Genomic DNA, 55458 nt, shown 5'->3' on the forward strand with positions numbered 1-55458 from the left:
GGGGCGTCGTTCTTGTTTGGGGCCCCCCCCCCCCCCCCCCCCCCCCCCCCCACAACTGCATTCTCGGCCCGCCGCTTCGGCTGCTACTTCTCCAGGATGGCGACGACGCCCTGGCCGCCGGCGGCGCAGACGGAGATCAGGCCGCGGCCCGAGCCCTTCTCGTCGAGCAGCTTGGCGAGGTTGTTGATGATCCGACCGCCGGTGGCAGCGAAGGGATGACCGGCCGCGAGCGAGGAGCCCTTGACGTTGAGCTTCTCGCGCGGGACGGTGCCGAGCGGGGCGTCGAGGCCGAGCTTGTCCTTGCAGAAGTCCGGGGACTCCCAGGCGGCGAGCGTGGAGAGGACCTGCGACGCGAACGCCTCGTGGATCTCGAAGAAGTCGAAGTCGTCGAAGGTGAGGCCGTTGCGGGCGAGGAGACGCGGCACGGCGTACGCGGGCGCCATCAGCAGGCCCTCACCACCGGCGACGTAGTCGACAGCGGCGACCTCGGCGTCGACGAAGTAGGCGAGGACCGGCAGGTTCTTGGCGGCGGCCCACTCCTCGCTCGCGAAGAGCACGGCCGAGGCGCCGTCGGTCAGCGGGGTCGAGTTGCCGGCGGTCATGGTCGGGTTCTCACCCCTGACGCCGAAGACGGGCTTGAGTGTCGCGAGCTTCTCCACGGTCGAGCCCGGGCGGAGGTTGTTGTCCTTCTCCAGGCCACGGAACGGGGTGATCTGGTCCTCGAACCAGCCGGCCTCGTACGCGGCAGCGAGCTTCTGGTGGGAGGCGGCGGCGAGCTCGTCCTGGGCCTCGCGCGTGATGCCCCACTCCTGCGCGGTCAGCGCGGCGTGCTCGCCCATGGAGAGCTTGGTGCGCGGCTCGACGTTGGCCGGGATGTTGGGGATGACGTCGGCCGGGCGGAGCTTGGCGAACGCCTTGATCCGGTCGACGTTGGTCTTGGCGCGGTTGGCCTCGAGCAGGACCTTGCGGAGCTTCTCGCCCAGCGCGATCGGCGCGTCGGAGGTGGTGTCGGTGCCACCGGCGATGCCGGAGTCGAGCTGGCCGAGCGCGATCTTGTTGGCGATGTAGGTCGCGGACTGGAGGCCGGTGCCGCACGCCTGCTGCAGGTCGACGGCGGCCGTCTCGGGGGCGAGCTTCGAGCCGAGCACGGACTCGCGGGTCAGGTTGAAGTCGCGCGAGTGCTTGAGCACCGCGCCGGAGGCGACCTCGCCGATGCGCTCGCCCTCGAGACCGAAGCGAGCGGCGAGGCCGTCGAGGACGGCGGTGAACATCTCCTGGTTGGACGCGGTCGCGTACGCACCGTTGGAGCGGGCGAAAGGAATACGGTTGCCGCCCACGATGGCGACACGGCGGGTGGCCTGAGCAGTGGTCATAGGGTTCATCCTTGTCTGATGAAGCGCTTTGGAGAAGGGTATGTCAGGGAAGTCACGAAAAGTGGACACCGAGTTACACCTGTAGTTACAACTGGCCAGTAACATACCAACGTACGCCTCAGAGACCACGTCCAGAAGGATTCAGAGAGACCATGAGCGACAAGTACCAGAGCTTCACCCAGTCGGCGATCGGCAAGGTCCTCGTCAAGAACCTCGGGCTGCCGAGCCCCGCCAAGCTCGAGCGGTACGCAGCCGGTGCCCCGCTCGTGAAGGGCACCGTCCTCACCGGCGGACGTGGTCGTCTGGCCGAGTCGCTCAGCGGCCTTCTCGGTGAGCTGGACATCGCCTCGACCGACACCGCGGCGGCCGGTGCCCGCTTCAAGGGCCTCGTCTTCGACGCCACCGGCCTCACCTCGACCGCCGACCTGGTCGCACTCCAGGAGTTCTTCACGCCGGTGCTGCGCAGCCTGGAGAACAACCCGCGCGTCGTCGTGATCGGCACCCCGCCCGAGCAGCTCAAGGGCGCGGAGCGGGTCGCCCAGCGCGCGCTGGAGGGCTTCACCCGCAGCCTCGGCAAGGAGATCGGCAAGGGCGGCACCGTCCAGCTCGTCTACGTCGCCGAGGGCTTCGAGGGCTCGCTGCTCTCGACGCTGGCCTTCCTGCTCTCCCCGAAGAGCGCCTACGTCTCCGGTCAGGTCGTGCGGATCGGCACCAAGAACGCCTCGCCCGCCGCCGAGCAGGTGGACCCTGCGATGCCGCTGACCGGCAAGGTCGCGCTCGTCACCGGTGCCGCTCGTGGCATCGGCGAGGAGATCGCCAAGGTCCTGCAGCGCGACGGCGCGACCGTCGTCGGTCTCGACATCCCGCCGGCCGAGGACGACCTGAAGAAGGTCACCCCGGACTACATCACCGCCGACATCACTGCCGAGGACGCGCCCGCCAAGATCGCGGAATACCTCCAGGAGAAGTTCGGCGGCGTCGACATCGTCGTACACAACGCCGGCGTCACCCTCGACAAGAAGCTCGCCAACCAGAAGCCCGACCGGTTCGGCAAGGTGCTCGAGATCAACATCACCGCGCCCGAGCGGATCACCGCCGAACTGCTCGAGCAGAAGCTGGTACGCCCCAACGGCCGTATCATCGGCGTCTCCTCGATCGCCGGCATCGCCGGCAACCTCGGCCAGACCTCCTACGGGGCCTCCAAGGCCGCCGTCATCGGCTTCGTCGACTCGCTGGCCGAGGAGCTTCCCGACGGCATCACCATCAACGCGGTCGCTCCGGGCTTCATCATCACCCAGATGACCGCCGCGGTGCCGTTCGCGACCCGTGAGGTCGGCCAGCGGCTCAACGCGATGGCGCAGGGTGGCCTGCCGGTCGACGTCGCCGAGACCATCGCCTGGTACGCCTCGCCCGCCTCGACGGCCGTCAACGGCAACGTCGTGCGCGTGTGCGGCCAGATGATGCTGGGGGCCTGATGAGCGCCCCCAAGATCGAGCCCAGTTTCACGGGCAAGTCCGGTCCCGGCCTGCTGGTCCGGGCGGCGCTGCCCGCCATTCCGGGCATCAACGCGCTCCCGGGCATCAAGAAGACCGGCGTCGCGTACGAGGAACTGAGCCTCACCCGTGAGCCGGTCGTGCTCGAGCGGGCCTCGGTCGACGCGTACGCCGAGCTGTGCGGCTTCCCCATCAAGGACACCGTGCCGCTCCCCTACCCGCACATGCTGGCCTTCCCGCTGCACATGGCGCTGATGACCTCGCCGGACTTCCCCTCGCCCGCGATGGGGATGGTCCACATCGAGAACTCGATCAGCGGCTACCGGCCGATCTCGGTCGGCGAGGCGGTCGCGGTCACCGCGACCGTGGGGCAGCCCGAGCCGCACCCGGTCGGCCAGGCGTACCGGTTCCTGACCGTCGCCACCGTCGAGGGCGAGGTCGTGTGGGAGTCGACCTCGACGTACCTCGTGCGCGGGAAGCGCAACCCCGACGTCTCCTGGCAGTCGGATCTGATCGAGGTCGACCCGTCGGGACCGGTCTTCCCGCTCAAGGCCGACCTGGGGCGGCGCTACGCCAAGGTCGCCGGCGACTACAACCCGATCCACCTCTACCCGCTGACCGCCAAGGCCCTCGGGTTCAAGCGGCAGATCGCGCACGGGATGTGGACCAAGGCGCGCTGCATCGCGGCGCTGGAGAACCGGCTCCCGGGCTCGGTGCGCGTGGACGTGGCGTTCAAGAAGCCGGTCTTCCTGCCCTCCTCGGTCGCCTTCGGCTCGCTGAAGCACCTGGACGGCTACGACTTCTCGCTCCACAAGCGCGGCTCGGACACGCTCCACCTGGTGGGACGTACGACCGCACTCTGAGCCCGCACCTGACGAGCCGCCCTCGGCCCGGCGCCCGAGGGCGGCTCTGTCGGTACTCGGCCGTGTCGTCGGTTCAGCGGCGAACGGCGGTGACCCAGTACGGCGTGTCGGGCCGCGGGGTGGTGGTGAACCGGGCGTTGGGCAGGTAGAGCCGGTCGCGGTAGGCGGCGACGGTCGTCGGGACGTCGAAGTCGTCGCTGGTCAGTGTGCCGACCTGGACGCCGCGTGAGCCGGACCTGTCCAGATGGATCACGGCGATCTCGTTGATGCGGTTGCGCACGACGTACAACGTCCTGCCGAGCAGCAGCATGCCGTCGCCGCTGGTGAGGCTGGCCCCACCGAGGTCGACGACGCTGGTCGTGCCGGTGCGTGGGTCGACGTGGTGGAGGAGGCCCGTGGTCGAGTTGACCACCAGCAGCCCGCGGCCGTCCGGGGTGGCGGTGATCCCGTTGGCGTTGAAGCCCTCCACCTGCTCCCACTCCCCGGTGAGCGGAAGGGTGCGGACCGGACCGCGGTCGAGCGGCACGGCGTAGAGCTGGGCCTGCTGGGAGTCGGTGAACCACGCGGTGCGGCGAGTGAGGACGACGTCGTTGACGAAGCTGGTCGCGGTGGTGAGCTGGTGGTCGGCGAGGAGGCGGCCGGTGCGGGTGTCGATCACCCGAGCGGTGCCGCTGGGGCCGCCGGCGGCGAAGAGGCGACCGTGGCGGTCGACCTTGACGCCGACGGTTGCCGTGCCGGGGCCTTGGGCGACCACCTTGCCGCGGCCGGTACGCAGGTCGACGCGGTAGATGTCGCCATCCGCGAGTGACCCGAGCCAGGCCGTGGGCCCGCGTCCGATCGCGATGCCCTCGGGCTGGAAGCCGGGTGGGAGGTCGAATCTCTTGGGGAGGACCGTGTGTGCTTCGGCCGTGGTTGGGACGAGGGCCGCGACCAGTGCCGCGGCGAGCAGGGCGATACGGATCCGGAACATCGTTGCTCCTGACGGGGTCGGCGCCACCGAGCCGGCGCGGAGGACGGCTGCTATCACTTACCGTACGCCGCAGGCCAGATAACCGGTGGCGACTCATGGCGACCGGGTGCGACCGTGGGCGTCATGGCCAACCCGATGATCCTTCCCGCCGGCTACTCCGAGCGGCCGCTGGCCCTGGCCGATGCTGCCGCCGTCACCCGGGTGATGGCGGCCGACGAGCTGGCCACCGTTGGCGAGGTCGTCATCGAGCTGGCAGACATCGTCTCCGAGTGGCAGCGGCCGTCCTTCGACATCTCCGCCCGAACGGTCGGGGTCGTCGATGCCTCCGGCGACCTGGTGGGGTACGCGGAGTGCTCCGGCGGCTTCCGGGCCGATGCCGCGGTGCACCCAGACCACTGGGGCCGTGGCCTCGGCACCGCCTTGGCCGCCTGGGTCGCCACGAAGGCGCGCGAGCTCGGGGAGCCGGTCATCGGCATGCCGGTCCCCCAAGGCTCGCCCGGCGACCAGCTGCTGGAGTCCCTGGGCTGGTTCCCACGCTGGGAGTCCTGGGTGCTGGCGTTGCCCGAGGAAGCGTCCATCCCGGTGCGGGAACTGCCCGCGGCGTACGCCATCCGGGCGGCCACGCCGCAGGACCTCGAGCAGGTGTGGACCGTGGTCGAGGACGCCTTCCTGGAGTGGTCCGAGCGCGCGCGGGAACCGTTTGCCGACTGGGTCGCCACCACCATCGAGCGACCCGGCGCCGAGCCGTGGAACGTCCGCGTGGTCACCGACCCGGACGGCGCCGTGGTGGCCGCAGCAGTGCTGGTGATGACCGAGGACGGCCGAGAGGGCTACGTCAGCAAGCTGGCCACGCGCAAGGAGCAGCGCAACCGCGGCCTGGCCCGCGCCCTCCTCACCGACGCGTTCGGCGCTGCCCGCGCTCATGGAGCGACGCGCGCGACCCTCTCGACGGACTCACGCACCGGTGCCCTCGACCTCTATCTCCACGTCGGCATGGTGGTCGAGTCCACCTGGGTCCATCGCGCGACCCGCCCCTGATCCCACCTCGACGGCCCCTTCTCGGCTACCATCTTGCGTCCAGGAGGTGGACAGACATGTCCGACGTACTGATCCGAGGCCTCTCGGATGACGAGCTCGCGCGCATCGACACCGAGGCGACGCGGCTGGGGCTCACCCGCAACGAGTATCTCCGCCGGTGGTTCACGCCCGACGCGCTGCGTCCGCTGCCACCGGCGCGACCGGTGGCCGGCGGCGACTTCGCGAAGTTCGCCCCGCTCGCCGATCGGGGTCTGATGCGTGACGCATGGTCGTAGGCCGACCCTGGTTGATGCACCGGTCGGCCCTCGCCCGGATGTCCACCAGCCCCGACGCTGAGAAGTGGTCCCGCCTGATCGAGCTGGGGCAGGTACGCATCACCACCACGACACTGCTCGAGATCGGCCACCTGGCCCGTTCGGAGCGGGAGTGGTCCGATCTCGTCGAGGACGTGCCGGTGATCCACATGCCGCTCGCGACCCTCACACCGCGTACGGAGGCACGGGCGCTGGAGATCCAGCGCATCGTCCTGCGCGAGGGCCGTCGAGCACCGTCGGTACCCGACCTGCTCGTCGCAGCGGTCGCGGAGGAGGCCGAGCTCACCGTGCTCCACGCCGACAACGACGTCGATCTCATCACCCGCACCACCGGTCAGCCGGTCGAGCGGCTGCGAGCCTGAGACCGCTCAGAGAAGCTCGCGCACCTTCTCGATCGGCCGGGCCAGCACACCGCGGTCGCCCTTGATCACGATCGGGCGCTCCAGCAGCTCAGGGTGCTTCACCATCAGGTCGACCAGCTCGTCCTCGGAGAGGTCGCGGCCGCCGAGGTCGAGCTCCTTGTAGACCGGCTCGCGCTTGCGCAGCACGTCACGAGCGCTCAGACCGGTCTTCGCCAGGATGTCCTTGACCTCCTCGGCCCGCAGACCGAGCACGTGGTAGTCGACCTTCTCGAAGTCGATGCCCTCCTCCTTGAGGAGGACGAACAGCTTCCGACACGTCGTGCAGGTCGGCTTCTCGTACACGGTGATCTGATCCACGCCGCCATCTTAGCCAGCGGGGTTCGTGCACTAGCGCGGCAGGCAACCCGGCTGTGCGATAGCGCGCTGGCCTATTCCTGCATACACCGATCGCACAGCCGCGTCGAGTCGGCTCATCCTGACCAAAGTTCCCGTCGAGTCGGCTCGTTATGACGAGCCGACTCGACGCCAGATCCGGTCAAGACGAGCCGACTCGACACCGGATCCGGTCAAGACGAGCCGACTCGACACCGGATCCGGTCAAGACGAGCCGACTGGGCGAGGGTCAGGGGCGGGGCGGGCGGATGAGGCCCTCCTGGGCGACCGTAGCCGCCAGGATGCCGTCGGCGGTGAAGACGCGGCCGATCGACAGGCCGCGGCCGCCGTAGGCAGCCGGGCTCTCCTGGTCGTAGAGCCACCACTCGTCCGCGCGGAAGGGGCGGTGGAACCAGATGGCGTGGTCGAGCGAGGCCATCTGGATGCCCTTGTGATCCAGCGAGTGGGCCGCCAGGGAGGCGCCGAGGAGCGAGATGTCGGAGGCCCAGGTAAAGGCGCCGCGCTGGATGTCGGGATCATCGGGCAGCGAGGCGCCCAGGCGGATCCAGAGGCGCTGCTGCGCGGGACGAGCCGGATCGGGCTTGATACCGAGCAGCGAGTTGCCGACGGCACGCACCTCGACCGCCTCCCACTCACGCGCCAGCGAGACGGCCTCGGGGCTGCCCGAGTCGGCCATCATCTTCAGGAAGTCGATGCACTTCTCTGGCGGCGGCACGGACGGCATCGCGTCCTGGTGCTCGAAGCCGGACTCCTCACGCTGGAAGTTGGCGGTGAGGTAGTAGATGTCGCGCCCCTTCTGGCGCGCCCGGACCCGCCGGGTCTCGAAGGAGCGCCCGTCGCGGATCCGCTCGACGTCGTAGACGATCGGGTAGGACGGGTCTCCCGGCAGCAGAAAGTAGGAGTGCATCGAGTGCACCGTGTACGCCGGATCCGCCGACCGCACCGCGGCCATCAGCGCCTGGGCGGCCACCTGGCCGCCGTAGGCGCGACCGCGCGAGTTGCGGGTGGTGGTGGCACCGTGGAAGAGGTCCTTGTCGATCTCGACCAGGTCGAGCACGCCTACCAGCTCGGCCACTGCCTGATCCGCCGCTACGGCGTCGGTCGTCATGCTCTGAGTTTCTCTCAATCCTTCTCAGGGTTGTCATCGGGGTCGGGGCCGTTCAGTCCCGCCAGGAACTGCTCGAACTGCTCGCCGAGCTCGTCGCCGGTCGGCAGCGGCTCGTCGGAGGCCAGCAGCGAGCGTCCGGACTCCTCGCCGCGCTGGAAGGTGTCGTACTGCTGCTCGAGAGCGGCCACCACCTCGCGTACCTCGGCATTGTCCTCGATGTAGGAGGCGATCTCCTCCTCGCGGCGCTGCGCCTCGGCCTCCAGGTCGGAGACCGGGATCGTCAGCCGGGCCGCGCGCTCGAGCTCCTCGACGAGGACGACGGCCGCGGCCGGGTAGTCGCTCTGGGCCAGGTAGTGCGGCATGTGCACCACGAAGCCGCCCGCCGGGTGGCCCCACTCCCCCAGGCGTACCTCCACCAGGGCCTGGGCGGAGGCCGGGATCCGGATCTCGCCCTTCCACGGGCTCTCCCAGACCTGGCCGGTGAGCTCCTGCGCGGGGTCGTTGGCGTGCCTGGTCGTGGTCAGCGGCCGGGTGTGCGGCACCGCCATCGGCACCGAGGCCAGCGCGATCACCTCGGTGACGCCGAGGCGCTCGATGACCTCGCGTACGGCGCCGGCGAAGGCCTCCCAGCGGTTGTCCGGCTCGGGGCCGTGCAGCAGGAGGTAGGGCGTCTCACCGGTGTCCTTGAGCAGCCGGACGACCAGTCGCGGCGCGTCGAAGGACTCGTAGTGATCGCTGACGAACGAGATCGCCGGGCGGCGGGCCCGGTAGTCGTGGAGCTCGTCGACATCGAAGGTCGCCACCACCGGCGCTCGCCTCGAGGTCTGGATCAGATGCGCCGCGGCCCGCTCGGCGGCCTTGCCCGCGTCGAGGAAGCCGTCCAGGACGACCACCAGCGGGAGCTGGTCCCCACCGGCAAGGATGATCTCCTCGGGCAGGTCGTCCACGATGTGCACCAGTCGTGATCCGGCCATCGGTGTCTCCTCCCGTTGCGTACGGCCCTCGCGGACCTCGTCGTCGCTCGCCTCGCCAGGGATCGCGACCCTGGGGCTCAACCTTCTCAATACACGCTTCCACATGACGACAGCGCAGCATTCTGGACGCCCACGTTATTCCCAAGCCGACGCGCGGAGACCGGCGGCCTCCCCTGCAACAGGCGATGTGACCTCCCCCTCGGTGCGGCCGTTGTTACTAGCGGGTAATGTAGGCGCCGGGCACCACCCGTGCCCGCACCACCAGCGTTGCCAAGCGGCAACCGACCGGCAATTCACATGGAGTGACACGGTGACCCGACAGCTGCGAGAAGTCGTCTTCGTCGACGGCGTACGCACACCTTTCGGCAAGGCCAAGGGCCAGTACGCCGAGACCCGCGCAGACGACCTGGTCGTCAAGCTCATCCGTGAGCTCACGCGCCGCAACCCCGAGCTTCCCCCGGAGCGGATCGACGAGGTCGCCATCGCCGCGACCACGCAGATCGGCGACCAGGGCCTGACGATCGGCCGCACCGCGGGCCTGCTCGCCGGGCTCCCGCAGTCGGTACCCGGCTACGCGATCGACCGGATGTGCGCCGGCGCGATGACCGCCGTCACCACGACCGCCGGTGGCATCGCCTTCGGTGCCTACGACGTCGTCATCGCCGGCGGTGTCGAGCACATGGGGCGCCACCCGATGGGCGAGGGCGTCGACCCCAACCCGCGGATCATCTCCGAGAAGCTCGTCGACCCCTCGGCGCTCGTCATGGGCAACACGGCCGAGAACGTCCACGACCGCTACCCGGCGATCACCAAGGAGCGCACCGACGCGTTCGCCGTCCGCTCCCAGGAGCTGGCGGCCAAGGCGTACGCCGACGGCAAGATCCAGCCCGACCTGGTCCCCGTCGCCACCCGCTCGGCCGAGAACGGCTGGGGCCTGGCCACCACCGACGAGCCGATGCGTCCCGGCACCACCACCGAGGACCTGGCCAAGCTGAAGACCCCGTTCCGTCCGCACGGCCGCGTCACCGCGGGCAACGCGGCGGGCATCAACGACGGCGCGACCGCCTCGCTGCTGGCCTCCGAGGAGGTCGCCCGCGAGCTCGGTCTGCCGATCAAGATGCGGCTGGTGTCCTACGCCTTCGCCGGCGTCGCTCCCGAGGTCATGGCCGTCGGCCCGATCCCCTCGACCGAGAAGGCGCTGGCCAAGGCCGGGCTCACGATCGACGACATCGAGGCCTTCGAGGTCAACGAGGCGTTCGCCATCCAGGTCCTCGCGTTCCTGGACCACTTCGGCATCGCCGAGGACGACGAGCGCGTGAACCCGTACGGCGGCGCGATCGCGTTCGGTCACCCGCTGGCCTCCTCGGGTGTGCGGCTGATGATCCAGCTCGCCCGCCAGTTCGAGGAGCGCCCCGAGGTCCGCTACGGCCTCACCACCATGTGCATCGGCCTGGGTATGGGCGGCACGGTCATCTGGGAGAACCCGAACTGGAACGGCAAGGAGGCCTGACATGACCGACATCAACACGCTCCTCGCCGACGTGGAGAAGCTCTTCAGTGACGACGAGGTCGTCACGGCGGCGAAGCTGCAGGAGATCACCCTGCCCTCCGGCAAGATCCTCGGCCTGGTCACCCTCGACAACGGGCACGACCACACCCGTCCGAACACCTTCGGCCCGAAGTCGCTGGTCGAGCTCAACACGGCGTACGACGCGGCCCTGGCCGACCCCGAGATCGACGCGATCGCGGTGACCGGCAAGCCGTTCATCCTCGCGGCCGGCGCCGATCTGACCTCGCTGCAGGCGGGCGGCCCCGACGGGATCCGTACGATCGCCGAGCTCGGTCACGCGGTCTTCCGCAAGCTCGGCGACGGCAACGGCACCACGAAGAAGCCGTCCTTCGGCTTCATCAACGGGCTCGCGCTCGGCGGCGGCCTCGAGGTCGCGCTGCACGCCGACTACCGCACGATCCAGGACTCGGTGCCGGCCGTCGGCCTGCCCGAGGTCATGCTCGGGCTGATCCCGGGCTGGGGCGGTGGCTACCTGCTGCCGAACCTGATCGGTCCGGCCAAGGCCGCCAAGGTCTTCATCGAGAACCCGCTCAACAACGGCAAGGTGCTCAAGGGCACCGAGGCCTTCGACCTGGGCATCGCGGACGCGATCTTCGGTGGCGCCGACTACCTGGAGCAGTCGCTGCTGTGGGCCGACGGCGTCCTGTCCGGGACCGTCGAGGTCTCCCGGGAAGAGGTCGACCGTGGCGAGTCCTGGGACGAGGCGGCCAAGAACGCCGGCTTCTTCGCCTGGGCCAAGACCGGCGACGCCTCCCCGGCCGCAAAGAAGGCCGTCGAGCTGCTCACCCTGGCCAAGACGGCGACCCGCGACGAGGGCTTCGCGGCCGAGGACGACGCTCTCGTGGCGATGTCGAAGACCCCGCAGCTGCTCGCCTCGCTGTACTCCTTCGACCTGGTGCAGAAGCGGGCCAAGCGTCCCGCCGGCGCCCCCGACAAGGCGCTCGCGCAGAAGGTCACCAAGGTCGGCATCATCGGTGCCGGGCTGATGGCCTCGCAGTTCGCACTGCTCTTCGTCCAGCGTCTCAAGGTGCCGGTCGTCATGGTCGACCTCGACCAGGAGCGTGCCGACAAGGGCGTGGCGTACGTCCACGCCGAGCTCGACAAGAAGCTCGCCAAGGGCCGTGCCTCGCAGGACGCGACCAACCGCCTCAAGGCGCTGGTGACCGCGTCGGTCGACTACGCGGAGGCCTTCTCCGACGCCGACTTCATCATCGAGGCCGTCTTCGAGGAGATGGGCGTCAAGAAGACCGTCTTCGCCAACGCCGAGGCCGTCGCGCCGGAGACCGCGGTCTTCGCCACGAACACCTCGAGCCTCTCGATCACGGAGATGGCGGCCGACCTGAAGAACCCCGAGCGGGTCGTGGGCTTCCACTTCTTCAACCCGGTCGCGGTGATGCCGCTGCTGGAGATCATCCGCGGCGACAAGACCTCGGACGCGGCCCTGGCCACGGCGTTCTCCGTCTCGAAGTCCCTGAAGAAGACCTCGATCCTGGTCAAGGACAGCCCGTCCTTCATCGTGAACCGGCTCCTGGGCCGCTTCATGGGCGAGGTCTCCAAGGTCGCCGACGAGGGCACCCCAGTCGACGTGGTCGAGGCCGCGTTCGCCGGTGTCGCACCGATGGGCCCCTTCACGCTGATCGGACTGGTCGGTCCCGCGATCGCATACCACAACAACGAGACGCTCGCGAAGGCGTTCCCGGACCGGTTCTACCTCTCCGAGAACCTCCACAAGGTCGTCGAGGCCAAGAAGAGCTCCTTCTTCGGTCCCGACGGGCGCACGCTCGACCCGGAGGTCGAGGCGCTCCTCACCACCGGCGACGTCGTCAAGACCGCCGAGGAGACCCGGCAGCAGGCGCTGGAGGCCATCGCCGACGAGATCGGCCGGATGCTCGAGGAGGGCGTCGCGCAGGCCGCCGAGGACATCGACCTGGCGATGATCACGGGTGCCGGCTTCCAGTTCTGGAACGGCGGCATCACCCAGCTCCTCGACCGTGAGGGCATCTCCGAGAAGGTCACCGGCAAGAAGTTCCACTGACCCGGACAAAGTCCGCCCCCGACCGATCTGATCGGTCGGGGGCGGTCCCATGCTGGGCCGGGGATCAGGCTTTGTCGGTGGTGACCTTTCCGCCCCCGACCGCCGACCCCGGCGTGCCCGGCGTACCCACGTTCTGCCGCGCGCGGGGCCGCTGCTGGCGACCGAACGCCTGCGCCGAGCCGCGGCGGCCCTCGATCCGCTTGCGGATCTGTTCGTCCGCCGCTCTGAGATCGAACGGCGCCGACATCTGCTCAGGTGACCAACGGAACTCGGCCACGAGGTCGTCATAGAGCATTGAATCCCCCGAGTGCTGTGTGGTGACGTTACCGAGGGCCCTCGTCGCCCCCGACGACCCCACTCTAAGCCCAGAACGACCGATCTTCGCCAGGGGCTCGACCAGAGAGACCGTCAGAGACTGACGTCTCGGGGCAGCGGGGTGGGGTTCAGGGCGCCCAGACGTTCGATGGTGTCGAGGGCGACGGCCTGGGGGGTCAGGCCGATGCTCTCCAGGATCTTGGGCCGCTTGGCGTGGTCGAGGAACTCCTGCGGGATGCCGTGGATCTTCACCGGGGTGCGTACGTCGGCGGCGGTCAGGGCCTGCAGGAAGGACGCCCCCACGCCGCCGGCGACGCCGTTGTCCTCGATGGTGACGACGAGGCTGTGGTCGGCGGCCGCCTCGATGAGGGCGGGGTCGATCGGCTTGACCCAGCGCGGGTCGACGAGAGTGACGCCGATGCCTTGATCGGTGAGCCGCTCGGCGACGCCCACGGCGACCTCGGCCATGGAGCCGACGCCGAGGACCAGGACGTCCTTGGTGCCGTTGCGCACGAGTACGTCGGCGTCGCCCAGCTTGGCGATCGTGGGGATGTCCTCGGGCGGCGGGCCCTTCGGGAAGCGTACGACGGTGGGCGCGTCGTCGACCTCGACGGCCTCGTCGAGGAGCTCGTTGAGACGGGTGATGTCGCGCGGCGCGGCCAGGCGGAGCCCGGGCACGACCTGGAGGAGCGACATGTCCCACATGCCGTTGTGGGAGGCGCCGTCGTCGCCGGTGACCCCGGAGCGGTCGAGGACGAACGTCACTCCGGCCCGGTGGAGGGCGCAGTCCATCAGCACCTGGTCGAAGGCACGGTTGAGGAAGGTCGCATAGACCGCGAAGACCGGGTGCAGGCCACCCATCGCCAGGCCGGCGGCCGAGGTGGCGGCGTGCTGCTCGGCGATCCCGACGTCGAAGGTGCGCTCGGGGAACCTGGCCTGGAACGCGTCGAGGCCGACCGGGTGCATCATCGCCGCGGTGATCGCGACGATGTCCGCGCGGCTCTCCCCCAGCCGCACCATCGCGTCGGAGAAATGGTCGGTCCAGATCCGGCCCTTGGGCTTCTCGGCTCCGGTCTGGACGTCGAAGGGACCGGGCGAGTGGAACTGGTCGGCCTCGTGGCGCTCGGCCGGGTCGTAGCCGTAGCCCTTGCGGGTGATCGCGTGCACGATCACCGGGCCGCCGAACCGCTTGGCCGAGGTCAGCGCCTGCTCGACGGCGTGCCGGTCGTGGCCGTCGACGGGGCCGACGTACTTCAGGCCGAGGTCCTCGAAGAGCCCCTGGGGCGCGACCGCGTCCTTGAGCCCCTTCTTGACCGCGTGCAGCGCGTCGTAGGCCAGCGCGCCGATCCCCGGCACCGCGTTGAGGCGGCGCTTGACCATGTCGAGGAGAACCTCGTAGCGGGGATTCGTACGCAGCGAGGTCAGCGCCGTGGCCAGGCCACCGATGGTCGGGGTGTAGGAGCGGCCGTTGTCGTTGACCACGATGACCAGCTTGGAGTCGTGCTGGATCGCGATGTTGTTGAGCGCCTCCCAGGCCATCCCGCCGGTCAGCGCTCCGTCGCCGATCACGGCGACCACGTGGCGGTCCTCGCCACGGATCGTGAAGGCCTTGGCCAGCCCATCGGCGTAGGAGAGCGCGGTGGAGGCGTGGGAGTTCTCGACCACGTCGTGGTCGGACTCCGACTGGCTCGGGTAGCCGCTCATCCCGCCCTCGCGGCGCAGCGTGCCGAAGTCGCCGGCCCGTCCGGTGACGAGCTTGTGGACGTAGGACTGGTGGCCGGTGTCGAAGACGATCTTGTCGCGCGGACTGTCGAAGACCCGGTGCATGGCCAGGGTCAGCTCGACCACGCCGAGGTTGGGACCGAGGTGGCCGGTGTTGGTGGCCACGGTCCGGATCATCAGGTCCCGGATCTCGCTCGCGAGGAGCTCGAGCTGGTCGTCGGAGAGATCACGAAGATCCTGCGGCGCGGCGATGCGTTCGAGGAGACCCATAGGAGGGGATTCTACGTCTCCACCCTGACGGGGCCCGACCCGGATAGCGCCGCGTGCTGGGGCGATCCGAGGAAGGGCGTCAGCCCGATCCGGGCCGAGTCACTGAGGTCCAGGTCAGGGACGGTCGCGGGGTCGACGAAGACGATCTGGCGGCCTTCGTGGCACACGATGTCGGCGTCGGTGAGGTCGACGCCGGCTGCGTACAGGTGGAGCTTGTCGTCGGACCGGGTCTCGGGATGGTGCACCTCGTGGACGGCGACCAGGTGCAGGTCCTCGGAGCTCAGCCGGACCTCGGTCTCCTCCTCGAGCTCACGGACCGCGCCGGCCAGGGGGTCCTCCCCCGGCTCCAGGTGGCCGCCGCTGAACGCCCACTTCTCCGGCGCGATCCGGGGGTGCTCGTCACGCTCCTGGAGCAGCACCCAGCCACGACGGTCGACAAGGATCACGGCGGCGAACTCGGTCATGAGGAGCGAGCCTAGTTGCTGCCCGGACGTATCGATGCCCGTGGTCTGCCCAACCGGCTCGTCAGTACGTCACCGACGTGGTCGAGCCCGACGGGCTCCTCGACCAGGTCCGCCCACGGACGCTCGGACGCGGCGAGGAAGGCGACCGCCTGTTCGCCGCGCTCCACACCATGGACGCGGTCGCGGCCGACGGGACCGACGCCGACCTGCTCGACATCGCGGTGGGCAGCCCCCTGCTGCGCGAGCGCCGCCGGGCCACCGCCACCGACGGCCCGCCGCTGGAATACGCCGACGACCGCTACCGGCCCGACCGGGTCACCTTCACCATCGACAACACCCGCCCGTCCGCGGCGGGGATCCGCAGCTTCAAGATCGCGTACGAGGCCCTTCTCGGCAGCGAGCTGGAGGACGGAGGCAAGCCGGCGTACGTCCAGGTGCGGGTCTCGAAGACGCCCCTCACCTCGACGAGCCGGCGGGCATGGACGTACCCGTCGCACCTGCAGCGCGTCGGGCTGACCTCGACGTGGCGTACGGGTCAGATCACGATCGGCATCAACCAGGGCCAGGGATCGTGCGTCGGGGCCCGCGCCGTGGATGCCGCCGGACGCGTCGGACCATGGGGCTACACGACGTGCGTCGCTCGCTTCTTCGACGACAACCAGCTCGAACGCAAGGGGACGGTCAAGACGGTCCGCGCGAAGAGGTTCTGGCATGGCGTCGCCTCGGAGATCGACGGCGGCGGCCAGCTGATCCTCCGGCATGTGCCCAGGGGCAGCGACATCTGGGTGCTGGGGCGGCCGGCGCCGTACCGGATCACCGCCGACTGGGGCTTCACCCCGCAGATCATCGGGATGAACTCGACCGGCACTCGACAGATCGTGCTCGGCCGGGACGGCGGGGTCAACGTCAACCATCGGAGCATGTGGAATGCCTCCATGCGCACCCAGCGGCTGGGCCCCGTGTGGCTGCGCCGAGACCGCGACGGCACCTTCCCGATCGAAGGAATCGTCGTGATCCCTCCGTGGGCTCGATCAGCCGCCTGATCGGCCAGGACGCTTGACGCAAAGCAAACGACGGCAAAGACTGACGACATGGCACTGACCAAGAAGCAGAAGACCATCCTGACCACCAGCGCGCTCGTGGCCCAGGCGGCGGTGGCGCCGGTGATCCTGCGCGACCTGCAGAAGCGCTCCGACGACGAGATCCGCGGACCGCGGACGCTGTGGCGGCTGTGGGGCACCACCAACCTGCTCGGCGCGGCGGTCTACTGGTTCTACGGCCGTAAGGCGACGGCGGCCTAGGCCACACCGCGAGGCCCGGTGAGGAGACGGATCGCGAAGATCAGCTCCTCGACGTCGGCGAACCGGCGCAGGTCGCAGCCGGTGCGCTCGGCGATCCGCTCGAGCCGGTGGTAGGCGGTGTTGACGTGGACGTGCAGACGCTCGGCGGCCAGCTTGGCGTTGAGGTCGCAGACGACGTAGGCCAGCATGGTCTCGATCATCACGCTGTCGCGCGCGAGGTCCTCCTCGACGAACTGGCGCAGCGCCGGGCGCACCAGACGCCGAACGGTCGGATCCTCGCGCAGCACCAGGTAGTCGATCGTCGAGATCATCGACAGCGCCATCACGCCGGAGTCCGCACCGAGGACATCGCGAGCGATCCCGGCCTCAGCGTACGCAGCGGGCACGGCGCCCAGGCCGGGGTGCACGGTGCTGGCGCCCACGGCCAGCTCGAATCCCTCCCGGGCGAGCTGGCGGTAGATGCGGCGCAGGTCGGGCACGATCGTCCGGACGTCGTCGGTGGCGACCGGCAGGATCCCGACGAGCTGCTCCTGACGGATCACGGTCACCCCCTCCCGGGCGGGGCCCAGCTGGCTGCGCACGTGGCGCAGCGCCTCCCGCAGGCTCCGTCCCGGGCGTAGCGGCCGCACCGGCACCGCGACCACGACGACGACCCGGTCGTCGGGCTCGAGCCCGCACCTGCGGGCCACCTCCAGCATCGGGCCCGGCCGGACGCCGCGGCCGGCGAGCAGGTCCTCGACGAGGTCCCGGCGGATCCGGTCACCTTCGGCGAGCTCGACCTGGTGGGCCGCGAGGTAGGCCTCGGCCGCGACGGTGCTGCCCACCTCGATCACCTGCATCACGTGCGAGGCCACAGGGAGCGCGGCGCGGCTGGTCTCCGGGTCGGTGGCGGCGATCTCGACGATGCGCTCCCACAGCGCCACCTGGCCGATGCGGAAGGCCTGCAGGAAGTCGGCGAGCGCGACTCCCTGGCGGACCCGGCGCGTGGCCTGGTCCACGGTGAACTGGAAGTCCTCGCGGACGGCCGCGCGTCCCTCCTCCAGCGTGGTGAGCACCGCCAGGAAGACCGCCGCCGCGTGGTCGCCGACCTCCTTGCGCAGCTCGGGGTCGGGGCTCACGGCGTAGGCCGGAACCTGGTCCCAGTTGTGCTTCAAGAACAGCTCCACGGTGTGCGGGAGGTCATCCCTGATGCCCGCGACGATGCGTTTGATCGGCTCCATGCTCATCGCGCTCCCTCGGTGTCTCGCTGGCGGTTGCGGCGTCAACCAGATCAACGCACGAGTGTGGCGACAGTCACGCCCGGACGGGTGTGTGATCTGTCTCCATCCAGGTTGTCGCGCCCTCACACATTTCCCGACGCGCCCTTCCCAACCGAGATCTGGCTGGTGAATCGTGCTATGTGTCGGGGGTCACAAAACTCGGACCCTGCCCACGCCAGGAGTGAATACACATGGGGACGCACAACCCGGAAGGCCCTGCACGGGTCTCCAGACGATCGTTCGTCGGATACGTCATCGGCGGCACCACGCTCATCGCAGCCGCAGACCTGGGCCTGAGTCCGTCGGCCGCCCAGGCCGCACCGGTGCCGTCGGTGCCACAGGTCCCCGAGCTCTATGACCTCAACGACTTCCTCAGCCACTGCGCGATGCCGACCTCGAACCTGATCGCGATCGAGGTCGACGAGAAGGGGCACGCCCACTTCGCGCTGCCACGGATGGAGGTCGGACAGGGCATCACCACGGCCGTGGCCATGCTGATCGCCGACGAGCTCGACCTCCCGGTCGACCACGTGCACGTCACCCTCGCGCCGGCCCGTCCCGAGCTGCTCTTCAACCAGCTGACCGGCGGCTCCAACACGATCATCTCGATGTACACCCCGGTCCGCGTCGCCGCCGCCATCGCCCGCAAGGCGCTGTTCGAGGCCGCCGCGATCCTGCTCGGCACGACCGTGGCACAGCTGGTCGCCAAGGGCGGCGTGATCAGCGTCCCGGGTGGGTCCTCGGTGACGTACGGAGAGGCGGCGGCCAAGGCGGCGAAGCCGACGACCGAGAAGGTCGAGGTGGAGCTGAAGAAGAACTCCGAGCACGCCGTGGTCGGAAAGCCCCATCGCCGCGTGGACGCGCGCGAGGCCGTCACCGGCAAGAAGAAGTTCGCGATGGACCTCGACGTCCCGGACGCGCTGCCGACGATGGTCTGCCGCGCACCCGAGCTCAACGGCACGCCGGAGTCGATCAACAACAAGGGCGACGTCGAGACGATGCCCGGCGTCACCCACGTCGCGATCATCCCCACCGGCGTCGCGGTCCGGGCCAAGACCTTCGGGCAGTGCATCGACGCCGTACGCGCGCTCGACGTGACCTGGAACTCCGGCACCGTGACCACGATGTCGGCCAAGGACATCCGGGCAGAGCTCAAGGCCGGCCAGATCCCGCTGGCGGTGCCGAAGCTGGGGGCGACCTCGGTCGACGGCGAGTTCACCTTCCACTTCCGCAGCGGATCGGCCCTCGAGCCCAATTGCGCCGTCGCCGACGTACGTGACGGGAAGGCCACCATCTGGGGCGGGCTCAAGTCGCCGATCACCGCCCAGGAGAAGATCGCCGCGGCCCTTGGTCTGGCGCCGACCGACGTGACGGTCAACGTCGTCCAGGGCGGTGGCTCCTTCGGCCGCAAGCTGTTCTTCGACGCCGCTCTCGAGGCCGCGCACGCGTCGAAGGCGTTCGGGGCGCCGGTCAAGCTGATGTGGCACCGTGCCGACGAGCCGCGCCAGGGCCGGGTGCACCCGATGGCTGTGTCCCAGGTCCGGGCGACCGTGCTGGCCGGCAACGTACTCACCTTCGAGCAGCGCCACGCGAGCGTGGCCTGCGACTTCACCCATGGGCTCGGGGAGCGGCTGACCGCCGAGGTGGCGGCGCTGCCGACCGGTCTGTCGAACCTCGCCTTCTCGGAGACGATCTTCATGCTCGCCACCGAGCTACCCTACAACTTCGGGGTCGTCACCCAGCTGCTCAACGAGCCGAAGCCCGCGGTCGACCGGTTCAACACCAGCTCGGTGCGCAACATCTACTCCCCCGATGTCGCCACGGCCAGCGAACTGATGGTCGACCAGCTCGCCAAGAAGCTGAAGCAGGACCCGGTCGCTTTCCGACGCAGGTACCTCAAGAGCGACACCGTCAAGCGGGTGCTCGACCGTGCCGCCGAGCTCGGCGACTGGGGCCGCTCGATGCCCGCCGGCACGGCGCAGGGCATCGCCATCCACAAGGAGTACAAGGGTGCCACGGCTGTCCTCGTCGAGATCGACTGCCGTCCCGAGACGGTCAACCGTGAGGTGCGCGACGCGGTCACCGGACCGCGGGTCACCAAGGCCGTCGTCGTCGCGGATGTCGGCCTGGTGATCAACCCGGCCGGGGTGAAGGCCCAGATGATGGGCGGTTTCTCCGACGGCATGTGCCAGGCGCTGACCTACAGCAACCACCTGGTCGGCGGCCAGTTCCTCGAGGCCAGCTGGGACAACTCGGCCTACACCCGCCAGTGGAACACGCCGTTCGAGTTCGAGTGCGAGGTGATGGAGTCGCACGGCAGCCAGCCGGGCGGGGTCGGCGAGGCGGGTGTGGCCGCTTCGATGGCCGCCGTCGCCTGTGCCTACGCCCGCGCGACCGGCGAGGTGCCGAAGGAGTTTCCGATCAACTTCCACGAGCCGCTCCACTTCGAGCCCAAGTCCTTCATCCCGTCCGTCCCCGAGTCGCCGACCGACGGCCTCGCCTACACGTTCTGAGGTCTTCGATGCCTTCTCACACCTTCCAGCTCAACGGCGAGACCGTCACCGTCGAGGTCGAGGACGACGTACGCATCCTGTGGGTGCTGCGCGACATCCTCGGGGTCACCGGCCCGAAGTACGGCTGCGGCATCAACGTCTGCAAGGCGTGCACGTCGCACATCAACGGCAAGGCGTTCAACCCGTGCTCGGTGCGGGTCGCCGACCTCGGCACCGACGACGAGATCACCACCATCGAAGGGCTCGCCGACACCGCTCCGGGCGACGGCCTGCACCCGATGCAGGAGGCCTGGCTCGAGCACGACGTCGCCCAGTGCGGCTACTGCCAGCCCGGTCAGATCATGACCGCGGTCGCCCTCGTCAACAAGGTCCGCGAGGAGGGCCGCGCCATCACCGAGGCCGACCTCGACACGATCCGCAACGTCTGCCGCTGCGGGACGTACTCCCGGATCCGCGAGGCGATCAAGACCGGACAGGACGCGATGGCCCGCGGTCTCTAGGCCGGGGCGGTCACTCACTCCTCGCGGCAGACGGGCTGCCGGGGCTCGTCGGGCAGGAACTCGTCCCACTCCTCCTCGCTCAGGTCCCGGCCCGCCATCTGGCAGGCGAAGTCGATGGCACGGTCCACATCGGTCTCCCACCGAGAGACCGTGCCGCCGTACGTCGCGATGGCCACGTCGTGGCTGTCGCCGATGAACCGGGCGCTGGCCGGCAGCGGGTCGCCCTGGTGGGGTGGACGGACGGTGCCCAGCAGCTCCAGCGTCTCCGCGTCCCACAGGCTGACCCCGCCGTCGTCGGCGGCGGAGACGAGCAGCTCCCCGTCCTCTGAGTAGTCGAGCCAGAGCACGGCCGCACCGGCGCCGGTGGATCGCTGCAGCGTCTCCCCGGTCGAGACATCGGTGATCACGATGTCGCCGGTGTCCCCCGCCGCGGCGACCACGGAGCCGTCAGGCGAGGCGACGGAGGCGTACCTGACGAAGTCCAGGCTCCCCTCGGTCCGGACCTTGCCGGTCCGTACGTCGATCACCTGCCAGCGCTCGGCGGTGCCGTCCGGAGTTCCGGCGCCGACCAGCGCCGTGCTCCCGTCCCCGATCGGGACGATGGCGGAGCCGGGGATGTCGAGCCGGTCGCTGCGCGGCCGCAGGGTCCGGGCATCGACGAGGACGGTCCCCTTCATGCCACTGACGAGCAGGCTGCGCCCCTCCTCGACGTACGCCAGGGAGACGATGTCTCCCTCCAGGTCCTCGCGCCTCTCGACGGTGCCGGTGGCGGGGTCCAGCACGACTGCTTCGCCGCACTCGCCCGTCACGCAGGATGCGACGTACCGCTCCCCGTCGGGGTGCCAGGTGCCGCTGCCCCAGGGACCTGCGATCACCGGGACTCGCGCGGGCGGGGTGCTCTTCCCGGTGGCGGTGTCGACGAACCTGACCCATCCGGTGTCCCCCTCGGTCCAGCTGTAGGCCACCCGGGACCCGTCCGGGGAGAGGTCGGCGTGCGCGTAGGCCTCGGCGTCCTCGACCTGACTCGTACGCCGCAGGTAGGTCTCCTCCCCCGACAGATCCCGGGTGCGCAGCATCGTCGGGCCGCCGCCCTCGTAGACCAGGTCGCCGTCCGGGCTGAAGTCGATGCCCCACTGGGAGGTGGTCTGCCATCGTGCCAGCGGCTGGCCGGTGGCGGTGTCCCAGACGATGAGCTCGCCGTCGGCGGAGTGCGAGGCCACCAGCGATCCGTCGGGCGAGAACTGTACGTCGCGGACCCGGTCCTGGTGCCCTCGCAGCGTGCGGACGGTCGCCCCGTCGGAAGTACGCACCAGGAGCACGTTCCAGCTGCTCTCCGTGCGTTCCCTCATGTTCGCCTCGCCGGTGTCGGTGAGCGCCAGCAGGGTGCCCTCGGCGTTCAGGTCGGCGGCGGCGTACGACCTGATCTCCTCGCGCTGCCAGATCTGGTCCCCCGAGGCCATGTCGTAGGCCGTCAGCGGCCAGTCGCTGTAGAGGATCCGGCCGTCCCGGCTGAGCCCGGCTCCTGTCGGAACGGTGCCGGTCGGGATCCGGACGGGCTTCTTCGACGGCGCGCGGAGGTCCCAGACCAGCGTGTAGCCCTGGTCCTGCCAGTCGCCCGTCGTGGCCCAGCTGGACGGGTAGACGCTGCCTGCCAGGTAACGGCCTCCGGCGCTGAACCGGACGTCGACTCCCCAGACCTTCGTTCCTCCGGGGTAGGCCAGCTCGGTTGCCGGCTCCATCGTGCTCGTGTCCAGCAGACGCACCGGCTCCGTGGAGCCCTCGCCGTTGGGGATGACGGCGAGCTGCTTGCCGTCAGGGCTGAGCGCCGCGAGCAGCCACCCGGCCCCGGATGGCTGAGCCGGGTCGTAGGTGCCCAGCAGCCGGCCGGTGGCGGCCTCGTAGAGATGAGCCCGGTTCTGACTGTCCGTGGTGGTGATCAGGCGACCGTCGTTGCTGACGTCCAAGGTCTCCACGTAGCCCCCTTCGGCAGGCGCCGAACGGACGAGCTCGGGCCGCATCGCCAACGCGGCCACGAGGTTCGCCCGGGTCTCCGGCGAGTCATCCAGCCGCGCACCCGCGGCGGCGAGCAGCAACGAGAGGCTGAGGTCGTCGGCGAGCAGGGCCCGGGCCCCGACCCGCCGCGCGTCCGCGGAGACGGCGGCGTCCTCGGCCCGGGCGGCGTTCTCGGTCGCCCGGTCGGACTGGACGACCGCCAGGGCCCCGGCGACCAGCGCGACGACAAGGAGTACGGCGGCACCGCCCAGCGCCATCCGGAGCCGGCGGATCAGCCGGGCCTGCGCACGGGCACGCTCGAGGATGCTCCGCTGCTCGTCCTCGGCGTGGTGGGAGGAGGCCTCGAGGAACTCACGCTCGACGCCGGTGAGCGCGGTGTCCTTCCCGGCCCGCGACTCGAGCGCCCGGGCCAGACGTACACCGCGGTAGAGCTCGCTCTGCGGACGGCCGAGCGCCTCCCAGGCGTCGGCGGCGGCCGAGAGATGGTGACGGATCCGTTGGCCCTCGATGTCGTCCTCGAGCCAGCCGCGGAGCCGGGGCCAGGCTCGGGTGAGGGCCTCGTGAGTGATCTCGAGGGCGTCGTCGTGGCTGGTGACCAGCCGGGCGGCGACCAGCATCTCGATGAGCTGCTCGTGCTCGGGGTCGGTGCCGACCAGGCGGCGCGGGACCCGGGTGCGGACGGGTTCGCCCTCGGGTCCCGGCGAGACCAGACGCAGGACGAGGTCGCGCAGCAGGTACCGGCGTTCGGCCTCGACCTCGGAGTAGAGGCCTTCGGCCGACTGGGCCACGGCTCCGTTGATCCCGCCGCTCGCGCGATAGCCGGCCACGGTCAAGGTGTTTCCCTCGCGTCGTTTCCAGGTCTCCTGCAGCGCGTGGGACATCAGCGGAAGCGCCCCCGGGTCGTTGCCGACCTCGCGGACCAGGAGGTCGACCAGGCCGGGCTCGATCAGCAGGCCCGCCTGCCGCGCGGGTGTCTCCACCGCGGAGCGCAGGCCGTCCTCGTCCAGCCCACCGACCAGATACATCCCGCGCTCGACGAGCCGGCTGAACCCCGGGTGCGCGGCGAGGTCGGCCAGGTGATCGGCACGCAGTGCGACCACGATCGTCCGGCTCGGGGCCTCGGCGACCAGGGCGCCGAGGAACTCCCGCCGCTCCTCGGCGTCCTCGCACAGCGAGAACAGCTCCTCGCACTGGTCGATCAGCAGCGCCGCGCCGCGCGGGGCCTGCCCGAGGGCGGTCAACGACTCCATCGGGTGCGGGCCGGGTGCGATCGTCACGCTGGGCTGCCCGCGACCGCGCAGGGCCGCGGCCACTCCGGCCCGGAGCAGCGAGGACTTGCCCGGGAACGGAGACCTACACCGGGGCCACCAGCCCCACGACCAAGGAAGGCACCATGAACACCACCACCCACCGCACCGCGACCACCCTCGCTGCTGCCACCGCCGTTGCCGGTGCACTGACCATCATGTCCGCCGTCGCGCCCACCGCCGCCAGCGCACGCCGCGTCGACCCTGTCGTCGACCCGGCCGCGCGCTGCGCCGTCAGCACCGGCGACGCGTCGAGCACCGCCTCCATGGACATCGCCGAGATCGTCACGATGCTGAAGGTTCGGAGGGCGAAGTACCTCTTCGACCATCCGTACCTGCTCCGCTGAACCGCCCAGCTATCGCCCGGTCAGCGCTCTCGCAGCACCGACTCGATCCGCTCCACCTTGGCGCTCAGCTGGCCCTGGTAGCCGGGCCGGATATCGGCCTTGAGCACCAGCCCGACCCGCGGGGAGACGGCGGCGACCGCGTCGACGCACTGCTTGATGACACCCATGACCTCGTCCCACTCCCCCTCCAGGTTGGTGAACATGGCGTTGGTCTCGTTGGGCAGTCCGGACGCACGGACGATGCGGATCGCCTCGGCGACGGAGGCGGCCACCGAACCATCGGGGTCGTCGGTCGTTGTCGGGGCGATCGAGAAGGCGACGAGCATGTCGAGACACTATCCGAATGGATCATCGCGCTGCATATAGTGGCGCCGCCGGGGGCCGAAGGTGCCACACCCGGCGGGAAGGAACCGATGAGTGAGGGACTCGACCGGCTCGCTGCCACCTTGGGCGTGCCGGCCACGCGGCTGGCGCCGCTGGAGGCGTACGACGACCGGCAGCTGGGCAGGTTCGACGAGCTGACCCGGGGCGCGATGACCGCGGAGGACAAGGCCTTCGACGCCTCCCTCGACGAGGCGCTGAAGCTCGTGCCGAAGATGCTGCGCGGGGTCGTCCAGAAGATGCTCGGAGGTGCCCGATGACCGCCCTGACCAGCGCGCTGGAGATCACCAAGCTCGCCCATGAGATGCACGTGGACGAGGCCGAGCTCGCCTTCCTCGCCACCACCTCCCCCGACGATCTCCGGGACCTGCGCGGGATCGTCTCGCACGCGATGTTCAGCCGCCACGAGTCCCGGGTCAAGGGACTGGCGGCGGTCAGCAAGAAGCTCCCCGCTGCGGTCACCGCGAAGATCACCGAGATCGCGATGGGCCCCATGCTCAGCGCCCGGGTGGCTGCCGTGATGGATCCTGCCGACGCCGCGAAGCTGGCCGGCCACCTGAAGCCGGAGTTCCTCGCCGAGCTCTCCGTACACCTCGCCCCGAGCCGGGTCGAGGGCATCATCGCCAAGCTCGACAGCGCGCTGGTCGTCGAGGTCGGGCGCCTGCTGCTCGCCCAGGGCCACCTGATGGCGCTGGCCCGCTTCACCGGCGTGGTCAGCCCCGTGACCTCGCTCGAGGTCGTCGACGGCGCCTCGGGCGCCGAGATCCTCCAGCTCGCGCTCTTCATCGACGAGCCCTCCGTGGTCGACCCGATCCTCGCCGGCCTCCCCGACGAGACCGTCGCCGAGATCGCCGCCGCGACGGCCGAGCAGGGCGAGGCCGCCGACGCCCTCCTCTCCGCGCTCCACGAGGACAGCCGCGCCAGGATCGCCTCACTGACCTGAGCCGAGGCGTCAGGTACGTCGGCCGAGGCGTCACCCCCGTCGGTCGAGACGTCACCCCCGTCGGTCGAAGCGTCAGGCAGGTCGGCCGAGGCATCACCCGCGTCGGCCGAAAGGTCACCCGCGCCGGTCGAAGCGTCACTGCGGTCGACTGAGACGTCACTGCGTGCCACCTCGGCCCTCCTGACTGACATCTCGACCGACGTGCGCGACGCCTCGACTGACCTACCCGACGTCTCGGCCGACGTGCGCGACGCTTCAGCCGACCTGCCTGACGCCTCGCCCGACGTACCTGACGCCTCGGCGGGGTGGGGAACGGCCCGCCACCCTTTCGGGGTGACGGGCCGTTCGTGGGGTCAGGTCAGGCGTTGACCAGGCTGCGCAGGACGTACTGCAGGATGCCGCCGTTGCGGTAGTAGTTGGCCTCACCGGGGGTGTCGATGCGGACGACCGCGTCGAACTCGACACCGGTGTCGGTGGTGACCTTGACCGTCTTCGGGGTGACGCCCTCGTTGAGCGCGGTGATGCCGGAGATCGAGAAGGTCTCCTCACCGGTCAGGCCGAGGCTGTCGGCGTTCTGGCCCGCGGGGAACTGCAGCGGGATGACGCCCATACCGATCAGGTTGGAGCGGTGGATGCGCTCGAACGACTCGGTGATGACGGCCTTGACGCCCAGCAGGGAGGTGCCCTTGGCGGCCCAGTCGCGCGAGGAGCCGGAGCCGTACTCCTTGCCGCCGAGGACGACCAGCGGGGTGCCGGCCGCGGCGTAGTTCTGCGCCGCGTCGTAGATGAAGCTGACCGGAGCCTCGGGCTGGGTGAAGTCGCGGGTGTAACCACCCTCGGTGCCCGGGGCGACCTGGTTCTTGATCCGGATGTTGGCGAAGGTGCCGCGGATCATGATCTCGTGGTTGCCTCGGCGCGAGCCGTAGGAGTTGAAGTCACGCTGCTCGACACCGTGCTCGATGAGGTACTTGCCGGCGGGCGAGTCCTTCTTGATGTTGCCCGCGGGGCTGATGTGGTCGGTGGTGACCGAGTCGCCCAGCTTCAGCAGCACCCGCGCGCCCTCGATGTCGGTGACCGGGGCGGGGGCCTTGGCCATGCCGTCGAAGTACGGCGCCTTGCGGACGTAGGTCGACTCCTCGTCCCAGGTGAAGGTGTCACCGGTCGGGGTCGGCAGGTTCTGCCAGCGCTCGTCGCCCGCGAAGACGTCGGCGTAGTCCTTGGTGAACATGTCGGAGTCGATCGCGGTGGCGATGGTCTCCTCGACCTCGGCCGGCGAGGGCCAGATGTCCTTGAGGAAGACGTCGTTGCCGTCCTGGTCCTTGCCGAGGGAGTCCTCGAGAAGGTTGAGGTTCATGTTGCCGGCCAGGGCGTAGGCGATGACCAGCGGCGGCGAGGCGAGGTAGTTCATCTTCACGTCGGGGTTGATCCGACCCTCGAAGTTACGGTTGCCCGAGAGCACCGAGACGACGGCGAGGTCGTTGTCGTTCACCGCGGCGGAGACCTCGGGGATGATCGGGCCCGAGTTGCCGATGCAGGTCACGCAGCCGTAGCCGACGAGGTTGAAGCCGACCTTCTCCAGGTAGGGGGTCAGCCCGGCCTTGTCGTAGTAGTCGGTGACGACCTTCGATCCCGGCGCGAGAGTGGTCTTGACCCACGGCTTGCGGGTCAGGCCCTTCTCGACGGCCTTCTTCGCCAGCAGCGCGGCGCCGATCATGACCGACGGGTTGGAGGTGTTGGTGCAGGAGGTGATCGAGGCGATCGTGACCGCGCCGTTCTCCAGCTCGAACTCGGTGCCGTCGGCCAGCTTGACCGGGATCTTGGCGTCGGTCGCCGAGGTGTAGCTCGGCAGGTGACCCTCGAAGGAGGTCTTGGCGTCGGTGAGCTCGACGCGGTCCTGCGGGCGCTTCGGGCCGGCGATGCTCGGGACGACCGTGGAGAGGTCGAGCTCGAGCGTCTCGGAGTAGCGCGGCTCGGCGGCCGGGTCGTGCCAGAGGCCCTGCTCCTTGGCGTACTTCTCCACCAGCGCCAGCTGCTCCTCGGAGCGGCCGGTGAGCTTGAGGTAGTTGATGGTCTCCTCGTCGACCGGGAAGATCGCGACGGTGGAGCCGAACTCCGGCGACATGTTGCCGATCGTGGCGCGGTTGGCCAGCGGCAGCGCGGTCACGCCGGCGCCGTAGAACTCCACGAACTTGCCGACCACACCGTGCTTGCGCAGCATCTCGGTGATGGTGAGGACCAGGTCGGTGGCGGTCGAGCCCTCGGGCAGGTCGCCGTGGAGCTTGAAGCCGACCACGCGCGGGATCAGCATGGAGACCGGCTGACCCAGCAGCGCGGCCTCGGCCTCGATGCCGCCGACGCCGAAGCCGAGCACGCCCAGGCCGTTGACCATGGTGGTGTGGGAGTCGGTGCCGACGCAGGTGTCGGGGTAGGCCTGCAGCTCGCCGTCGACCTCACGGGTGAAGACGGTGCGGGCCAGGTGCTCGATGTTGACCTGGTGGACGATGCCGGTGCCCGGCGGGACGACCTTGAAGTCCTCGAACGCGGTCTGGCCCCAGCGCAGGAACTGGTAGCGCTCGCGGTTGCGCTCGTACTCGATCTCGACGTTGCGCTCGAAGGCCTCCGGGGTGCCGAAGACCTCGGCGATCACGGAGTGGTCGATGACCATCTCGGCGGGCGAGAGCGGGTTGATCTTGGTCGGGTCGCCGCCGAGCTCGGCCGCGGCCTCCCGCAGCGTCGCCAGGTCGACGATGCAGGGCACGCCGGTGAAGTCCTGCATGATCACGCGCGCCGGCGTGTACTGGATCTCCTTGTCGGGCTCGGCGGTCTCGTCCCAACCCGCCAGGGCCTTGATGTCGTCGGCGGTGATGTTCGCGCCGTCCTCGGTGCGCAGGAGGTTCTCCAGCAGCACCTTCAACGAGAAGGGCAGCGACGCCACGTCGAGGCCCTCACCCTTGACCGCATCCAGGCGGAAGATCTCGTAGGACTTACCGTCCACGTCCAGGGTGCTCTTGGCACCGAAGCTGTCCTTGCTGGCCAACGCGTTCATCTCCTTGCTCGCGTCCACAGTGACGTACGAATTCAAGTCTTTGAGGCCCATCCTGCCCCGGCTACCTACGCCGGGAAAACAAAGGCTCACCTAACCTTTTACGACGGACATGCCGTCGATCTCTTGATATCAAGATACATGATGTCGAACGACATTTCGAATCACCGCGGCGCGCCGCGTTGTGACCACCGCCGCTGACAGCGATCCTCGGATGCTCCATGATTGTCCCGACCCCGGATGAACTGAGGAGAGCCTTGAGCACCCTGATCGCCGTCGTGGCGCTGGTGATCGCCGTGGCCGCCGCGGCTGTCGCCTGGCGCCTGCGGCGCGCCAACAAGGCGCTGCGTGCCGAGACCATCGGTCTGCTGTGGCGGCTGGAGCAGGCCGACCTCTCGGCCCCGCGCACCGCCTACGCCGAGCTCCCGCCCGAGGACCGGCTGCTGAGCATCCGCATCCTCAACCCGCTCGAGCTGGCCTCCGCGCAGACCAAGGCGGCCACGATGCTGCACAGGGTGCGGCCGGCGCTGCTCTCCAAGATGGTCTACGACCAGGCCGCCGACTCGCTGCGCGAACGGCTCGCCGACGAGGGCGTCGTGGCGGAGGTCAAGGTCCATGCTGGTCGCTAGCCTCGCGCTGCTCGGCGTGCTCGGCACCGGCGTCGTCGTCGCGCTCGCCTACCTCGAGCAGCGTCGTCTGGAGCAGGCCCTGGAGGACGTACGCCTCGCCGACCTGAAGGCGCGCACGTCTCTCGCCGAGGCCGAGCGGGCCGCCGACTGGCTCAGCCCCATCACCGACCCGATCACGGGATCGTTCGCGGAGGCCACCCGGTCGGTGGCGGGAGCACTGGCCCGGGTGGTGCCCTACTCGGGACGGCGTACGCCACGCGTGCTCAACGCGATGCCGGCTGCCACGACCGGTGAGCTGCTCGGCACGCTCGGCCCGCACCTGGACGAGGCCGTCCTGGACCGTCGGCAGCTGATCACCGACCTCTCCGAGGACCCGACCATGGCGATGCAGATCGTCGTCGAGGAGCGTTAGCCGAGAGTGCCGAGCCGCTCGCGCAGGCGCGCCCGCTCGTCGTCGGTGAGCGGCACCTCGAGCTCCTCGACCCAGGCCATCGCCTCGTCCGGCCCGATCTCGCGGTGCTCGGTCTCCTCGCCCTCGCGGCGGATGGTGACGGTGTCGTTGGTGAGGCTGACGTGTCGGTCCTCGAGGAGCCGGGTCACGATCATCCGGTGACGGAAGTGCACCGTCGGGTGAGTGCTCGTGTAGTGGTGGCCGAGCGCGACGTCGCTGGGCACGACCAGCGCCTCGTCGTGGGTGTGCATCAGCTCCCAGCCGTCGTCCTTGCCCCGCTCCAGAGCCCAGCCGTGCTCGCTCCGTCGCACCCGGTGGGAGATGCCCCGGACCTCGTCGACCGCGCCGTCGGCCAGCGGGATCGGGCGCCACAGGCTCAGCCCGAACCCGGGATCGAGCAGCAGCCGCTCGCCGCCGTCCAGGCGATGTCCTGAGCTTGTCGAAGGGTCGGCAACGACCACGAGATGCGTACGTCCCGCCGCGGTAGGGTCGGGACCGACCCGGGCGAGCCTCCGCTCGACGGCGAAACCGAGCCGGTCCAGCACCGCACCGAGCAGCGTGCCGTGCTCGAAGCAGTAGCCGCCTCTCCCCCTGCCCGCGAACTTCGCCTGGACCTCGGGCAGGTCGACGCCGGGATGCTGGTCGAGCAGCACGTCGATGTTGTCGAAGGTGAAGGTGCGCAGGTGGGCGGCGTAGATCTCCTCCAGCGCCGCCCGCGACGGGCCGGACGGCTCGACGGCGCCGATCCGCTCCAGATAGGCGCTCAGGTCGAGCCGGTCGGTCCCCCACAGGTCATCGCTCACGGCAGCATCTCAACGCCGATGCCCCCGGCGCGCAACCGATATCCGCACCCTGAGGCTGTCAGCGGGTCAGCAGCGCGACGGCCTCGACATGATGGGTCATCGGGAACAGGTCGAAGGCACGCAGCGTACGCAGCCGGTAACCGTGCTCGGCGAAGATCGCGACGTCGCGGGCCAGCGCGGCGGGGTCACAGGCCACGTAGGCGACCTTGCCCGGCTCCCGCGCGACCACGGCCTCGACGACCGGACGGCGGGCGCCCTCACGGGGCGGGTCGAGGACGACGAGGTCGAAGAAGCCCTCCTCGAGACGGCCCAGCACGGTGGCGACGTCACCGGCGGTGACCTCGGCGGCGGGGACGTTGCCCACCGAGAGCGCGGAGGCGGTCTGGTCGCCCTCGACGGCGACGACACGTCCGGTGGGACCGACCTCGTCGGCGAGGAAGGCGGAGAAGAGCCCGACGCCGGCGTAGAGGTCCAGGACCGAGTCGCCCGGCGCCGGCGAGAGGGCGGCCAGCACCGCGGAGACCAGCGCCGTGGGCGCGCCCGGGTGGACCTGCCAGAAGCCGTCGGCGGCGACCTCGAAGGAGTGCTTCGCTCCGCCGGCCTCGACCGTCTCCACGACCGTCCCGGCACCGGGCTCGCGGGCGTCGGCGGTCGCGATCAGGCAGTCGTCGACGGGGATGACCTCGTGCGAGCGGTACTTCCGCATGCCGCGGCCGCCGCCCGGGGCGCTCGCGTAGCGCTGACGGGTCCGCCAGCGCAGCCCGTCCACGTCGCCGGGGACGGCCTCGACGACCAGGCCGGCGACGAGCGGGTCCTCGGTGGAGAGGCCGCCCAGCCGGACGAGCTGCTCGCGCAGCACCGTCGCCTTCAGGTCACGCTGACCCGACAGGGAGACATGCTGGAAGTCGCAGCCGCCACACAGTCCCGGACCGGCGTAGGGGCACGGCGGAACGACCCGTTCCGGTGCGGTCGAGACCACCGAGACCGCGTCCCCGCGCCAGAACCGGTCACCGGCGGTTCCCTCGGTGATCTCGACGACCACCTGCTCACCGGGTAGCGCGTGGCGTACGAAGACCACGCGGGAGGCCTCCTCGACCAACACCCGGGCCACGAAGTGACCGCCGTGCGCGACCGGGCCGACCTCGACCTCGAAGCGCCGCCCGACGTACGACTCGCCCTTGGCCGCCTTCGGGCGCGGCCGCCGTCCGCGGGATGCGTTGCGCTGAGGGCGGCTCATCGGCGTCCGCTTCCGCGGCGCAGGCCGGGCGCGAGCCAGTATTCCTCGCGCATCTCCTCGGCGCGCTCCTTGCCGGAGGCGAGCTGGTAGGGCACCGAGATGACCATGACGCCCGGGGTGAACAGCAGCCGGCCCTTGAGCCGCAGCGCCGTCTGGTTGTGGAGCAGCTGCTCCCACCAGCGACCCACGACGTACTCGGGGATGTAGACGGCCACCACGCCACGCGGGTTGGCGTCGCGGATCGCGGAGGCGTACTCGACGACGGGGCGGATCAGCTCGCGGTAGGGCGAGTGAAGCACCTTCAGCGGCATCGGCAGGTTGCGCTCGTCCCACTGCTTGAGCAGCTCGGCGGTGTCGGAGTCGGTGGTCGAGACCGTCACGGCCTCGAGCGCGTTGGGCCTGGTCGCCTGGGCGAAGGCCAGCGCTCGCAGCGTCGGCTTGTGGAGCTTGGAGACCAGGACGATCGCGTGGACCCGGGTCGGCATGACCTTGTCCTGCTCGTCCGCGGCCAGCTCGCGGGCGACGTTGTCGTAGTGACGCCTGATCCCCAGCATGACCACGTAGAAGAAGCCCATCGCCAGGATCGTGATCCAGGCACCGGCGAGGAACTTGGTGATCAGCACGATCACCAGCACGACCGACGTCATCCCGAGGCCGAAGGCGTTGATCGCTCGCGACCGCTGCATCCGGTGCCGCTCGCCCTGATCCCGTTCGGTGGCCAGGTGGCGGGTCCAGTGGCGGATCATGCCCAGCTGGCTGAGGTTGAAGGAGACGAAGACGCCGACGATGTAGAGCTGGATCAGCTTCGTGGTCTGCGCCTCGAAGATGATGATCAGCGCGATCGCCAGCACGGCCAGGAAGACGATGCCGTTGCTGTAGGCGAGCCGGTCGCCACGCGCGCCCAGGGACCGCGGTGCGTAGCCGTCCTTGGCGAGGATCGAGCCGAGGACCGGGAAGCCGTTGAACGCGGTGTTGGCGGCCAGGACCAGGATGATGCCGGTGACGGTGATGACGAAGTAGAAGCCCGGCGGGAAGTCGCTGAAGACCCCGGCCGCGATCTGGGAGATCACCGGATGCTGCTCGTAGCCGTCCGGCACGGCGTTGCCGGCGGCGGTGCGGAGGTTCTCGAGGCGGTGCGGGTCGACGTAGCGGATGCTCATCTGGTTGGCCAGCACGATGATGCTCATCATCATCGAGACCGCGATCAGGCCGAGCAGCAGCAGCGTGGTGGCCGCGTTCTTGCTCTTGGGCCGCTGGAAGGCGGGTACGCCGTTCGAGATCGCCTCGACACCGGTCAGCGCCGCACACCCGGAGGAGAACGCCCGAGCCAGCAGGAAGACCAGCGCGATCTGGTTGAGGGTGCCCTCCCAGCCCGCCTCGGGCTGGATGTGGAGGGCCGCGCTCTCCGCCTCGGGCAGGTTGCCACCCACCAGCAGCATCAGCCCGTAGAGGCCCATGCCGAGGATCGCGAACATGAACAGGTAGGTCGGGACCGCGAAGAACGTCCCGGACTCGCGGACGCCACGCAGGTTCATCGCGGTGAGCAGCACGACCGCGACCGAGGCGACCAGCACCTCGTGGCCGATCAGGCCGGGGATCGCGCTGGCGGCGTACTGCGCGGCGTTGGAGATCGACACCGCGACCGTCAGCACGTAGTCGACCAGCAGCGCGCTCGCCACGGTCACGCCTGCGTTGCGCCCCAGGTTGACGGTCGCGACCTCGTAGTCGCCGCCGCCGCTGGGGTAGGCGTGCACCGTCTGCCGGTAGGAGGCGACCACGGTGAGCATCACCAGGGCGACGACCAGGCCGATCTTCCAGGACCAGGCGTACGCCGAGGCTCCTGCCACCGCCAGCATGATGAAGATCTCGTCGGGCGCGTAGGCGACCGAGGAGAGCGCGTCGCTGGCGAAAACGGGTAGCGCGATGCGCTTCGGCAGCAGCGTCTCGCCCAACTGAGAGCTTCGAAGCTTGCGACCGATCAGGATCCGCTTGGAGACATCACCGACACCCACAACCGCAGACGCTACGGCACATCACGGCTTCCTCGCGCTTCCGGATAGCCACGCCCACCGGGACACGCCGGTGAACACGCCCACTTCGAGGCCGTAGGCGACGCGCGACCCGGGCGAGTGCAATCATGACACGGTGCACGTAGTGATCATGGGCTGTGGCCGTGTCGGCTCGACCCTGGCCAGGAGCCTCGAGGACCGCAACCACACGGTCTCGGTCATCGACCAGAACTCCGACGCGTTCCGGCGGCTCGGACCGGGGTTCAACGGCGACAAGATCGCCGGGATGGGGTTCGACCGCGAGGTCCTGCTCAAGGCCGGGATCAAGCGGGCCCAGGCGTTCGCGGCGGTCTCCAGCGGTGACAACTCCAACATCATCTCCGCCCGGGTGGCGCGCGAGGAGTTCGGCATCCAGCAGGTCGTGGCCCGCATCTACGACCCCGGCCGCGCCGAGGTCTACCAGCGCCTCGGGATCAGCACGGTGGCGACGGTGAAGTGGACCGCCGACCAGGTGCTCCGCCGGCTCCTGCCGGCCGGCGCCGAGCCCGACTTCCGCGACATGTCGGGCAACATCCGCATCGACCAGATCATCATGCCCGAGCCCTGGGTCGGCGAACGCACCATCAAGTTCCAGCGCCAGTCCGGTGCGCGGATCGCGTGGATCGACCGGCTCGGCGAGGGGATCATCCCGGTCCGCGAGAGCGTGATCCAGGAGGGCGACGTGCTCCACATCGTGATGCGCGAGGAGAACACCGCGCAGGCGTACAAGACGATCAAGAACGGCCCCGAGGAAGACTGATGCGCGTCGCAATCGCCGGAGCCGGAGCCGTCGGCCGGTCCATCGCCCGTGAGCTGATCACCAACGGCCACGAGGTGCTCCTCATCGACAAGAACCCGGGCTCGATCAAGCCCGAGCGGGTCGCCGACGCGGAGTGGCTGCTCGCCGACGCGTGCGAGCTCTCCTCGCTCGAGGAGGCCAGGCTCGACAACTGCGACGTGGTCATCGCCGCGACCGGTGACGACAAGGCCAACCTGGTCTGCTCGCTGCTGGCCAAGACCGAGTTCGGCGTCCCGCGCACCGTGGGCCGGGTCAACCACCCCAACAACGAGTGGCTCTTCACCGAGGCCTGGGGCGTCGACGTCAACGTCTCCACCCCGCGGATCATGTCCGCGCTGGTCGAGGAGGCCGTCACCGTCGGTGACCTGGTGCGGCTGTTCACCTTCCGGCAGGGTCAGGCCAACCTGGTCGAGATCACCCTGCCCGCCGACTCGCCCTACGTCGGCAAGCCCACCGGTCTGGTGCCGTTCCCGGAGAACTGCGCGCTGGTCACGCTGCTGCGTGACGGCCAGGTCTACGTACCCACGCCCGAGCAGCCTCTCGAGCAGGGCGACGAGCTCCTCTTCGTCGTACCCACCGAGAAGGAGGACGAGCTCGAGCGTCTCCTGGCCCCGACCGGCCACGGCGGCTGACGCCGCCGACCTCGTACGCAGCAACCCCACGATCTCGGCAGGACGACAGTTGGCTCGCTCTCCCCTCCTCCAGACTCTTCGTCCTGTCCGGGGAAGGCTGGTCGGCAGCTTGCTGCTGATGGTCGTCTCGACCGTCGCCGGGCTGGTGCCGCTGGTCGGGATCGTCGAGCTCGCCCGGATCCTGCTGCCCGCCGCATCCGGCGCCGCTGTCGACGAAGACCGCGCCTGGCTCGTGGTCTGGGTGAGCGTGGCGGCGCTGCTGGTGCGGCTGGCGACCGTTCTCGGCTCGTCCTGGCTCTCCCACGTCGCCGACCTCGACCTCTCCATCCACCTGCGCCGGCTGCTGGTCGCCCGGCTCGGCCGGGTGCCGCTGGCCTGGTTCACCGAACGCAACTCCGGCACCGTCAAGAAGGCCGTCCAGGACGACGTGGCGGCGCTGCACCACCTGGTCGCCCACTCGGTCATGGAGCTCACCGCGGCGATCACGCTGCCCGTGGTCGTCGCCGGCTACCTCTTCGTGGTCTCCGCGCCGCTCGCCCTGGTCACTCTGCTCCCGCTCGCGCTCGGGCTGGTCGGGTTCCGGATCTCGATGCGAGGTGCCGTGACGCTCTACCGTGACTACGACGCCGGGCTGGCCGAGCTCGCCGCGGCCACGGTCGAGAACACGGGCGGGATCGCGGAGATCAAGACGTTCGGCGCCACCGGGCAGGCTCACCGGCGGCTGGCCGAGGTCGCCACCCGGTTCGGCGGGTTCAACCGGGCCTGGATGCGTCACTCCGCGCTCGGGATGCTGCTGATGGAGCTCGCCCTGACCCCGGCGCTGACCCTGGTCCTCGTGCTCGGCGCCGGGATCTGGATGCTTCGGGCCTCGTGGATCACGGGTCCGGACCTGGTGCCGTTCCTCGTCCTCGGGCTGGCGATGACCGCGCCGGTCACCGTCGCCGGCTATGCCGCCCGCGAGCTGCGCGAGGCCACAGAGGCGGCCCGGCGCATCCAGCGGCTGCTGGCCGAGCCGGAGCTCCCCGAACCGGCCGTTCCGATCGCGGCCCCCGTCTCTGCCCGGGTGGAGATCCGCGAGGTCTCCTTCGCCTACTCCCCCGGCGCGCCGCCGGTGCTCCACGACATCGACCTGGTCCTCGAGCCCGGCACGGTGACCGCGCTCGTGGGCCACTCCGGGTCGGGCAAGTCGACGCTGGCCAAGCTGCTGCCCCGCTTCGCCGACCCGAGCGCCGGCCGGATCAGCATCGCCGGGGTGGATCTGCGCGAGATGACGAGCGCGCAGCTCTACGAGCAGGTCTCCTTCGTCTTCCAGGACACCGGGCTGCTGCGTACCTCGATCCGGGACAACATCCGGCTCGCCCACCCCCAGGCGCCGGACGAGGACGTACGCCGCGCGGCAGAGGCCGCGCAGATCGCCGACCGCATCGCGGAGCTGCCACGCGGCTACGACTCGGTGGTGGGCGAGGACGGCCAGCTCTCCGGTGGCGAGCGGCAGCGGGTCGCGATAGCCCGCGCCCTGCTGTCCGACACCCCGATCCTGGTCCTCGACGAGGCCACCGCCGCCGCCGATCCTGAGTCGGAGGCGCTCGTGCAGCGGGCCCTGTCCCGCCTCGTCGCCGGACGTACGCTGCTGGTGATCGCGCATCGGCTCTCGACGGTCACCGCGGCCGATCAGATCGTGGTTCTCGAGGAGGGCCGGGTCGCCGAGCTCGGCAGCCACGAGGAGCTCCTCGCCCGGGGCGGGCGCTACGCCCGGCTCTGGGCCGCCGACCAGCGCGCCCACCCGGCCCCCGCCGGTCGAGCCGTGAGGCCGCCTGCGGCCGAGCGTGTCGAGACCAACGCAGTCGTGATGAGCGCGCACAGAGAATGTGTTGGTCATCTCGACCAGCTCGATACAACGCTCGACACGCCTTCGCCTAGCGGCTCCGGCGGCTCGACCGACAACGGCGAGGAAGAGGAGTCGGCATGATCACCATCGTCCGGCTCCTCGCCGACCTCGTCGATCAGCCTCATCGGCGCCAGCTCGCGCGCGTGGTCGCGATGTTCGTCACCACCGGCGTACTCCAGGGTCTGGCCTTCGCCTGTGTGGTGCCGGTCCTGGACGCCGCGCTGCGCCAGGACTGGGACGCCGCGACCTCCTGGCTGCTTGTGCTCGCCGGCCTCTTCGTGGCCCATCACGTCGCCCTGACGGTGGGCAACCTGGACGGCTACGACCTGGCCTGCGACCTGCTCGACATCACCCTGGCCCGGCTCGGCGACCACACCGTGCGGCTGCCGCTGGGCTGGTACGACCAGGACCGCACCGGGCAGCTCTCCCGGATGGCCTCCAAGGGCGCCACCGACATCGCCTCGGTGCCGGGGCATCTGCTGCGGCCGCTGATCGCTGCCGTGGTCAGCCCGGTCACGGTGGTCGTTGCGATGGCCTTCCTGGAGTGGCACCTGGCCCTCGCACTCCTCGTCGGGGTGCTCGCGGTGCTGGCCACCACGCGGCTCCTGGCGACGATCGTCGGCCGCGGCGAGGGCGCCTACGACGCGGCGATGGCGGAGGGCTCGGCACGTGTGGTCGAGTTCGCGCTCAACCAGCCGGCGCTGCGCGTCTTCGGGCGCACCGTGCACGGCAACGAGCTGGTCGAGACCGCGCTGAAGGAGCAGCGGCGGGCCTCGCGACGGCTGCTGGTGACCGGGTTCGGCGGCCTGGGGATCCAGCTCCTCTCCATCCAGGCGCTGCTCACCCTGGTGATCGCGCTGGCGGTCCACCTCAGCCTCGGCGGGACGCTCGCCCCGGCCACCGCGATCGGGCTCCTCGTCCTCACGGTGCGGTTCGTGGAGTCGCTGATCGACTACGGCGAGCTCTCCAGCGCGCTGCGGATCGCCGAGGGCTCGTTGCGACGTGTCCTCGACGTGCTCGCCCTCGACCCGCTGCCCGAGCCCGCCGCGCCCGGCGAGCCTGCCGACAGCGGCATCGAGCTGCGCGGCGTGTCCTTCTCCTACGACAGCACCGCCCGGGTCCTCGACGAGGTGTCCCTCCTCGCCTCGCCGCGGTCGCTGACCGCCGTGGTCGGCCCGTCCGGCTCGGGCAAGAGCACCCTGCTGCGCCTGGTCGCCCGGTTCCACGACGTCACGGCCGGCTCGGTGATGCTCGGTGGCGTCGACGTACGCGACCTGGGGACAGAGGCGTTGATGAACCGCGTCTCGATCGTCTTCCAGGACGTCTACCTCTTCGAGGGCACCCTGCGGGACAACGTGATGATGTCGCGGCCCGAGGCCACCGACGACGAACTGCGCGAAGCTGCCCGGCTGGCCCGGGTTGACGACATCGTCGAGCGCCTCCCCCACGGCTGGCAGACCCGGATCGGCGAAGCCGGCTCCACGCTCTCGGGCGGTGAGAAGCAGCGGGTCTCGATCGCCCGCGCGCTGCTGAAGGACGCCCCCGTCGTCCTTCTCGACGAGGCGACCGCCGCCCTCGACGCCGAGAACGAGGCCGCGGTGCAGGAGGCGCTGACCGCGCTGTCGGCCGATCGGACGGTCATCGTCATCGCCCACCGGCTCCAGACCGTCGTCGCCGCCGACCAGATCGTCGTCCTCGACGGCGGCCGGATCGTGGAGCGCGGGTCCCACGAGGAGCTCCTTGCCCACGGCGGGCGCTACCTCGACTTCTGGCGCGAACGTACCCAAGCAGAAGGATGGCGGCTCCTCGAAGGCCCGCAAACCGCGTAACCACGCGGGACACGCGGCGCGTGAACGTGGAACATCCCCACGTCTGGCCTACGCTGGCGACGAGCCGCATCTCGTCAACCTTGCGGCTCGGATCAACGATTAAAGGAGATCGCATGAACCGCACCGACCTGGTGAGCGAAATCGCCAAGCAGGCGGAGATCACCCAGACGCAGGCCTCTGCCGCCCTGGGTGCCGCTATCGAGGCGATCAGCGCGGCCGTTGCCAACGGCGACAAGGTCACGCTGCCCGGCTTCGGTACGTTCGAGTCGCGCGAGCGCTCGGCGCGCACCGGCCGCAACCCGCAGACCGGCGCCGAGATCAAGATCCCGGCCTCGAAGGGCCCGGCGTTCAAGGCCGGCTCTGCTTTCAAGGAGCGGGTCGCCAAGGGCTGAGTCCCTTGACACCTGAGAAGGGCCGGATCGATTCGATCCGGCCCTTCTCACGTTTTCCACGTTGAGGCCTCGCGCTATCATATGAGCGATAATCGTTCTCATTAGTGAGGATTGAGCATGGCAAGCAGGTCGTCGGACGTACGCCCCAAGATCAAGTTCCTGGTGCGACGCCACGTCGAGTTCCGCGAGGAACGCTGAGACTCGCGGCGCCCGGAGCCGCCATCTGGTGATCATGGTTCGCGACGCACGACGGCGCCGAGCCCCGACAAGGGACTCGGCGCCGTCGACGCGTTCGATCAGCCCTGTCGGGCCTTCAGCCGCGGGTTCAGCTTGTTGATCACGAAGACCCGGCCGCGGCGGCGTACGACCTGGGAGCCGGGCTGGTTCTTCAGCGAGCGGATGGAGTTGACGACCTTCATGGGGGTCTATCCCTTCGTGCTCGTGTAAGGCAGCAGCGCGACCTCGCGGGCGTTCTTGATCGCCTTGGTCACGGCGCGCTGCTGTTGCGGGGTGAGTCCGGTGACGCGGCGCGAGCGGATCTTGCCGCGGTCGGAGATGAACGTACGCAGCAGCTGCACGTCCTTGTAGTCGACGTAGGTCACGTCCGGCGCCAGCAGCGGCTTGCGCCGTTTGCGGACCGGAGACGGCGGTCGCTTGGGCATCTGATCGGTTTCCTTTCAGCAAAGTCTCTCAGCGGAGCGTGGCGGGGTCGAGGTAGCCGCGCTGGACCGCGCGGAGCGTGGCGGGGTCGAGGTAGCCGCGCTGGACCGCGCGGACCAGGCGACGAGGTACGTCGTAGCTCTGACCGTCGACGGTCACGGGCACGAGCGCTACCGGGGTCGCCTTCCAGCTCGAGCGGCGGTGGCGGGTGTTGCTGCGCGACAGTTTGCGCTTGGGTACGGCCATGGCGGCCTCCTTCGGGTGGTGTTGATGCGATTCAGGCGGCGCGGCCGATGGGGCCGAGCCAGACCTCGAGCCCGTCCCAGGACTCCTCCCAGATCTGGCCGCGCTGGGCGATCTCCTGGTCGGTGAGCAGAGCCCTGTGGAAGGCCCGCGGGATCTGGTCGGCGTCGTCGTCGATGCCGACCACGACGATCCGGGTGAGCCGCTCCGCGCGGCCCCACTTCTGGGTCGAGCCGACGCTGGCCTGGCCGCCGGCGCCGTCCCAGACACAGATGTCATCGGGGCGGGTCGGCACCCAGAAGCAGCCGCGCGAGCGGCGCGGCCCACCGCCGAGGACCTCCAGCTCCTCCTGGAACCGGACCGGGTGGATCGGACGCTCCGAGCGGAGGTCGAGCCGCCAGGCGCCGCCCTCGGGAAGCGGCGGCAGCGGGTTGCGGCGCACCTCGGCCACCCAGGCCTCCACCGCGTGGTGGCGGTGCACGCCGGCGACCAGGCCGGCGGCGTCCAGGAGCGAGGGATCGGTCACCACCGGCACACCGGGGCGGGCGAGGGTCGCGACCAGCGACCCCTCCTCGGGGTCGGGGACCTCGGTGATGCTGACGACGTCGGCGTACTCGACGATCGCGCTGGCGACCTCGGCGACGCCGCGACGGTCGTCCTCGGAGGTCGCCAGTCCGCGCTCGTCGAGAAGGTCGGGACCGAGGAGGTCCTCGGCGACGGTCTCACCCTCGAGCGCCGCGACGACGGCGGCGACGCTGATGTGCGGCGCCATCCGCGGGGCCCAGGCCAGCACCCGGCAGACCTGGATCGCCTCGGCGGCGACCGGCAGGCAGGCCACGATGCTCCCCCAGCGGCCCTGGGCAGCGAGACGCTCGAGCGTCGGCACGATGTCCTCGCGGATCGCGCAGGCGACGCAGGCGTGGGCGAGGTTGATCTCCTCGTGCTCGATCACTCCGCTCAGGTCACTGACGACACGGGTGAGGAGCTGGCGCTCCGGGTCGATCACGTGGCGCACCATGACCGCGTCGGGGAGGCCGAACTGGAGCGAGATGGTCGCCGAGAGCATCGCGCTCTCCGCGACCCCGCTCACCAGGACCACCGGCACCTTCGGGCGCGAGAGCTTGCGGGGCGACCGCGGCCGGGGCGTACTCATCGCGCCACCTCCGTAGCGCAAGCGCCAGAATACGGACGCGGCGCGCTGAGACCTTCGATGGTCGCTCGCTGACGCTCGCTCATCAGCCGCGCCCGTAGCGGCGCTTGAACCGCTCCACTCGTCCCTCGGTGTCCACCACCCGGCCCCGTCCCGTCCAGAACGGGTGGCTGGCACTGGAGACGTCGACGTCGACGACCGGGTAGCTCTCGCCGTTCTCCCAGGTGACCCGCTCGTGGTCCTCGGCGAGACGCTCGAGGATCGTCGACTGCATCAGAAAGAGCCTGTCCGCCGAGCGGTCGCGGAAGACGACCGGCCCGGAGACGGGGTGGATGCCTTGCTTCATGGGGACCTCCCGTTGTCGTTAATGATAACGGTTCTCATCTTACTCACATCGTGTCCCCTTCTCTCGCATCGAGGCGAACATCACTCCTCGGCGGTATGGGTGTGCATGCGTACGCCGTCGCTGTTGAAGATGCTCAGCACCTGCGCCGGGCGCGACCCGGTCGCGAACATCGCGTGCGGCACCCGGGTGTCGAACTCGGCGGCCTCCCCGCGGGTCAGCACCAGGTCGCGGTCGCCCAGCAGCAGCCGGAGCTTCCCGGAGATGACATAGAGCCACTCGTAGCCGTCGTGGACCCGTGGCTCCGGCACCTCGGCGACTGGCTCGTAGGTGATCTTGAAGGTGCTGACCGGCGAGCCCTCCGGAGTCAGGGGCGCGATCTCCATGCCGTCCTTGCGGATCACGGGACGGCGGACGCGGGGGTCCGGGACCGAGGGTGTCACCAGGCTGTCGAGGCCGACGCCGATGTGGCGGGTCAGCGGGATGAGCAACTCCAGGCTCGCCTGGCGCTTGCCCGACTCGAGCCGGGACAGCGTGCTCGGCGACATCTCCGCCATCGCGGCCAGCTGCTCCAGGGTCCAGCCCTTGCTGTGCCGGATGGCCCGGATCCGGGGGCCGACCTGCTTCAGCTCGTCGATCATGTGCTCCATCTCCCATTTGCCGTTTCAGCAAGACTCCTTGCCGTTTCTTCATTGTGCCACTGAACTGGATGACATGAACGCACACACAGAACACCTCGACGTGATCGTCATCGGCGGCGGTGCCGCCGGCCTCTCCGCGGCTCTCATGCTCGGCCGCTCCCGCCGCAGGACCCTCGTGGTCGACTCCGGCCTGCCCCGCAACCGCTTCGCCACGCACATGCACGGCGTCCTCGGCCACGAGGGCATCGACCCCGCCGAGCTGCTGCGCAAGGGACGCGAGGAGCTCGCGGCGTACGACGTGGGGATCCGTTCCGGGCAGGTCGCCCGCCTCGACGAGACCGAGGAAGGAGTGAGCGTCCTGCTGGAGGACGGTGAGCGGATCACCGGCCGGATCGCGATCGTCGCCACCGGCGTCACTGACGAGCTTCCCGATATCCCCGGGCTGGCCGAGCGCTGGGGTGCCACCGTGCTGCACTGCCCCTACTGCCACGGCTGGGAGGTGCGCGGGCGGCGGATCGGAGTCCTGACCACCTCACCGCTCGGGATGCACCAGGCGCAGCTGATTCGGCAGTGGAGCGACGACGTCGTCGTCTTCACGGCGGGGCTGGGCCCGCTCGAGGAGGCCGACGAGCAGCGGCTGCTCTCGCGCGGGATCACCCTGGTGACCGCTCCGGTCACCGAGGTTCTCGGCGAGGGCGACCAGGTCACGGCGGTGCGTACCGCGGACGGACTGACCACCGAGGTCGGCGCCATCTTCACCGCCGGCACCCTGCGCCCGCACGACGGCTTCCTGACCCACCTCGGCCTCGACCGCGCCGACGCTCCGGTCGGCAGCTTCCTCGCCGTCGACGCGACCGGCAAGACCAGCAGCGACCGGATCTGGGCCGTCGGCAACGTCTCCAACCCGATGGCCAACGTCCCGATCAGCATGTGCGCCGGCACGATGGCCGGCAGCGTCGTGAACGCGACCCTGGTGACCGACGACTTCGACCGCGCCGTCGCCGGGCCCACCCCCGCGGACTTCTGGCAGGAGAAGTACGCCGGCAGCGACCGGATCTGGTCCGGCAAGGTCAACACGGTGCTCGGTGACATCGCCGCCGACCTCTCGCCCGGGACCTCGCTCGACCTCGGTTCCGGCGAGGGCGCCGACGTCATCTGGCTGGCACAGCACGGCTGGCAGGCGACCGGCATCGACATCTCCGAGAACGCCGTCGCCCGCGGCCGCGAGGCCGCCGCGGCCGCCGGGCTCGCCGAGGAGCAGGCGCGGTTCGCCGTCTCCGACCTCTCGTCGCCGTCCGACCTCGGCGAGAGCTATGACCTGGTCACCGCGAGCTTCTTCCACTCCCCCGTCGAGCTGCCGCGCACCGACATCCTGCGCCGGGCCGCCGGGCTGGTCAGCCCGGGCGGACACCTCCTGGTCACCTCCCACGCCGCCGCTCCGCCGTGGGCCGACGCCTCCGCGCACGAGCACCGCTTCCTCGACGCCAAGGAGGAGCTGGCCGCGCTCGACCTGCCCGAGGAGAGCTGGGAGACGGTCGTGCTCGAGCACCGCAACCGTCCCGTCACCAGCCCGTCCGGCGAGGAGGCCACCCTCGAGGACTCGGTCGTCCTGCTCCGTCGGCGCTGATGTGACTCGTGATCGATGCGGAGAACCCCGCCTAGGCCGCGCCGCAGCTCTCGGTGAGGAACTCGCCGAGGCGCTCGTAGGCGAGGTTCTGGGCCTCGCTGCGCTCCAGCGGGTCCTGGCCGCGGCCGGTGCGCAGGGCGTCCTCGATCATCATGCGTACGCCCTCGACGGCGGCCGCAGGCGTGCCTTCCGGGACGCCCATCGACTGCAGGTCCGTCGACGCCAGGCCCAGGGCCGTCTCGTTCTCGTCGTTCGGGGTGGTCATCTGGGTCGCGTGGGCGTTCGCCATGGTCTGTACGGCACCGCAGAACTCCTCCAGGGACGCAACCGGGCCCACGGCAACCGGAGCCGACGAGGTCGCGCCCGAAGGGGCCGAGACCGCCGGGGCGTCTCCACCGTCCAGGTCGCGGGTGAGCACCACGACCCCGATCGCGATCGCGATGAGCACGCCGATGACGAGCGCACGTGGCGGGTGCGGGAGCCGGTCGCGCCAGGTCGGCTCCCGCTGCGCCTCGGCCCGGCGGGCGGGGTTGCCGGAGCGTCTCGGGTCAGCCATCGGTGCTCACTGATAGGTGTTGGCCGGCGCCTCGCGCGGCTCGACGGAGGCGGCCTCGATGGCCGTCTCCGACTTGCCGCCCGGCGCGGTGCCCTCGACCCAGCGACCGGTGACCGCGACCCACGAGTCGCGCTCCGGGGCGTCGTCGTAGTCCTCCACCCGGACCCGCGAGGCGCTCGCGTCGGCGGCGCAGCAGGCGATGGCGATGCGGGTGACGTACCAGTTGCCGTTCTCGTCGGTGCTGACGAAGCCGGTGAGACGTACGTCGCGGTCCTTGATCGTCGAGCCGTCCTCGACCCCCGCTCGCCACATGAACTCGGCGACCTCGACATCGACCGGCCCCTCGGAGGCGGGCAGCGGCAAGATCTCGGCATCCGGGGCCGCCGCAACCGGATCGTCGGCACGTCGCTCGGCGAGGTAGGCGCCCAGGGACGGCGGGCTGGCGACGAAGACAATCACGCCGGGCACGATCGCCAGCCAGGTCATCGCCGGGACCTTGTGATCGTGGGCGCCGTCGCCGCCGTCCTCGCCCGGCGCGGGACGCAGCAGCATCCACGCGGTCAGCCCGAGCAGCACCACACCGGTGGCGACCAGCGGCCACTTCATCCAGTCGGTGACGTACCTCAGGTAGCCCTCGCCGAGCGAGAGCCGGAGCAGGACGGCACCGAGGAAGCCGACCACCAAGGCCTGGGTAGTACGGGTCACAGCAGCCACCATCCGATGCCGACGGCGGAGGCGACCGCCGTGATGATCACCAAGGGTACGAAGCGAAGCGCGAAGCCCATGCCGAACTGGCCGGCCTCCATCGAGGCGAGCTTGATGTCCATCGCGGGGCCGACGACGAGGAAGACCAGCTTCGCGGTGTCGGAGAAGGCGGTGAACGAGGCCGCGACGAAGGCGTCGGACTCCGAGCAGAGCGCCACGATGAACGCGAACAGCGCCAGTGTGGCGATCCCCAGCACCGCCTGACCGGCGACGGTGTTGACCACCGAACGGGGTACGAAGGTGTTGACCGCAGCGGCCAGCATGGCGCCCAGCACCAGGAAGCCGGAGGCGTGCAGGAAGTCGTGGCTGACGGTGCCGAGGAACGACCGGTCGTGAGCGTGCTCGTCGCGGCCCAGGTTGGTCAGGCGCTCGAGCAGCAGCTTGCCGCGGGCGAGCATGATCCAGCCCACCGCCACCGCCGTGATCAGCGACGCCAGGAAGCGCGCCAGCACCATCACCGGCTGGCCGGGGAACGCGACCGCCGTCGAGACGAGCACCGCCGGGTTGACCGCGGGCGCGGCCAGCAGAAACGTCAGCGCGACCGCGGGCGCCACGCCACGACGGATCAGTGAGTTGGTCACCGGCACCGCGGCGCACTCGCAGCCCGGCAGCCCGATCCCGGCCAGGCCGGCGACCGGGACGCCGAGCGCCGGGCTCTTGGGCACGATCCTGCTCAGCGCCTTCTCCGAGAGGAAGGTCGAGATGACGGCGCTGAGCAGCACGCCGCCCAGCAGGAACGGGGCCGACTGCACCACGATGGCGACGAAGATCGTGCCCCAGGTGTTGAACAGGTCATGGTCCAAGAGCGGCAGCAGCCAGCGCTGGGAGAGCAGGATGACGAGCAGGACGATCGCCACGACCTCTGTCTGCCCCAGCCGGAACCCGGACTTCTCGGCCGCCCGCGCCGGGGTCTTTGTACTCATGCCGCCGCCTCCGTCGACGGAGAGGAATAGTACGGACGCGGCGGCCTGAGGCTTACCGTCGCTCGCTTGCGCTCGCTCATGGTGCGTGTTTTTAGCACAGCCCGATGGCACGCAGGCTGCGCCTCGCCGATTCGGAATGGTTCCGATTAGGCTTTTCTCGACGTCACCAGCTCGACTTGGTGATCCCCGGCAGATGTCCCTTGTGCGCGAGCTCGCGGAACCGGATCCGGGAGACGCCCGCCTTGCGCAGATACCCGCGGGGCCGGCCGTCGACCTGGTCACGGTTGCGCAGGCGTACGGGTGAGGAGTCGCGCGGGAGACGGGACAGCGCGCGGACCGCCTCGGCCTGCTCGGCCGAGCCCGGCTCGGCGGTGCGGATGAGCTCCTTGATCTCGGCGCGACGTGCCGCGTACCGCTCCACGATCTCGCGGCGCTTGGCCTCGGCCGCGATCTTGGACTTCTTCGCCATCAGACCCGCTCCCCTCGGGCACGCATCTCGGCGACGACGGCGTCGATGCCGCGTACGTCGATCCGCTTGATCGCATGGGTGCTGAGCCGCAGCGTGACCTTCCGGCCCAGGCTGGGGACGTAGTAGGTCTTCTTCTGCAGGTTCACCTCCCAGCGTCGTCGGGTCGCCTTCTTGGACCAGGGGCGGTTGTTGCCGAAGCCGGGGCGGGCTCCGGTGACCTGACACGTGCGTGACATGACAGCCTTTCGTCTTATTGGGAATCGTTCCCATTATGGCACAGCTGTCTCACCTCTCGTCATCGACCGCCCTGCTGACGGTGCCACTGGTCAGGGGATCCATACCGATACCGACTAACATGGCGCCCATGGCACCAACCCAGCAGGTCAAGCGGCGCGCAACCAACCAGGGCGCCGCGGTGAAGGAGGCTCTCGCCGCCGAGGACACCTTCCGCAGCGCCCAGGACGTCTACGCCACGCTGCGCGCCAACGGCGAGAAGATCGGACTCTCCACGGTCTACCGCCACCTTCAGATCTTCGTCGCCGACGGACTCGCCGACGTGATCCACAAGCCCGACGGTGAGTCCACCTACCGGCTGTGCGGCGACGCCTCCACGACCCATCACCACCACCTGGTCTGCCGCACCTGCGGCAAGGCCGTGGAGATCGAGGGCCCGGCCGTGGAGACCTGGGCCGACAAGGTGGCGGCGCAGAACGGCTTCACCGACGTCAACCACACCGTGGAGATCTTCGGCCTCTGCGCCGCCTGCGCCGCCTGAGTCGGACCGGGTCAGCCCCGGCGACGCACCGCGCCGAGCGCGGCGTCGACGACCAGGAACCCGACGAGGCTCACTCCCAGCATCGGGACGAACCAGCCGACCACGGCGGTGACCGCGACCAGGGCCGTGAGTGCCGGCCAGGGCAGCCGGCGCCAGGCCCCACGCGGCGCCGGCCGGCCGAACCGCAGCCCTGCTGAGCCGCGTGGCCGTCGCAGCCACCACATCCGGTAGCCGAGCAGCGTCGTCACGATCAGCCCGATCGCCAGTGCCGCCAGCGCCAGCTGGTTGACGATGCCGAACAGGATGCCCATGTGGGCGCCGATGACCCAGTCGGTCAGCTTGGCCATGACCGGCCAGTCGGCGAAGTCGACCCGGTCCAGCATCGCGCCGGTGGTGGGGTCGACGCTGATGGCGTCGTAGCGGGTCGGCCAGTCGCGCTTGTTCTCCGCGGCCGTCCAGGCGCTGGCCCCGTCGGCCGGCGGGACGAGGTAGAGCGGATCGCCCAGCCCGGCCCGGCGCGCGGTCGCGAGCACGCCGTCGACACCGGCTCCCTCGGAGAAGACCGCATCCGGGTCATCGGCTCCCGCCGCTGCACCCGAGGAATCATGATGCGCGTGCTCTGCCGCGGCGCCGGTGTGCAGCGAGGTGGCCGGCGTGGGCTCGGTCCACGACAGTGCCGTACGCACCTCGCCGATGTTCGCCCCGGCGAAGCGCGACCAGGTCAGCCCGGAGACCGACAGCGCCAGCACACCCAGCAAGAGCCACACCCCGATGACGGCGTGCCACGACATCACCCGGGTACGCCCGGTGGCGGTGGGGTCGGGGGTGACCAGCCGGCGCAGGCGGCGGTCACGGCGCGCCCTGCCGACCCACAGCACGAGCCCGCCGAGGACGACCACCCACAGCCAGCTCGCGGCGAGCTCGCTGTAGTGGCGTCCGAAGGCACCCAGGTGCAGGTTGCGGTGCAGCTCGTCGAGCCACGCCCGGAACCCGAGCCACTGGCCGTAGCTGCGTACCTGGCCCTCGACGCCGGCGGTGTAGGGGTCGACGAAGACCGACATCGCGTAGTCATCAGGCACGGTCTCGTCGGTGAAGACCACCCGGGTGCTGCGATCGGCGGCGGGCGGCACGTCGACGCGCAGGATCTCACCGTCGGGGTGGCTCGCCCGGGCGGCCGCGACCTGCTCCGCGAGCGTCGCCCTCTCGCCGGCCGGCGTGACATGGGTCAGGTCGTGGTAGGCGATCTGCTCGACCTGCGGGGCGATCGTGTAGAGCAGCCCGGTCACCGAGGCGACCAGGATGAACGGGGCGACCAGCACCCCGGCGTAGAAGTGGAGCCGCAGCACGAGCGGGCGGATCGTCGGCCACCAGCCGCGCATCGGCGGCTCGGTCTGCGGCTCGGTCCCTGGCTCGGCCGGTGGGGCGGTCTGGGACTGGATCGGAACGGACATCCGTGGTTCTCTTCTCGCGAGTTCTTCGGGGTACGCAAGACAGCCACCGGGACTCACCCGGTGGTGCTCGCAGAGGGATCTCAGAGGCCGGCCGGCCTCGGCGGTCCTCTTCGCGGAGAGACATGGGCCCACAGGGCCGGTCGCGGGACGATCCGGCGCACCTCGGCGAGGAGCCGGCCGACGGGTGCGATCCGTGGCGCCGGGAGGCTGCGTACGGCCACGGCGAGGGCCCGGCGGTGCAGCACCCAGACCACGACGGAGAGCACCGCGGCACAGGCGTGGGCCAGGAGCATCGCAACACCCTCGGCCGAGCCGAGGGAGGTGCTGACAGCGTGCTGGTGCTCGGCGCCGGGGGCGGCGGAGAATGCGACGAACACCTCGTGGAGCCCCAGCTGGGACAGCCCCGCCAGCGCAGCACCGGCAACGAGGCCGACTCGGCGCTGCAGCACCACGAGCCCGGCGCCGAAGACGGCCCCGGCCGTGGCGACCAGCCAGCCGGCGCTCGGCAGCGTGCCGCCCGCGGCCAGGTGGGCCAGCGCCGCGCCGGTCATGATCTCGAGCGTGGCGAGCAGGGAGAGCCACGCGCTTCCACGCGTCGGTCTCACCACTCGCAGCTCCACGCGCAGCACCGTATCCGAACCGCGAGCTGAGAGTTCGTCGGGCTCGTGGTCAGGGGTTCATCGAGCTCGCTGGACCGGGGTGTGGTTGCGCGCGAGGAGCCAGATCATGGTGCCGTAGCAGGCGATCCGCAGCACCCAGCCGAGGCCGGTGCGGAGGATCCCGAGGGCGAGGATCGCCCAGTCGCGGTCGATCGCACCGCTCCAGGCCAGGAACCAGATCGGGCCCTGGATCGCGGCGCCGATCGCGCCGGGAGCCAGGAAGAGCCAGGTCAGTCGCGAGCACAGCTTCACGATCTGCTTGTCCTGGTGCCACTCGAGCGGATCGCCGCTGGCGACGCCGATGAAGAAGCCGAAGATCGGCCAGCCGATCAGGCACAGGCCGCCGACGACGACGGTGTAGCCGAGGCTGATCAGGATGCCGGGCAGGAAGTAGGCCAGCGCCTGCTCCTCGGCGGTGCCGCCCATGGACTGCGCCAGCCGCACCACTGCGAAGCCGATGAGGATGCCGAAGATGGCGTTCCCGACGTACTGCAGGCTCGAGCGCTGCACGAGCCGGACCACCAAAAAGGCGGCCGCGGTCGCCGCGGAGGCGATCAGCGCGACCTTGAGGTCCTTGACCACCAGCCAGGCGATGGTGAAGACCAGCCCGGGCACGCCGGCCTCGAGCATCCCGCGCACACCGCCCAGCCCGGCGGACATCTGGCGGCGTACGACCGCCTCGACGGTGTCGACCGTCGGATGGTTGTGGTCGTGCTGCTCGCCCGCCTGGTCGTCGGCGCGGTCGTCCTCGGCGCGGCCGTCGTCGGCAGGGGTCTCAGAGGTGGGGCTCACGTGTGGTTGGCTCACTCGTTGGGGTCCGGTATCAGCTCGTAGCGGGGGTTGAACATGATGCGCTGGCCATCGGTTCGGCCGATGCGGCCCTGCACCTGCAGCGACCGGCCCGGGCTGATCCCGGCGATGCGCCGGCGGCCCAGCCAGATGATCGTCAGGGTGCCGGAGCCGTCGAAGAGCTCGGCCTCCAGCGCCGGGACACCGCCGCGGGGTCGCAGCGTGATCGTACGCAACGTCCCCCGCAGCCGCACCGGCTCGCGGTCGGGCGCGTCTGCGATCGAGGCGACATCCTTGGCGACGTAGGCCGCCCGGATCTCGCTCGCGTCGATCGAGGCGGTGTTGGCCCACTCACTGAGCTTCGCGCGCAGCCGACCCTTGGACACTACTGGCTCACTTCTCCACGCGGCGCGCGTTGGGCGGCAGCTTCACCTCGAGCGCCTCGCCCTTCGGCTTGGCCCCCTCGCCACGGCGCACGACGACCCGCTCGAGGAGCTTCTCCCACTCCTTGCCGGCGGTCGGCTCCATCGCAGGGCGGCCCATCATGGTCGCGCGGAGCATCCAGCGCGGGCCGTTGACGCCGATGATGCGGGTCTGCTGGACGGCCGGCTGGCCGTCGGGCAGCTTGACCTTCATCTGGGTGATCAGCTCGGTGCCCCACGGGCCCTCCAGGTCGGCGGTGGCACCGCCGCGCTGCTGGACGTCCTCGCGCAGCATCGGCAGCGACTCGGTCCACAGGTCGCCGTTGCGGGGCGCGGCGAAGGCGCGCAGCTCCATGGCGCCGTCATCGGCGGTCAGCATCACGGCCGCGATCTGCCCGGACTTCTCATCCACCTGCAGGCGCAGCTCCTTGCCCGGGGCCGGGGCGAGCATCATCGAGCCGAGGTCCACCCAGTCGCCCGTGATCAGCCCGTCGGGGACGGAGTCGATGTCGAACGGCCCGATCTCGGGAGCCGCCGGCACCGGCCGCTCGGGGGCGATCCGCCCGTCCGCGACCGGTGCAGATGGCTCTCCCCGGTGGGAGGGCGTGGACTTGCGACGGAACTTCACGACCATCTGCTTTCAGGTTGCGGTGACTCTGTGAGGAGACCTATCTAACACTGATTCCTCAGCGGCTGGAGAAGCCCCCTGTAGAACCGTATCCCCCATCGCCACGAACCGAGCCCGGCAACTCGGAGACCTCGACGAAACGAGCCTGCTCGACGCGCTGGATCACCAGCTGGGCGACCCGGTCGCCGCGGCGCAGCTCGATCGCCTCGACGGGGTCGAGGTTGATCAGCGCCACCTTCACCTCGCCGCGGTAGCCGGCGTCGACGGTGCCGGGGGCGTTGACGATCGATAGCCCGTGCTTGGCGGCCAGCCCGGAGCGCGGGTGAACCAGGCCGACGTACCCTTCAGGCAGGGCCATCGCGATCCCGGTCGGCACCAGCGCGCGCTCGCCAGGTTTCAGGGTCACGTCCACGGTCGTCCGCAGGTCGGCTCCGGCATCGCCCGGGTGGACGTACGCAGGCGGCGGCAGCTCGGCGTCGAGACGGACCATGGCTACTTCGAGATCAGACACAACCCGCACCTTAGATGCTGAGAGGCTCACCCGATTCGTGACTGGCTTGACCGACGTGAAAAACTCACGATTCGTGAGCACCCCGGCGTACGACGAGCGACTGACCGTGCCGCTGCGGTGGTGGGTCCAGGGCGTCATGTTCCTGGCGACCCTGTGGATCGCCGTCATCCTGTGGGTTCCGGCCGCGCTCGCCTGGGGCATCACCGCAGCGATCGCCAGCCTGTTCGCGCTGGCCATGATCGTCTTCGGCAACGCCAAGATCACGATCGCCGACGGCGTCCTGCGCGCCGGGCCCGCCCGGATCGAGGCGCGCTTCCTCGGTGAGGCGGTCGCTCTCGACGAGACCGAGGCACATCACCTTGCCGGGCGTGACGCCGACGCCCGGGCGTACCTGCTGCTGCGTCCCTATCTCAAGCGCGCGGTGCGGGTCACCATCGAGGACCCGGCCGACCCGACGCCCTACTGGCTGCTCTTCACCCGCCACCCGGTGGCCCTCGCGAAGACCGTCAACGCCCTCCGAGCGAGTCTCTGAACGGCAAGCCGCGAGCCATGGCCTAGGCTCGAGCCATGTCCAAGTCCACCAAGGCTGACAAAGCCGACAAGGCTGACAAGGTCTGGGCGATCATGGCCCTCGTCAGCGGAATCGGGGCCGCCAAGGTCACCAACAAGGTCCTCTCCTCCGGCTGGAAGGCGTCCACCGGACGCAAGCCACCGGCCAACCCCGCCGACCCCGACGTACGCCTCGTGGAGGCCGTGCTCTGGTCCGCTGCGACCGGCGCCACCGTCGCGCTCGCGCGGATGTTCGCCCAGCGCCGCGCGGCCAACTACTACGTGAAGTCGGTCGGGCGGTTACCCAAGCAGCTGGAGAAGGACGAGTCCTGAAGCAGGATCGAGTGAGATAGCAGGAGGCCGCACGGATCTTCCGTGCGGCCTTTTGCTTGTCTGACCGGCTTGCGCCGGGCTTTCGCCGAGTCGGCGCGTTTGACTGCGCTTACGCACAGTCGAAGCAGATCATCTTCTTCTCGTCAGCCAGCTGGCTGCGGTGGTGGACCAGGAAGCAGCTCATACAGGTGAACTCGTCCTCCTGCTTCGGCTTGACCTCGACCGCGAGCTCCTCGTGGCTGAGGTCGGCTCCCGGGAGCTCGAACGACTCAGCCGCCTCGGCCTCGTCCTCGTCAACCTTGCCCGAGTTCTTGTCGTGACGACGAGCCTTGAGCTCTTCGATGCTCTCCTCGGACTGGTCCTCTTCATTTTTACGCGGTGCGTCGTAGTCCGTCGCCATATGCGCCACTCCCCTTCTCACTCATCTTCAGTCCCCCCGCGCGCCCCCGAGGGCAGCGGCACGGCCCGTGATTGTGCACCATCAACGTGCATTTCGCACACTCAACCGGATCCGCGTCGCCGAAACGCTCTGTCATCTGGCGGTATTCCCTATCACGGGGATAGATGAGCAGTGAGTCTCGGGTGGGTGAACGCGGCTGTACCGGCGGGGCTCCGGGACCTTCCCGGCCCCCGGCCGGTCATAGATCTACATCAACCAGCGGCTTTCAGTCGGGTACGACACCCGGGAGCGAGTCAACTGGCAGAAAACCGGCCTGAACAGCCGCTTTCCGTAGTTCATCGTAGCCGTGCGCTGGTGCCACGATGACGAACCGGCGACCACCGACGCCGGTCGTCGCCTCCCAGCGAGCACCGGCGGCCTCCGCGACCAGGCCCGCCGCGGCGTGATCCCACAGGTGCAGGCCCTCCTCGAGGTAGCCGTCGAGGGTTCCCTCGGCCACGCCGCAGATGTCCAGGGCGGCAGAGCCGATGCGACGAACGTCACGTACGACCGGCAGGAACCGCACCAGCGCCTCGGCCTGGACCCGACGGAGCTCGGCGTCGTAGGAGAAGCCGGTGGCGATCAGCCGCTGCCCGAGCTCGGCGGGCCGACGTACGCCGATGGGCTCGCCGTTCTTGACGGCGGCGGCCGATCCGTCCGGCTGCCGGAAGGCGGCGTAGAGGGTGCCGCGGGGCACGTCGACGACCGCGCCGGCGACGACCGCGCCGTCATACTCGGCCGCGATCGAGACCGCGTAGCTCGCGAGCCCGTAGAGGAAGTTGACGGTGCCGTCGATCGGGTCGACGATCCAGCGCACGCCGCTGGTGCCCGCCGTCTCCTCCCCCTCCTCGCCGAAGAAGGCATCCTCCGGACGCTCCTGGGAGATCAGCCGCCGGATCAGCGCCTCGGTGTCCCGGTCGGCCTCGGTGACCACGTCGGTCGCGGTCGACTTCGTGGCCGCCACCTCGACGACGCCGGCAGCGCGCTCGCGGACGAGCTCGGCGGCCGCGCGGGCGGTCGCCACCGCGAGCGCGAGCAGGTCTCCGGGCTTGGGTGCGGGCTGAACCGGCGCTGGATGCTCTGTCATGAGGCCGACCCTATGCCGCGGGTGATCACTCGGAGTACTGGGGCGAGTCCTCCCCCGACAGGGTCGGCAGCTGCGAGCGCTGGTTGAAGCAGCAGCCCGCCGGGCAGCGGTCGGGCCCGGGGCCCAGGTCGCCGACCGTGGGCCGCTCAGGGGCCTCCCCGCGCTCCGCGGCGGCGCGCTCGAGAAGCAGATCGCGTACGGCGGCCACGAAGCGCGGGTCCTCCCCCGCGGTCGGGCTTCGCCGGGCGTGGATCCCGAGCTTCTCGGCGGTGGCCAGTGCCTCGGTGTCGAGGTCGTAGACGACCTCCATGTGGTCGGAGACGAAGCCGACCGGGCACATCACGACGGCGCGTACGTCCTCGCCCGCGAGCTCCTCGAGGTGGTCGTTCACGTCCGGCTCGAGCCACGGGATGTGCGGGGCGCCGGAGCGGCTGCAGTAGACGAGGTCCCATTCGTGGGTGGCCCCACGCCTCTGCGCCACCTGCTCGGCGATCACCGTGGCGACGTCGAGGTGCTGGGCGACGTAGGCGTTGCCGTCGGGGCCGGAGTTGTCGTTCATCGAGGTCGGGATCGAGTGGGTCACGAAGAGGATCCGCGCGCCGTCGCGCTCCTCCTCGGGAAGGTCCTCGATCGAGGCGAGCACGCCATCGACGACCGGCGCCACGAAGCCCGGGTGGTTGTAGTAGCGGCGCAGCTTGTCGAGCACCGGCGCGCTCTCGATGCCACCGCTCTTGTCGCACGCCTCGAAGAGGTTCTCGCGGTACTGCCGGCACGAGGAGTAGGAGGAGTAGGCGCTGGTCGCGAAGACCGCCGCCCGCTTGATCCCGTCGGCCCGCATCTGCGCGAGCGTGTCGCTCAG

At 70.0% G+C, this 55458-nt stretch carries 60 protein-coding genes (1 of these 60 only partly in view); 25 read left to right on the plus strand and 35 right to left on the minus strand.

What is annotated here, in order from left to right; all coding sequences use genetic code 11:
- Positions 1-83: 83 nt before the first annotated feature.
- On the minus strand, positions 84-1373 hold the full coding sequence (locus ABZ796_RS15020) for an acetyl-CoA C-acetyltransferase (RefSeq protein ID WP_357337842.1): 1290 nt from the start codon (positions 1371-1373) through the stop codon (positions 84-86).
- A gap of 152 nt (positions 1374-1525) precedes the next feature.
- On the opposite strand from ABZ796_RS15020, the gene ABZ796_RS15025 reads away from it, so the two are divergent.
- Positions 1526-2848: a 3-oxoacyl-ACP reductase gene (locus tag ABZ796_RS15025; protein ID WP_357337844.1), complete on the plus strand. Its 1323-nt coding sequence runs from the start codon at positions 1526-1528 to the stop codon at positions 2846-2848.
- Positions 2848-3729 (plus strand): MaoC/PaaZ C-terminal domain-containing protein, encoded by an 882-nt coding sequence (locus tag ABZ796_RS15030; RefSeq protein WP_357337845.1) that lies wholly within the window; start codon positions 2848-2850, stop codon positions 3727-3729. Before ABZ796_RS15025 ends, ABZ796_RS15030 begins: the two co-directional genes overlap by 1 nt.
- A 73-nt stretch (positions 3730-3802) precedes the next feature.
- Here ABZ796_RS15030 and ABZ796_RS15035 read toward each other — a convergent pair whose 3' ends face one another.
- Entirely contained in the window at positions 3803-4699 is an 897-nt protein-coding gene (locus tag ABZ796_RS15035; protein WP_357337847.1) for a superoxide dismutase, read from the minus strand.
- 123 nt (positions 4700-4822) lie between these two features.
- Here ABZ796_RS15035 and ABZ796_RS15040 point away from each other — a divergent pair, with 123 nt between their 5' ends.
- The 3 genes from ABZ796_RS15040 to ABZ796_RS15050 are packed head-to-tail and all read left to right on the plus strand — an operon-like array spanning position 4823 to position 6413.
- Positions 4823-5737 carry a GNAT family N-acetyltransferase gene (locus ABZ796_RS15040; RefSeq protein ID WP_357337848.1) on the plus strand — a complete coding sequence of 305 codons (915 nt, stop codon included), beginning with the start codon at positions 4823-4825 and terminating at the stop codon, positions 5735-5737.
- Between the two features lie 56 nt (positions 5738-5793).
- A complete protein-coding gene (locus tag ABZ796_RS15045; RefSeq protein WP_091041496.1) occupies positions 5794-6012 on the plus strand; it encodes a hypothetical protein in 219 nt (72 codons plus the stop codon).
- Positions 6013-6050: 38 nt separating this feature from the next.
- Complete coding sequence (locus tag ABZ796_RS15050) at positions 6051-6413, plus strand: PIN domain-containing protein (RefSeq protein WP_357337850.1); 363 nt, start codon at positions 6051-6053, stop codon at positions 6411-6413.
- A gap of 6 nt (positions 6414-6419) precedes the next feature.
- Here the strand turns inward: ABZ796_RS15050 and ABZ796_RS15055 are convergent, their stop codons facing one another.
- The 3 genes from ABZ796_RS15055 to ABZ796_RS15065 all read right to left on the minus strand — a co-directional run bounded on the left by ABZ796_RS15055 (position 6420) and on the right by ABZ796_RS15065 (position 8888).
- Positions 6420-6770 (minus strand): ArsC/Spx/MgsR family protein, encoded by a 351-nt coding sequence (locus ABZ796_RS15055; protein WP_357337851.1) that lies wholly within the window; start codon positions 6768-6770, stop codon positions 6420-6422.
- Between the two features lie 265 nt (positions 6771-7035).
- The gene (locus ABZ796_RS15060) at positions 7036-7914 is read right to left on the minus strand and encodes an acyl-CoA thioesterase II (RefSeq protein ID WP_357337852.1); all 879 of its coding nucleotides are present in this window, start codon (positions 7912-7914) and stop codon (positions 7036-7038) included.
- 14 nt (positions 7915-7928) lie between these two features.
- The gene (locus ABZ796_RS15065; RefSeq protein WP_357337853.1) at positions 7929-8888 is read right to left on the minus strand and encodes a PAC2 family protein; all 960 of its coding nucleotides are present in this window, start codon (positions 8886-8888) and stop codon (positions 7929-7931) included.
- A gap of 310 nt (positions 8889-9198) precedes the next feature.
- On the opposite strand from ABZ796_RS15065, the gene ABZ796_RS15070 reads away from it, so the two are divergent.
- Positions 9199-10398 (plus strand): acetyl-CoA C-acyltransferase, encoded by a 1200-nt coding sequence (locus ABZ796_RS15070; protein ID WP_357337854.1) that lies wholly within the window; start codon positions 9199-9201, stop codon positions 10396-10398.
- A gap of 1 nt (position 10399) precedes the next feature.
- A complete protein-coding gene (locus ABZ796_RS15075; protein WP_357337855.1) occupies positions 10400-12493 on the plus strand; it encodes a 3-hydroxyacyl-CoA dehydrogenase NAD-binding domain-containing protein in 2094 nt (697 codons plus the stop codon).
- A 64-nt stretch (positions 12494-12557) separates the two neighbouring features.
- On the opposite strand, the gene ABZ796_RS15080 is transcribed toward ABZ796_RS15075, so the two are convergent.
- From ABZ796_RS15080 to ABZ796_RS15090, 3 genes are all read right to left on the minus strand, one after another.
- Positions 12558-12788, minus strand: a complete 231-nt coding sequence (locus ABZ796_RS15080; RefSeq protein WP_357337856.1) for a hypothetical protein — start codon at positions 12786-12788, stop codon at positions 12558-12560.
- Between the two features lie 113 nt (positions 12789-12901).
- On the minus strand, positions 12902-14800 hold the full coding sequence (dxs, locus tag ABZ796_RS15085) for a 1-deoxy-D-xylulose-5-phosphate synthase (protein WP_357337857.1): 1899 nt from the start codon (positions 14798-14800) through the stop codon (positions 12902-12904).
- Between the two features lie 11 nt (positions 14801-14811).
- Positions 14812-15264, minus strand: a complete 453-nt coding sequence (locus ABZ796_RS15090; RefSeq protein WP_357337858.1) for an NUDIX domain-containing protein — start codon at positions 15262-15264, stop codon at positions 14812-14814.
- 77 nt (positions 15265-15341) lie between these two features.
- On the opposite strand from ABZ796_RS15090, the gene ABZ796_RS15095 reads away from it, so the two are divergent.
- The gene (locus ABZ796_RS15095) at positions 15342-16307 is read left to right on the plus strand and encodes a UTRA domain-containing protein (protein WP_357337860.1); all 966 of its coding nucleotides are present in this window, start codon (positions 15342-15344) and stop codon (positions 16305-16307) included.
- Between the two features lie 48 nt (positions 16308-16355).
- Positions 16356-16565 (plus strand): hypothetical protein, encoded by a 210-nt coding sequence (locus ABZ796_RS15100; protein ID WP_357337862.1) that lies wholly within the window; start codon positions 16356-16358, stop codon positions 16563-16565.
- On the opposite strand, the gene ABZ796_RS15105 is transcribed toward ABZ796_RS15100, so the two are convergent.
- Positions 16562-17791, minus strand: a complete 1230-nt coding sequence (locus ABZ796_RS15105) for a helix-turn-helix domain-containing protein (protein WP_357337864.1) — start codon at positions 17789-17791, stop codon at positions 16562-16564. The two genes, ABZ796_RS15100 and ABZ796_RS15105, sit on opposite strands and share 4 nt — an antisense overlap.
- A 224-nt stretch (positions 17792-18015) precedes the next feature.
- Here ABZ796_RS15105 and ABZ796_RS15110 point away from each other — a divergent pair, with 224 nt between their 5' ends.
- Together ABZ796_RS15110 and ABZ796_RS15115 are read left to right on the plus strand one after the other, a co-directional pair.
- A complete protein-coding gene (locus tag ABZ796_RS15110; protein ID WP_357337865.1) occupies positions 18016-20337 on the plus strand; it encodes a molybdopterin cofactor-binding domain-containing protein in 2322 nt (773 codons plus the stop codon).
- Positions 20338-20345: 8 nt separating this feature from the next.
- On the plus strand, positions 20346-20837 hold the full coding sequence (locus tag ABZ796_RS15115) for a (2Fe-2S)-binding protein (protein WP_357337867.1): 492 nt from the start codon (positions 20346-20348) through the stop codon (positions 20835-20837).
- Between the two features lie 14 nt (positions 20838-20851).
- Here ABZ796_RS15115 and ABZ796_RS15120 read toward each other — a convergent pair whose 3' ends face one another.
- Positions 20852-24307 carry a PQQ-binding-like beta-propeller repeat protein gene (locus ABZ796_RS15120; protein WP_357337869.1) on the minus strand — a complete coding sequence of 1152 codons (3456 nt, stop codon included), beginning with the start codon at positions 24305-24307 and terminating at the stop codon, positions 20852-20854.
- Here ABZ796_RS15120 and ABZ796_RS15125 point away from each other — a divergent pair.
- The gene (locus ABZ796_RS15125) at positions 24244-24504 is read left to right on the plus strand and encodes a hypothetical protein (RefSeq protein ID WP_357337975.1); all 261 of its coding nucleotides are present in this window, start codon (positions 24244-24246) and stop codon (positions 24502-24504) included. The genes ABZ796_RS15120 and ABZ796_RS15125 overlap by 64 nt on opposite strands.
- Before the next feature lie 20 nt (positions 24505-24524).
- Here the strand turns inward: ABZ796_RS15125 and ABZ796_RS15130 are convergent, their stop codons facing one another.
- Positions 24525-24830, minus strand: coding sequence for a thiamine-binding protein (locus ABZ796_RS15130; RefSeq protein WP_357337871.1), 306 nt, complete (start codon positions 24828-24830; stop codon positions 24525-24527).
- Between the two features lie 87 nt (positions 24831-24917).
- On the opposite strand from ABZ796_RS15130, the gene ABZ796_RS15135 reads away from it, so the two are divergent.
- Positions 24918-25145: a hypothetical protein gene (locus ABZ796_RS15135; RefSeq protein WP_357337872.1), complete on the plus strand. Its 228-nt coding sequence runs from the start codon at positions 24918-24920 to the stop codon at positions 25143-25145.
- On the plus strand, positions 25142-25828 hold the full coding sequence (locus ABZ796_RS15140) for a hypothetical protein (protein WP_357337873.1): 687 nt from the start codon (positions 25142-25144) through the stop codon (positions 25826-25828). The genes ABZ796_RS15135 and ABZ796_RS15140 overlap by 4 nt, the downstream gene beginning before the upstream one ends.
- 358 nt (positions 25829-26186) lie before the next feature.
- On the opposite strand, the gene acnA is transcribed toward ABZ796_RS15140, so the two are convergent.
- Positions 26187-28874 (minus strand): aconitate hydratase AcnA, encoded by a 2688-nt coding sequence (gene acnA / locus ABZ796_RS15145; protein ID WP_357337875.1) that lies wholly within the window; start codon positions 28872-28874, stop codon positions 26187-26189.
- Positions 28875-29128: 254 nt separating this feature from the next.
- On the opposite strand from acnA, the gene ABZ796_RS15150 reads away from it, so the two are divergent.
- Positions 29129-29500 carry a hypothetical protein gene (locus ABZ796_RS15150; RefSeq protein ID WP_357337877.1) on the plus strand — a complete coding sequence of 124 codons (372 nt, stop codon included), beginning with the start codon at positions 29129-29131 and terminating at the stop codon, positions 29498-29500.
- Complete coding sequence (locus ABZ796_RS15155; protein WP_357337879.1) at positions 29487-29912, plus strand: hypothetical protein; 426 nt, start codon at positions 29487-29489, stop codon at positions 29910-29912. Before ABZ796_RS15150 ends, ABZ796_RS15155 begins: the two co-directional genes overlap by 14 nt.
- On the opposite strand, the gene ABZ796_RS15160 is transcribed toward ABZ796_RS15155, so the two are convergent.
- The 3 genes from ABZ796_RS15160 to ABZ796_RS15170 are packed head-to-tail and all read right to left on the minus strand — an operon-like array spanning position 29909 to position 34003.
- Positions 29909-30754: an arylamine N-acetyltransferase gene (locus tag ABZ796_RS15160; RefSeq protein ID WP_357337880.1), complete on the minus strand. Its 846-nt coding sequence runs from the start codon at positions 30752-30754 to the stop codon at positions 29909-29911. The genes ABZ796_RS15155 and ABZ796_RS15160 overlap by 4 nt on opposite strands.
- Positions 30755-30812: 58 nt before the next feature.
- Entirely contained in the window at positions 30813-31991 is a 1179-nt protein-coding gene (locus tag ABZ796_RS15165; RefSeq protein WP_357337882.1) for a TRAM domain-containing protein, read from the minus strand.
- Complete coding sequence (locus ABZ796_RS15170; RefSeq protein WP_357337883.1) at positions 31988-34003, minus strand: APC family permease; 2016 nt, start codon at positions 34001-34003, stop codon at positions 31988-31990. Before ABZ796_RS15170 ends, ABZ796_RS15165 begins: the two co-directional genes overlap by 4 nt.
- Positions 34004-34136: 133 nt before the next feature.
- Between ABZ796_RS15170 and ABZ796_RS15175 the strand changes: the two genes are divergently transcribed.
- From ABZ796_RS15175 to ABZ796_RS15195, 5 genes are all read left to right on the plus strand, one after another.
- Complete coding sequence (locus ABZ796_RS15175) at positions 34137-34799, plus strand: TrkA family potassium uptake protein (protein WP_357337884.1); 663 nt, start codon at positions 34137-34139, stop codon at positions 34797-34799.
- Positions 34799-35470, plus strand: coding sequence for a TrkA family potassium uptake protein (locus tag ABZ796_RS15180; protein ID WP_091041412.1), 672 nt, complete (start codon positions 34799-34801; stop codon positions 35468-35470). The genes ABZ796_RS15175 and ABZ796_RS15180 overlap by 1 nt, the downstream gene beginning before the upstream one ends.
- 118 nt (positions 35471-35588) lie before the next feature.
- The gene (locus ABZ796_RS15185; RefSeq protein ID WP_357337885.1) at positions 35589-37439 is read left to right on the plus strand and encodes an ABC transporter ATP-binding protein; all 1851 of its coding nucleotides are present in this window, start codon (positions 35589-35591) and stop codon (positions 37437-37439) included.
- Positions 37436-39187 carry an ABC transporter ATP-binding protein gene (locus tag ABZ796_RS15190; RefSeq protein ID WP_357337887.1) on the plus strand — a complete coding sequence of 584 codons (1752 nt, stop codon included), beginning with the start codon at positions 37436-37438 and terminating at the stop codon, positions 39185-39187. The genes ABZ796_RS15185 and ABZ796_RS15190 overlap by 4 nt, the downstream gene beginning before the upstream one ends.
- Positions 39188-39300: 113 nt before the next feature.
- Entirely contained in the window at positions 39301-39579 is a 279-nt protein-coding gene (locus ABZ796_RS15195; RefSeq protein ID WP_160023086.1) for an HU family DNA-binding protein, read from the plus strand.
- Positions 39580-39875: 296 nt separating this feature from the next.
- On the opposite strand, the gene ykgO is transcribed toward ABZ796_RS15195, so the two are convergent.
- From ykgO to ABZ796_RS15225, 6 genes are all read right to left on the minus strand, one after another.
- Positions 39876-39998 carry a type B 50S ribosomal protein L36 gene (ykgO, locus tag ABZ796_RS15200; protein ID WP_357337888.1) on the minus strand — a complete coding sequence of 41 codons (123 nt, stop codon included), beginning with the start codon at positions 39996-39998 and terminating at the stop codon, positions 39876-39878.
- A 6-nt stretch (positions 39999-40004) separates the two neighbouring features.
- Entirely contained in the window at positions 40005-40241 is a 237-nt protein-coding gene (gene rpsR, locus ABZ796_RS15205) for a 30S ribosomal protein S18 (protein ID WP_141804807.1), read from the minus strand.
- A 28-nt stretch (positions 40242-40269) separates the two neighbouring features.
- A complete protein-coding gene (rpmF, locus tag ABZ796_RS15210) occupies positions 40270-40485 on the minus strand; it encodes a 50S ribosomal protein L32 (RefSeq protein WP_357337890.1) in 216 nt (71 codons plus the stop codon).
- 31 nt (positions 40486-40516) lie between these two features.
- Positions 40517-41635: a GTP-binding protein gene (locus ABZ796_RS15215; protein WP_357337891.1), complete on the minus strand. Its 1119-nt coding sequence runs from the start codon at positions 41633-41635 to the stop codon at positions 40517-40519.
- A gap of 82 nt (positions 41636-41717) precedes the next feature.
- On the minus strand, positions 41718-41978 hold the full coding sequence (locus ABZ796_RS15220; protein ID WP_357337893.1) for a type B 50S ribosomal protein L31: 261 nt from the start codon (positions 41976-41978) through the stop codon (positions 41718-41720).
- Between the two features lie 80 nt (positions 41979-42058).
- Positions 42059-42616: an XRE family transcriptional regulator gene (locus ABZ796_RS15225; RefSeq protein WP_357337894.1), complete on the minus strand. Its 558-nt coding sequence runs from the start codon at positions 42614-42616 to the stop codon at positions 42059-42061.
- A gap of 73 nt (positions 42617-42689) precedes the next feature.
- Between ABZ796_RS15225 and ABZ796_RS15230 the strand changes: the two genes are divergently transcribed.
- A complete protein-coding gene (locus tag ABZ796_RS15230; protein WP_357337896.1) occupies positions 42690-44243 on the plus strand; it encodes an SAM-dependent methyltransferase in 1554 nt (517 codons plus the stop codon).
- 31 nt (positions 44244-44274) lie between these two features.
- Here the strand turns inward: ABZ796_RS15230 and ABZ796_RS15235 are convergent, their stop codons facing one another.
- The 5 genes from ABZ796_RS15235 to rpmB form a co-directional block, all read right to left on the minus strand.
- Positions 44275-44799, minus strand: coding sequence for a hypothetical protein (locus tag ABZ796_RS15235; protein ID WP_357337897.1), 525 nt, complete (start codon positions 44797-44799; stop codon positions 44275-44277).
- Between the two features lie 6 nt (positions 44800-44805).
- Positions 44806-45504 carry a TIGR03943 family protein gene (locus ABZ796_RS15240; protein WP_357337898.1) on the minus strand — a complete coding sequence of 233 codons (699 nt, stop codon included), beginning with the start codon at positions 45502-45504 and terminating at the stop codon, positions 44806-44808.
- Entirely contained in the window at positions 45501-46487 is a 987-nt protein-coding gene (locus ABZ796_RS15245; protein WP_357337900.1) for a permease, read from the minus strand. The genes ABZ796_RS15240 and ABZ796_RS15245 overlap by 4 nt, the downstream gene beginning before the upstream one ends.
- Before the next feature lie 163 nt (positions 46488-46650).
- Complete coding sequence (gene rpsN / locus ABZ796_RS15250; protein ID WP_357337902.1) at positions 46651-46956, minus strand: 30S ribosomal protein S14; 306 nt, start codon at positions 46954-46956, stop codon at positions 46651-46653.
- Positions 46956-47192, minus strand: coding sequence for a 50S ribosomal protein L28 (gene rpmB, locus ABZ796_RS15255; RefSeq protein WP_357337903.1), 237 nt, complete (start codon positions 47190-47192; stop codon positions 46956-46958). The genes rpsN and rpmB overlap by 1 nt, the downstream gene beginning before the upstream one ends.
- 128 nt (positions 47193-47320) lie before the next feature.
- On the opposite strand from rpmB, the gene ABZ796_RS15260 reads away from it, so the two are divergent.
- Positions 47321-47731, plus strand: coding sequence for a transcriptional repressor (locus tag ABZ796_RS15260; RefSeq protein WP_357337905.1), 411 nt, complete (start codon positions 47321-47323; stop codon positions 47729-47731).
- Positions 47732-47742: 11 nt separating this feature from the next.
- Here the strand turns inward: ABZ796_RS15260 and ABZ796_RS15265 are convergent, their stop codons facing one another.
- The 6 genes from ABZ796_RS15265 to dut form a co-directional block, all read right to left on the minus strand.
- Positions 47743-49182, minus strand: a complete 1440-nt coding sequence (locus ABZ796_RS15265) for a PepSY domain-containing protein (protein WP_357337906.1) — start codon at positions 49180-49182, stop codon at positions 47743-47745.
- An 80-nt stretch (positions 49183-49262) separates the two neighbouring features.
- A complete protein-coding gene (locus ABZ796_RS15270; RefSeq protein ID WP_357337907.1) occupies positions 49263-49802 on the minus strand; it encodes a cell division protein FtsQ in 540 nt (179 codons plus the stop codon).
- Positions 49803-49859: 57 nt separating this feature from the next.
- On the minus strand, positions 49860-50633 hold the full coding sequence (locus ABZ796_RS15275; protein ID WP_357337909.1) for a DUF3159 domain-containing protein: 774 nt from the start codon (positions 50631-50633) through the stop codon (positions 49860-49862).
- A gap of 11 nt (positions 50634-50644) precedes the next feature.
- Positions 50645-51016, minus strand: a complete 372-nt coding sequence (locus ABZ796_RS15280; protein WP_160023048.1) for an OB-fold nucleic acid binding domain-containing protein — start codon at positions 51014-51016, stop codon at positions 50645-50647.
- 7 nt (positions 51017-51023) lie between these two features.
- Entirely contained in the window at positions 51024-51686 is a 663-nt protein-coding gene (locus tag ABZ796_RS15285) for a DUF3710 domain-containing protein (protein WP_357337910.1), read from the minus strand.
- A gap of 52 nt (positions 51687-51738) precedes the next feature.
- Entirely contained in the window at positions 51739-52191 is a 453-nt protein-coding gene (gene dut, locus ABZ796_RS15290; RefSeq protein ID WP_357337912.1) for a dUTP diphosphatase, read from the minus strand.
- Between the two features lie 73 nt (positions 52192-52264).
- Here dut and ABZ796_RS15295 point away from each other — a divergent pair, with 73 nt between their 5' ends.
- Complete coding sequence (locus tag ABZ796_RS15295) at positions 52265-52723, plus strand: DUF3093 domain-containing protein (RefSeq protein ID WP_357337913.1); 459 nt, start codon at positions 52265-52267, stop codon at positions 52721-52723.
- A 35-nt stretch (positions 52724-52758) separates the two neighbouring features.
- Complete coding sequence (locus ABZ796_RS15300; protein ID WP_357337915.1) at positions 52759-53073, plus strand: DUF4235 domain-containing protein; 315 nt, start codon at positions 52759-52761, stop codon at positions 53071-53073.
- A gap of 109 nt (positions 53074-53182) precedes the next feature.
- On the opposite strand, the gene ABZ796_RS15305 is transcribed toward ABZ796_RS15300, so the two are convergent.
- The 3 genes from ABZ796_RS15305 to ABZ796_RS15315 form a co-directional block, all read right to left on the minus strand.
- A complete protein-coding gene (locus ABZ796_RS15305) occupies positions 53183-53473 on the minus strand; it encodes a DUF4193 domain-containing protein (protein ID WP_040755057.1) in 291 nt (96 codons plus the stop codon).
- 265 nt (positions 53474-53738) lie between these two features.
- A complete protein-coding gene (locus ABZ796_RS15310; RefSeq protein WP_357337916.1) occupies positions 53739-54599 on the minus strand; it encodes an inositol monophosphatase family protein in 861 nt (286 codons plus the stop codon).
- Between the two features lie 25 nt (positions 54600-54624).
- On the minus strand, positions 54625-55458 hold the 3' portion of the coding sequence (locus ABZ796_RS15315; protein ID WP_357337917.1) for a ferrochelatase. The gene runs 273 nt beyond the window's last position; only the last 834 of its 1107 coding nucleotides appear in the window; the start codon falls outside the window, past its right edge; the stop codon is at positions 54625-54627.

This window comes from Nocardioides sp. NPDC047086 (assembly GCF_040643685.1).
GTDB lineage: Bacteria > Actinomycetota > Actinomycetes > Propionibacteriales > Nocardioidaceae > Nocardioides.

Coding starts and splice junctions, on each gene's coding strand:
- ABZ796_RS15020 (WP_357337842.1), bottom strand. CDS start 1,373: ATGACCACTGCTCAGGCCACCCGCCGTGTCGCCATCGTGGGCGGCAAC.
- ABZ796_RS15025 (WP_357337844.1), top strand. CDS start 1,526: ATGAGCGACAAGTACCAGAGCTTCACCCAGTCGGCGATCGGCAAGGTC.
- ABZ796_RS15030 (WP_357337845.1), top strand. CDS start 2,848: ATGAGCGCCCCCAAGATCGAGCCCAGTTTCACGGGCAAGTCCGGTCCC.
- ABZ796_RS15035 (WP_357337847.1), bottom strand. CDS start 4,699: ATGTTCCGGATCCGTATCGCCCTGCTCGCCGCGGCACTGGTCGCGGCC.
- ABZ796_RS15040 (WP_357337848.1), top strand. CDS start 4,823: ATGGCCAACCCGATGATCCTTCCCGCCGGCTACTCCGAGCGGCCGCTG.
- ABZ796_RS15045 (WP_091041496.1), top strand. CDS start 5,794: ATGTCCGACGTACTGATCCGAGGCCTCTCGGATGACGAGCTCGCGCGC.
- ABZ796_RS15050 (WP_357337850.1), top strand. CDS start 6,051: ATGTCCACCAGCCCCGACGCTGAGAAGTGGTCCCGCCTGATCGAGCTG.
- ABZ796_RS15060 (WP_357337852.1), bottom strand. CDS start 7,914: ATGACGACCGACGCCGTAGCGGCGGATCAGGCAGTGGCCGAGCTGGTA.
- ABZ796_RS15065 (WP_357337853.1), bottom strand. CDS start 8,888: ATGGCCGGATCACGACTGGTGCACATCGTGGACGACCTGCCCGAGGAG.
- ABZ796_RS15075 (WP_357337855.1), top strand. CDS start 10,400: ATGACCGACATCAACACGCTCCTCGCCGACGTGGAGAAGCTCTTCAGT.
- ABZ796_RS15080 (WP_357337856.1), bottom strand. CDS start 12,788: ATGCTCTATGACGACCTCGTGGCCGAGTTCCGTTGGTCACCTGAGCAG.
- dxs (WP_357337857.1), bottom strand. CDS start 14,800: ATGGGTCTCCTCGAACGCATCGCCGCGCCGCAGGATCTTCGTGATCTC.
- ABZ796_RS15090 (WP_357337858.1), bottom strand. CDS start 15,264: ATGACCGAGTTCGCCGCCGTGATCCTTGTCGACCGTCGTGGCTGGGTG.
- ABZ796_RS15100 (WP_357337862.1), top strand. CDS start 16,356: ATGGCACTGACCAAGAAGCAGAAGACCATCCTGACCACCAGCGCGCTC.
- ABZ796_RS15105 (WP_357337864.1), bottom strand. CDS start 17,791: ATGAGCATGGAGCCGATCAAACGCATCGTCGCGGGCATCAGGGATGAC.
- ABZ796_RS15110 (WP_357337865.1), top strand. CDS start 18,016: ATGGGGACGCACAACCCGGAAGGCCCTGCACGGGTCTCCAGACGATCG.
- ABZ796_RS15115 (WP_357337867.1), top strand. CDS start 20,346: ATGCCTTCTCACACCTTCCAGCTCAACGGCGAGACCGTCACCGTCGAG.
- ABZ796_RS15125 (WP_357337975.1), top strand. CDS start 24,244: ATGAACACCACCACCCACCGCACCGCGACCACCCTCGCTGCTGCCACC.
- ABZ796_RS15130 (WP_357337871.1), bottom strand. CDS start 24,830: ATGCTCGTCGCCTTCTCGATCGCCCCGACAACGACCGACGACCCCGAT.
- ABZ796_RS15135 (WP_357337872.1), top strand. CDS start 24,918: ATGAGTGAGGGACTCGACCGGCTCGCTGCCACCTTGGGCGTGCCGGCC.
- ABZ796_RS15140 (WP_357337873.1), top strand. CDS start 25,142: ATGACCGCCCTGACCAGCGCGCTGGAGATCACCAAGCTCGCCCATGAG.
- acnA (WP_357337875.1), bottom strand. CDS start 28,874: ATGAACGCGTTGGCCAGCAAGGACAGCTTCGGTGCCAAGAGCACCCTG.
- ABZ796_RS15155 (WP_357337879.1), top strand. CDS start 29,487: ATGCTGGTCGCTAGCCTCGCGCTGCTCGGCGTGCTCGGCACCGGCGTC.
- ABZ796_RS15165 (WP_357337882.1), bottom strand. CDS start 31,991: ATGAGCCGCCCTCAGCGCAACGCATCCCGCGGACGGCGGCCGCGCCCG.
- ABZ796_RS15180 (WP_091041412.1), top strand. CDS start 34,799: ATGCGCGTCGCAATCGCCGGAGCCGGAGCCGTCGGCCGGTCCATCGCC.
- ABZ796_RS15185 (WP_357337885.1), top strand. CDS start 35,589: ATGGTCGTCTCGACCGTCGCCGGGCTGGTGCCGCTGGTCGGGATCGTC.
- ABZ796_RS15190 (WP_357337887.1), top strand. CDS start 37,436: ATGATCACCATCGTCCGGCTCCTCGCCGACCTCGTCGATCAGCCTCAT.
- ABZ796_RS15195 (WP_160023086.1), top strand. CDS start 39,301: ATGAACCGCACCGACCTGGTGAGCGAAATCGCCAAGCAGGCGGAGATC.
- ykgO (WP_357337888.1), bottom strand. CDS start 39,998: ATGAAGGTCGTCAACTCCATCCGCTCGCTGAAGAACCAGCCCGGCTCC.
- rpsR (WP_141804807.1), bottom strand. CDS start 40,241: ATGCCCAAGCGACCGCCGTCTCCGGTCCGCAAACGGCGCAAGCCGCTG.
- rpmF (WP_357337890.1), bottom strand. CDS start 40,485: ATGGCCGTACCCAAGCGCAAACTGTCGCGCAGCAACACCCGCCACCGC.
- ABZ796_RS15215 (WP_357337891.1), bottom strand. CDS start 41,635: ATGAGTACGCCCCGGCCGCGGTCGCCCCGCAAGCTCTCGCGCCCGAAG.
- ABZ796_RS15220 (WP_357337893.1), bottom strand. CDS start 41,978: ATGAAGCAAGGCATCCACCCCGTCTCCGGGCCGGTCGTCTTCCGCGAC.
- ABZ796_RS15225 (WP_357337894.1), bottom strand. CDS start 42,616: ATGATCGACGAGCTGAAGCAGGTCGGCCCCCGGATCCGGGCCATCCGG.
- ABZ796_RS15230 (WP_357337896.1), top strand. CDS start 42,690: ATGAACGCACACACAGAACACCTCGACGTGATCGTCATCGGCGGCGGT.
- ABZ796_RS15235 (WP_357337897.1), bottom strand. CDS start 44,799: ATGGCTGACCCGAGACGCTCCGGCAACCCCGCCCGCCGGGCCGAGGCG.
- ABZ796_RS15245 (WP_357337900.1), bottom strand. CDS start 46,487: ATGAGTACAAAGACCCCGGCGCGGGCGGCCGAGAAGTCCGGGTTCCGG.
- rpsN (WP_357337902.1), bottom strand. CDS start 46,956: ATGGCGAAGAAGTCCAAGATCGCGGCCGAGGCCAAGCGCCGCGAGATC.
- rpmB (WP_357337903.1), bottom strand. CDS start 47,192: ATGTCACGCACGTGTCAGGTCACCGGAGCCCGCCCCGGCTTCGGCAAC.
- ABZ796_RS15260 (WP_357337905.1), top strand. CDS start 47,321: ATGGCACCAACCCAGCAGGTCAAGCGGCGCGCAACCAACCAGGGCGCC.
- ABZ796_RS15265 (WP_357337906.1), bottom strand. CDS start 49,182: ATGTCCGTTCCGATCCAGTCCCAGACCGCCCCACCGGCCGAGCCAGGG.
- ABZ796_RS15285 (WP_357337910.1), bottom strand. CDS start 51,686: ATGGTCGTGAAGTTCCGTCGCAAGTCCACGCCCTCCCACCGGGGAGAG.
- ABZ796_RS15300 (WP_357337915.1), top strand. CDS start 52,759: ATGTCCAAGTCCACCAAGGCTGACAAAGCCGACAAGGCTGACAAGGTC.
- ABZ796_RS15305 (WP_040755057.1), bottom strand. CDS start 53,473: ATGGCGACGGACTACGACGCACCGCGTAAAAATGAAGAGGACCAGTCC.
- ABZ796_RS15310 (WP_357337916.1), bottom strand. CDS start 54,599: ATGACAGAGCATCCAGCGCCGGTTCAGCCCGCACCCAAGCCCGGAGAC.